The sequence below is a fragment of the Ruegeria sp. D1(2025) genome (genome assembly GCF_056536425.1).
In genome coordinates this window covers 1-56,514 of sequence record NZ_JBQFPO010000016.1, presented here as the reverse complement: position 1 = coordinate 56,514, position 56,514 = coordinate 1, and the positions used below count along the sequence as shown (strand labels likewise).

The window sequence follows — 56,514 nt, the reverse complement described above, 5'->3', positions numbered from 1 at the left end:
GACGCGGATTGCATCGTCTTGGCCTCGCACAAGCCTGGTTTTGAGGACATATTTCTAGGTTCCACTGCGAACAGAGTCGTGCATCACGCCAGGTGCTCGGTTCACGTAATTCGCTGAACCAAACCTTGCGGTGCGAGATCTTGATCGAATGGCCTCTTTCTTCGTTAGTGTTGATTGTCACTGAGCGGCAATTGAGGAGACGAATTCCCGATACAACTACTGGCACTTTGGAAAGCACTGTTTTCCGGGGCGCTTAAATGCGGGCTCGTTTGCCGCAAGTTGGCAGGGAAAATGGGGCGTGTATGTAGCTTACGACATCTGCGCAAGCGACATACAAAATGGTCGACTTGATGCCGCTGTGGCACAAGCTGTCTTTAGGTAAGGGTTTCTATTCGCAGACGCCCAAGCCGACTGCCAGCGTATCAAGAAAATAATCGAGACTTGGCTGAAATCCGGGGCGTTGGTCACAGGGCAGAAAACAGGTGCTCAACGCAAGCCTGTCCCAACTGTGGAGGTAGGCGAATGGGCAACGGTATGATGTGCGCCACCACCCAAAAATCATGGGTGGCGCAAGGTGACGCTAACACCCCCAAAAACAGTTGCGCTACCACCACCTCCCCTAAAAGGGGCGGGGGTGGTGGTGGCGCTGCGCCACCTGTCCGCTCGCGGGGTGGTCCAAAACAAAGTTGCAAACGCGACGGCGAGATGTCGGCAGGGACCTTGCGAAGACCACGGACGAACAATTTTCACGCGTCATGGGGTTTGCAGACTATGTTAATAAATGCTGTTGTTTATTGATGGGGAGACCGACGAAGCTGGAAGTCAAGATACGTTCGCTCTTTCAAGGCGATCCCATTGATTGGTGTGAAATTCGGTCACGTTGGCGGTCGTGCCCAGCAGAGGCGCACAAGCACCCAAGCGTTGTCTTCAGATAAAAGGGTAACTTCGAATCCAAACACAATGTGTGTATTGACACCTCCTAAGTGATCATTACACACTTAGGGAATGAAGTCTGGTCATCTGATAAAAACGATATCGAATGCGCTTGGTATCGAGCGAGCGACAGTTCACTTTGTTGCAAGGAAGCTCCGCGAAGCAGGCTTTCTGACGACAGGAGCGCGTGGTGTGAACGCACCGGAAATGACAACGCGTGATGCTGCGAGGCTTACGCTTGCGCTCATGACAGGCGCTCCACCAAACCGTATAGTCGAGACTTTTGAGATTTACCGTCAATTCCGGAATGATGAGTTCGAGCAGATCGAAACTGCAAGTGTAATTCAGCGTCTCGATTTCAAGCGAGAAAACAACGCCGAAGACTTCCTTGTTTACCTATTCGATTTCGTGTCGTCGCATCGGGACGAAGTGGATTCAGATATATCAATATATAACTTAGAATATAACGTCCATGAAAGACCAGCATACGTGATTTTTAAGAACGCCGGATTAGAAGTGTATTTCACAGCGGCTCACTTTCCCGAAATGGAAAAGTATGAATTCGAAGGTTACCCGACTGCGTGGCATAAGTCAGGGATTGCCAGATTATTTGAAATGGAAGGCATGCATGTCAAGCGCCAGATTTCGTTTAGAGAGATAGAGGCTATTGCTTCAGAGTTTGGATCTGAGTGATGCGACAAGTAGTCGAAGTAAACCAACCGGCCAAAACAGCGCCAATTGATCCTCGGGGTAAATTGACCCCGAACGGACATCTTGGTCAACGCTATGGAACAACGAGCGTCTTGGGAGGCACTAGCAGTGGCTAACGCTAGTCTCACTATCAACGTTAATGAGAAACGCATGCTGAAACAGTCTGAGGCGGCGGTTTACACTGGACTTCCTCCAAAGCTCTTCAAAACAACGTGCCCCGTCCAACCAATTGAAATGCGGCCCGGCACAGTCCTTTGGGACAAGCGCGATCTGGACAATTGGATTGATGCAATGAAGGAAGGGGCCGAGATGGCAACGCAGGACGTCATTCTTGGCAAGTTGTAATGACACGTGTCAGGGTTAGAGGTTTCAAGATATTCGATGATCGGCACGGGAAACCGCGCTGCTATCATCGCGCCACGAGTCACAAGATCGACCTGGAAAAAACTCCGTTAGGATCGGCTGAGTTTTTTGCGGAATGCGCCCGCATTGCTGCCATTGTAGAGGCGAGGAAGGCGCAAGCACCTAAGCCGGGAACCCTTGGCGGGCTGGTCAATGCCTATTTCCAGACTGAACACTATGGCAATTTGTCGGACGCCACCAAGCGCGACTATCGCAAGTGCTCTGACTTCCTGTACCCAATCCGGGACACGCCTGTTTCCGCAATCACGACGCCCCTCGTTTCGGGCATCCATGACAAAGCGGCGGACAAGATTGGCTGGCGGCGAGCAAACATGGTCCGCACCTTCCTGAGTCAAGTTTTTCGTTATGCCATTCCGCGCGGTCTGATCGACCGGGATTATGCGGCAGGTGTCATTCCCAAGCCGCGCCCGAAAAATCGGCCCTATGCCAACCGGCCTTGGACGGTGGAAGAACGCGCAGTTGTGCTGGATCGGGCCGCCCCGCACGTTCGAGTGGCGGTGGCGTTGATTATGAATACCGGCCTTGATCCGTCCGATGCGCTTAAGCTGACCCGTCGCCAGATAGACGGCGACACGATCTGGGGCGTCAGGGGCAAGACGGGCCAGGAAGTTGCCGTTCCAATCGGTCCGACGCTGCAAGCGGCTCTGGATGCTGCGCCCACGCACGACGCCGTGACCATCCTTGCCTCATCAAACAGAAAGCCTTGGACCTACAACGGCTTTTCGACGGTCTGGTACCGCTTCAAGAAAAAGCTGGAAGCTGAGGGCGCTGTGCAACCCGGCCTGACACTCAAGGGGCTGCGGCATACCGTGGCCACGACACTGCGAGAAGCAGGGCTTGAGGAACGCCAGATTGCGGACCTGCTGGGGCAAAAAACCCCATCGATGGCTCGCCATTATTCCCGATCCGCCAACTTGGCAGAGCGTAACCGGATAACGATGGAAACTCTGGAGAAGGAGAACGAACGCCGATCAAAAATTGTCAAACCCTTCAAGAAAACTGTCAAACCCTGAAAGGTTCAAGGATGAATATTGAGCATTATCAAGAGTTTGAATGGTGCCCGGGGGCGGAATCGAACCACCGACACGAGGATTTTCAATCAAGATACCATACGTGATTTCAATAGGTTACAACAAAGTGCATCACTTCGTGTATAACTTTTGAAAATCAAAGTGCCAAATTGAGTTTAAGGTATTGAAATATATCTATTTTTAAGTCAATCGAGTGGCGACTAGATCAGCCTACGCAAATATCCCACAACGGATGTCATCACAGAATTGATAAGCCCCAGTGCTGGCCAAAGCGCTACTTTTTTAACGCACGAATCTAAATCTGACGATCTACGAAAGCATAAAATGAAGATCAAATTTCAAGGTGTACTTTCGTATCGATCTTTACAGCAAATGCCATCACGCTCCTTACGACGGGATGGGCAGTAACTTGAAGCCAACACGATCATTGACGATCCCGCCAAGAGTGTTAACCAAATTCATCACGGCAGCTTTCACATTTCGTTGCTTGAGTGCCCTCTGAGAGGCGTAGATACTTGCTGCAGCTTTAGTCGCAAAAGCCACATGCTTTTGAGCTCGGCGCTTACTCCAACTACCATTCTTGAACTTTTTTGCTGCAAATGCCGTTTCCTTTGCGACCACGTCTACGACAGAAGTTTCAGGCTTTCCAACAGCAGTTCCGAAGATGTTTGCAATTTCGGAAGCAACGGCTTTCTTTTCGTCAGGGTTTAAAGGTTTCATTTACGAACTCCCAAATTAAAATGTTTGCACCTTGGATGCAGCAATTAAAGAACTAAGGTTCGTGTCCAGAAGCCGCCAAGTTCGCGCAGCCTCGTCGGCATCCAAACAGGGCCAAAGGCTGCCATTTGACAGTTTTGTAGGGTCTTCTGATGCGATAACTTCTTTGTCCTTCGCCTCGTCAAGGGTTATCGCTAGCTTCGAAACACTTTCTGCAAGATCATTATTGTCAGGCCAATACTCAGTACGTGCTTTCAAGAGCTTAAGATCAGACATCGTAGTCGCCCAAAAAGACTGACTTTCCTTATTGCTTACTATGCAAGACGACGGGTTCGTGCTGGAAATGATCCTTGAATAATGGGCGTCCACACCCTTTGACACACCAACGAGCTTGTCAGTTAAAAACGCATCCGTTGGTTTTGGAGTGCAGTTGCTCAAAGCAAAGAAAGGCAACGAAAAAGCTATCACTTTTCGATAAATCATGGTGAAAATCATCCTTATACAAAGACTATTCCATATCAAATATCTAACCATCCATAAACTTACCCGGCTGCTTCGAAAAACCACGCCGTTCGCCTTCGGCATCAAGATTTTCCGAACAGTGTGCAGCAGAATACACTAGGCTCAGGACTTCGGTAACGGGGTCGCTTGCCCCGCATAGATCTATGCAATCAACCCAAGGCAAAATTCTATAAGAAGTGATACGCTTTAATGAAGTCCACCCAACCCTTTAGACGCGGACTTATGTCTAGTTCATCATAAACTGAATCGTATCGAGCTATTGCAGGAAAATACGCTGACAATCCGGTCGGTTCTTGACGTTCGCTTTGAAAAGCGAAGCGCGAGTAAATCACAACCTCATTAAGCTTAGCGCGCGCAGCCGTCACTTCCCCCAAAGCCTCATGGTCTTTAAGACCATCCTCAAGCTTTTTAAGGAAATGCCCGATGTCTAAGAAGTCCTTGTCACCGCGAAAGCGCGTTGCTGTTTTTTCTGCAGCCTGAAGCAATCTGGTGTGTGTACCCAACAGCGGTTCCAAGGTATTGCCAATATCATTAAGAACTTCGGCCGCATCCTCGAGCTTCTCTCCTCTAATAGCGGCTTGTGTGACAAGGCGTAGGAAATACGCCGACTGGGCGGTCATGTAGTCATCTACGAGCCCAGCACCGACCGCCGCTAAATTTGCTGGAGCAGCGCGTAGCCGTTCCAAAACAAGATCATAACGCCATCCAGTGCGGGGTTCCTCCTCTTCAGAAGCGACGACGACCGGGGCAATATCCTTAAGTTGATAGAGCGCCTCCAAACTGCCCATTAAGCAAGCGTCAAAGCCAATCAGCGAATACTCGAACTCTGGTAAGGCACCGGCCCGCAAAGCGTTGCGCGCATTGACCAAGGCTTTTTTCAGTTCGATTGAATCGAGCGCAGAGAGATCAGTGCTATCCGAAGCTACAGCCCTCGCGAAGAGGTCCTTCACTTGACGCTGATCGCGATTGATCGTGTTCATTACTGAAGGGAGCTCGGCCTCTGCGGGCGCGCCATCGAAATTCGGCTGAACACTCACTCTCCCCGTCAACTGGTCACCATAATTCGGCAACAGTCGATTGCGTACAAAAACGTCAACCAAGCTCTCAACTGTACGCCTGAACACAAGTCCGGACGTGTTCTGTTTGTACATTCCTCCAAATTGCGCACTTCGTGCTGCAAGTTCGACTTCCTCGCCTGCCGATTTCCCAACTGCCTCCTCGATCACCTCTTCACGCCACCCTGTACCATGAGCCCAGATCACAAGAATTGTGTTTTTGGCGGGAAACGCTGTCACACCCCAAACGATAAAATCTCTTAGTACGTCGGGATGGCCAGTGTCCGTTTCGCCGATATCCGTTAAGGGAGAGACATTCTCGACCGGCCGCTTTTGCCAATTCTCATTTTGGACAATCTGGCCCCGCAACGCTGTGCCATCGCGTCCACCACCATAACGGTCAACTTGAACCGCAATTGCAACTTTATCGTCCGAACCGTATTTCTCCATTTCATGGATGTCACGCATTGCGAAGGAGTCTCGACCAAGATCATTGTCCGCTGCCATGAAAACGAGCACTGTATAGTCTCTCATTTGGTGACCTCCGATTGCTTGTTTCGAAAGAAATAAGTGCGAGAAAGCGGCTCTCGGATCTGGTTTGCCTCAAGCCCACGGCGATAACCCGGCTGCCGTAATGGTAATGCGAGCACTTGACCTCCTTCACGTAGTATAAGGCCTCGTGCGTCCAGAGAAGCAAGCACGACATCAAACGCTTTTTCGTTCAAGCCTAGAATGGCGGCAAGGCGATGTTCAGAGATTATCTCTGCAGCATACTCGAGAACTCCCGCTTCACTACGCTTTAGGTCGTATATTCTCTCACAGTTGTCCTCGCGCCGATCAGTGACCCGCACCCGGTCACCAGCCGTTTCTATGAATAGTTCATATTGTTTTCGGTTGCGGTGCCAAGTCTGTACTTCTTCAATAGCGTCAGCTGCGTAAATCTCGGCTTGGTCAACTTCAGGTGAAGAGATGACGAAGTGATAAGCGAGCCTTTGAATTTCCGTGTCCGTGAAAGGGAAAATATGCTTGTAGGCATCAAAAGCTTTCAACTGGATACCATAGACTTCCGGCGTCATAAAATAGGGGCTAAAACGATCAGCGCGAACCTTAGTGACAGCTGCTGGCGATTGCAGGTGTCGCACGCGCCAGATTACCTGGGCCGTTGCAGCGTAGTCCTCCGCTGTTTCGCCCGGGAAGCCGTAGAGAACGGCCCACTCTACAAATATTCCTGCCTCGGCAGCCAGTTTCAGGGTTTGAATATTTTGCAACAGGTTACAGCCTTTTTTCATAAGCTTAAGTACTTTGCTCGACAAGGACTCTACGCCAGGCTGAATCTTACGCACTCCCGCCTCAGCGAGGGATCGAATATTGTTAGCACTTAAATTTACCTTGGTTTCATAGTGAATGAGGTAGTTGATTTTGCTATCACGAAGTGCCGGAAGGAACGTCTTAAAATACTTGAAATCCAGTATGTTATCGACGGCCAGAATATCCGGCCCATATCGTTGAGCTATAAATTCTATCTCTTCGAAAGCACGTTTTTGGTTTTTGCTTCGATAGGACATCCCAGTGCCATTAAGGCCGCAAAATGTGCAATGATGCTTAGCACCCCACCAGCATCCGCGCGCGGACTCAAACAATGGGACAGGCTGGTACCGTTCGCTAATTTCAGGAAAGCTGGCGAGTTGATCAAAAAAATCAGAATAGTCAGGATATGGTAGTTCATCCATCTCCGCAGGGACGGTACCGCTAATTGGACCGTTCCTGCCTTCCTCTAACGCTGCTTGTCGTGATTCATCATCCTCCAATATCCGATGCACAAACTCCGGGAATGCGATGTCAGCCTCCCCTGAAAAAATCGCATCCACAAAAGGATAACTCTTAAGCGTCTGTGCACCCATATCGCCTTCACAATTGGCTCCACCAAAAATGATCACAATTTCTGGATGGCGGGCTTTTATTCGCTTCGCGAGCGCTAGGGCAGGTGTGTGCTGCTGAAATGAACTCGAAAAACCAATAATCTTGTAGACGGACCAGTCGTGAGCCCCTTCACAGTAATCCAAAAATGTACTGATGGCTGATCGAACCTTCAGAACTTCCAACTGACGCTCAAGTGGAAAGCGGTGCGGATAACGCTTGAGCAAGACCTGATTCAGAAAACGGAAGTCCATCAATTCGGCTTCCGAATTAAGCTCAGCGGCAAACAACCATTCACCGAGCATGGCCTCATAGAGACTGTCATCAGAGACCAAATCGAAAGCTTCAAACCCGACATGGTTTACAAAATCAAGATGAAAGTAACGAATTACGCTTTCGATCCCCCGAAGCGCTAACCCAGACTTCAATAGCGAAAGACCTAGGTTGGGATGGTGCGGCGTTGCGACCGGCATTGAGATGAGACAAACACTCATGCCACGCCGCCTTTTTTAAGCAATTGCAACGAAATCTCAACGACCTCGGACTTGGCGCGATCGACTAAAATCTCGCCAAGAGGTGAGCTAAAGAGACGATGGCAATTTACGCAATCGTGAGCCTTTGGATCGACACCTGCGGTTACCAACTCAACATTGCTTGCGAATTTCATTAGATGCGTCGGACCGCATGCTGCAAGCATCGACCACTTGAAACTATCGCGTCGGCGCTTCAGTAGTTCGGCTGCACTCTTACTCGGATAACGGCCAAGCGCGATCGCATCTGTGAATCCACCCACGGCACAACACGGGTAGACAGTACCGTCGTGAATGATGGCAATAGTGTCGAAATCCGAGCCGCAAGCTCGTCCGCGCTCCCAATAAGAGGCTGGAAATAGACTGTGCGGATTGAGTTTCTTCGCTCCACGACCAATTGGCAGAGCTTTGACCTGCACCACGCGAAGCTCAAATCCTTCCTCATCAAGAGCTGCAAGCGCATTTTCAATACTTGATTCACGACTCACTACACATGTCATCTCAACCGTGATTCCAAGTCGTCGGCAAACACGGATCGCCGTTTTTACACGCTCGGCAGAAATGAAAGTTTCGTGGAAACGATCCCAACTGACGCAAAGTGAATGCAAACCAGCATCACGCAAGGGAAGCAATCGGGCTATTGCAGCTTCATCAGAGTGCGCGAAACTGGCGTTAGTTACAATACGAAAGTCAACAGGACGGCTTGCGCAATGTCGCGCTACGGCGAGCACATAGTTGGGGTCGACAAAAGCCTCACCACCAGAAAGAGTAACGACTTCAATGGTGGAGCAGTCGATCAATTCATCTATGAATTTAAGCGCTTGTACTAAGTCAAGGCGCCCCTTCACCCTGGGCGAAGAGTTAAAAACGCAGTGATGACAGGCAACGTCACATTCCCAACTCGGGATTAGTGCGAGGTTGCGAACACCAAATCGGTTATTTGTACTCGCTTGCTGATCCATCTCAAGATTTGGCTGGGCACAACTTTGCCGCCGGACAGACCTACAGCCACAGACCTACAACCGCACGGCCCCCAAGCCTGTTTTCAACTTCATCGGCAGCGTCTGGGAAAGAGCCTGCACCCAGTGCCTTAAAAAAGTTAATTGCATCGTCGGACAATTCCCCATAACCAAGCACTTTAAGAACTCCCTCAGGGTCTGCGATTAGCTTCGCCCGGAAATCGCTATCCATAATTGCGCGACCAAGAATCTTTTGAACGTCGTTAAGTTCAATACTTGAAATGGCCATAATTGACCTCCCATTTTTAGGCTCTAGAGCGAGCATGATGTATTTTGGCAATGAATAAGGGTTAACACAAACGACTAATTTTCGCAATCCATCTCTCAGCCCCCGGCCAAAACCATCTCAATCCTTTCATTAAAACTTTCCGCTGCCCGTTTGAACGCAGCATTCGTAAGATGGAGTTCGTTCACCCAATCATTTTTTGAAAACTTTTCTCTAAAATCAACAACATGGAAGTAATCGTATTGTCGAGAAAGCTCGGCCAACATGTCATTGAAGGCATCAATCAAAAAAGAAACGATTTCTGTTTGCTCCACTGGATCAACAATACGCTTCTTCGTCATGGCTGGCCTAAGCCACGGACCGATGAAGCTGTAACCCAGTATTCGGCCAACTCCTTTCCCCGATGGTATTGCATAAGCGTAGCCATGAGTGAGGATATGTATTTTACGATCAATATTCCAAATTCTCTCAATCATTTCTGTGTAAGCTGATTTGAAAGTGTCGTTTACTAGAAAGCTTAGGTGATCCGAGCGAAGTGGCTGCCGACCACTCGATTTGTGGTTTAGTAACCCCTCCAACTCTGGACCGGCAATATCGTTGCCGCCACCTGAAAAAAGAAAAAACTTTGGTTGATGCTTTTTTATGTCAGCCAAGACGTCTTCGAACTGAGGGGGAATCAGACTGTACGATCTCGATCGAAATTCTGTTCCATACACCATGTTCTCAAGGGTATCTCCAGGCGTAGCATGGCGAATTATTGAGTAATCGGTCGCGTCAGCAAGGAAATCAATAATATCAAGCCCGGCAAAAGAGTAGTTGAACCACGAATCTCCCTCAGCAATGATTTTCGTTCCGCCTCTGTCTGCAAAAACCCGATGGGAGTCCTTATTATATTTCGACCAAATATCGGCTTTTATTGCTTCCACCTCCGCATCACTTAAAGCATTTAGATCAGAAACACTGAGTTTATCTAGAACGCCCATTTCTTCTCCAACTATTTAATTTGGCAGTGAAACTATACCGTATACCAATGCAAGTTCTTGGCACCTCGAGTATTAGGGTTACTTTACTGTTCTTTATGTCCTAGTAGGGGTCGTCGACAGATCTGTCGAAGTTGTAAGATGGTCTGACAGTGTATGTTAGAAACAGTACGGTGCCTAGCACAACCTGAATCGCACGCCAGGAAATTTATCCACATTTTGCTTCGGCGAGGTATCCCAACCATAACAAATGAATTTCAATCGAGTATAAACAGATTTTGGAGTTGATCTACGAGTTCCAGATATAACAATTACCGCTTTTGATAAGTCTCGTGTGCTTCAATCAAGGGGTAATACGACTGCTTGGGGCCGAAGCTTGAAGTAACATGCCCTCCGCGCTGGCAACAAAGGTCAACAGAGCTCCAACTCAATCAAATCAAAAAAACAAAACAAAACAAAACAAAACAAATGACAGTTTTGGGATATCAATTCGACCGTCAACACCTCCTCGCACACTGGACCGAACCGTTGCCCACCCACCCGAGAAATCCGACGCCTTCTACGACAAACCTTGGTTTGTCGTTTACGAAGAAGGGAAGGCATGACCGAGTATGTAGTTTACTATCGGGTTTCGACTGAACGGCAGGGACGATCCGGCCTCGGGCTGGAAGCACAGCGTGCGATGGTCGAGCAATTCCTTACGCCCGCCGATCAGGTGATTGCCGAGTTTACCGAAATCCAATCCGGCAAACGGGACGACCGGGCCGAGCTATGGAACGCGATCAATCTTGTGAAGAAGACCCGCTCGAAGCTGCTGATACCGAAGCTGGACAGATTTTCCCGGAAGGTGTCGTTCATCTCGGGGATCATCGACCAAGGGATTGAGCTTGTCGTCTGCGAACACCCGAACGTCTCAACATTCTTCCTGCACCTGCTGGCCTGCTTTGCTGAGGAAGAACGCCGACAGATATCAGAACGCACCAGAGCCGCACTCAGAGCGGCGAAGAACCGGGGTACCATCCTTGGCCGGAATGCACATGCCTTGGCGGTTCAACGGCAGTCAGAGAAGCGGATGTTCTTCGAATCGATCCGCATCGAATTTGAACGTGCGTTGGTCGAGGCTGGAACATATTCAGGTGCGGCAAGACTGCTCAACGAACGTGGCGTTACAACGAGCAAAGGTGGCCGCTGGCATCCCCAGACAATAAAAAATTACTCTCATTTCATAAACAATGAGGGATTGTAGTATCTTGACTGCTTTAGCAGCAAGCAGCTGCCATAGCCGGAAAAACAGCGACTTTAGACTTATACAAAAGTCAATAACTCCTCAACCGCGCGTCACTTGGAACAATGCATCCACCGTTATTCTGCTGTATCAGCTCATTAGAAGTCCGGCCATCCAATGTGTCATCTCGAACACGAGAAACTGACTACTTACTTGGAGGTTTTGGATTCACAAGAGTCTCCAGCCTTGATATCAGCATATCAATATCAGTGGTCTTTCCGCCCCACAACCTACTTTTAGCTTCAATAAATGGTTCCGATTTAACTATCTCTAAGAATGCAGATACATCCTTTCTTTCAAGATGATCCAATGATAGAGCGGCCAATGCAGCGGACTTAACCTCCCAAGATCGACGTTCTTGCACAGCCGCCACCAAGATGCGTTGAAATATTCCGACTACCACTAGCGCGAGTAGTATTATTGCGGTGCGAACAACTATTATATCCCAATTTGTTCGAGAAACTCCTTCTAACTCACGCCTGAGTTCGGTAAGGCGAGAAATAAACAAGTCCGCCTCTGCCTGAATTTCTCCACCGTCGGTCGTCGCAGAGTTTAACTCATCGAATGTTGATTTTAGAAAATCTGAAAGGCTGACGGTGCCATAAGCCCTTGACTCAAAAAGGATGCTTGAATCTAGTTCAATAATTTTCGGATCCGAACTTTCAGCCGCTGGCCTCGAAGTACCCGAGTTTTTGAATTCCTTAGTGACAGCAATCAAATCCAAAGTGATGTCTTCATACTTTGTGCTAAACGCAATCGGCGACCTCTCGATTTCGTCTATCAAAGAGTTTGCACGTCTAGTAGCCGAACTTTCAAACACAGCTTGGAACATTGCAATTGCGAACAAAACCGTCACGACGATGCAAACGCTGGCCAAATAGAACCGCATCTCGGAACGTAAAATAGCTTCGCGTGCCAAACCTCGAAGTGATTGTGTTTGAGTTAATTCCTGTTCCTGCCCACCCTGCTGTTCACCTGCGTTTGAATTTTCCACACTTTTTAAGCTGACAAATAACTTCAAATAGATGGAGTTAGCAGCCGCCAGCCAAGTTGAGAAAAGTTCAAAGTACGCTCTTAATAACCTAAACGCGATTGGTATGCTTAACGCGATTATTACAATTTCCACCAACTCTTGCGAACTTATGCTTGGTATACCGTCAATTATTGTTATTTCATTTGGTTCCCTTATAAAGTTTCTAGAAATAATTGCCTGGCTTTGATTGTCAATCTGCTGAACTATCAGCCCCAATATTTCAAGAACAATAATTAGCCTCATTATTATGAAAACGGAAGACTTTTCAGTATTCCAGTCATGATTACCCGTGATTGTTTCTCGAGCAAGTCTTAATGTTCGATACCCCAACGCAACAAGAAGAACTGTCATTAGAAATAGCGCGTAAAGGTTTCCGCTTGATACGTAATATCCTGTTAAAAGTGAGTTAACTGGAAAATATAGAAGGCTAGGTATTACAATAAACCCAACCGCGAACCAAAGGAAAGCCCCTCGGTCAGACTGAAATGGTTCCATACGCTAGCCTTTCAGTTTCGACGAGATCATCATCTGCTGCGGAAACAACTGTCATCAAAGCTTAGACTCGCAGTTGAACCACCGCAATTGGTATGGTCTTCCATCCGAATACAATCTTCACTTAGTCTGCCTTGCTGTGCTCCTACACTCTAAGGGTATCAGAGACCGGAACGATCAGCGGGTACAAACACTGTCGCAATTTCAGGTTTTCGCACGGCACGCGAAAACCGGGCCAGTGGGTTGAGGCCTACTATCGCGGCCCAAACTACGCTTCCTAACCTGCCAGAGCATCCAGCGCACCTTTCACCGGGTCCCGAGGGTGCAACGTCATATCAGCGTTCTCCACCGCCAAATCGAACGCAGCTTTCGGCGTCAGGAATTGCTCAACATCCAATTCAGGGAACAACGCTTGCTTGATGTTTGCCAACAGCACAACGGACTGTGCCGTCCGTGGCACCTGATGCGGCACGAACACCTTTTTCTTTCGGGCATTGTCTACATCCGTTTTGGTGCAGGGAATGCCAAAGCCATCGTTCAGGATTTGGGCTAGTTCTTTCACCTTGAGCTTGTAATCGGGGGTGATGCCATCCCGCTCGAAAGATTCCACATTGATCTTGTGAGTACCTGCTTTCCGCAGCTTGTGTGCAATGCTCAGGTCACGGCGAAGGCGTTTCAGGACGCCATCCTCTTTGGCAATGTAGGCCCCAGCCGGACCTTGAGCGGACAGTTTGCCCTCAAAGTACAAAGCCCATGCCCGGAAGTCCGACAGCGACTTCAGACAATGCGCGGTCTGTTTGTTGTAGTCCGACCAGATGTCCCGAGTTGTGTTGAACTGATCCACGGTATCCCACGGCTTGGTTGAGAATGCCAAATGGGAACGGGATTGCCCCCCTTCAGTCGTCACGGCAACATCACCAGCAGCCTCTGGCCTGCGCTTCCAGTCGAACTCCATCGACAGCCGCTTGGTCATCGTCTTGTCAACAAAGTCCATGCCCTGTTCATACATCTCCCGGATGCCAGCACCCATTGTGACGGTCATCGTGTCTGTGGGTTTACGGTCAAAGAACAGATCGACGATTTGGCCATTCTGCTCCGCCTTCGACAGTTTGGAGTTCAGTTTGATACCGCCCTTGGCCAACACCACCCGTTCGTCTTCCTTGGGCACCATGCCGGTGCCATCCCAGTCCTTGGATTCAGACGGCTCCAATGTGGCTTGGCCACGGGTACGCCAACCAATCGGCTTTCGAACGATATGTTTGATTTCATAAATCTTGGTTTCGTTGAAGGGCTCATCGCCAACAGTAAGCCTGCGTCGCGATGCCAGATAGTTCCGTCCAAGGAACCCGGTCGCCGCCGCTTTCATCTGCTCGTCTGTGGCCGTCGTCAGAAAGCCATCGGTCGTCACACTGAAGATACTGACATCCTCAGGCAGAGCGTTCATGATCTCCCCCAGCACACCCCGACAAAAGGCCGTGATGAAGGATGCAAAAACCGGATTGGTGATCTTGCTCGGCCCAAGCGGTTTGGTTTCAGCTTCCCTCAAATCGTAGATACGCCGCTCCCGCAAACCCTGCGCCGTCTTGCCGTATGTGGAATTGACCAGCTCTTTCCAGAACAGATTGTGCAGTGTCTTCTTGGGATGCTTGGACCGTTCTTCGATGCAGTGATGGGTGAAGCCGGTGAAAGGCCGTTTAGCGTCTATTCCATCCGCCCTGCCAACTCTCCGGGAGTCGATCCGCTTGCCATCCACCAACTCAATATCGGCCCCAAGTTGTTGGGCCAGGAATATTTCGCTGACATGGGTGGAACTGTTGCCCTTCCTCGGAAACACCAACCCGTTCTCTGTCCGCACCGGCAAAACCGGGTACCGCACATCGTCCGGGAATTCGAAGTTCACATTGGCGAATGCCAGATCACCATGAACCAACTCACCGCTGAACAGCTCATGTGTATCCCGTATCTCCCGAATGCTTGACCAGTCGGGCACACCAATAAGCGCCATGGCTGACGGATACGCACTTGTCAGGTCATAATCATACCAAACGCCATCAGGTGCAGGGCCAAACCAAAATTGTTCATTGCGGCCACCGTGATAGCACTCGGTGAAGAAATCCTCATTGATAAACAGCTTTCGAATAGGGACGGTCTTTTTCTTGGATTGGTATCGACCGCTTTTCTTGTTCCAGTACTTCTCCTCCACGACTTCTTTGCCAACAACGTCGAGCGGGTCTATCCCTTTTGCCCACCAATGTGCCTGAAACAGATCAACGCCGATGGAGGTCAGTGTTACCGGCAATTTGAACTCACCGGTCTTTTCGAAATACAGTCGGATCATGCGGATTGTGTATTGCGCACAGACCTCTGCATCTCGGATGGCATAGTCCTTGAACAGCGGCCAATTGTCCCTCATCAGGTCGGCCATGTGTTCCTTGTAGTGCTGTTCCTGCTTCGGATCGTCAGATAGCTTCAGCTTCTCATAGCCAAGGATTTCTCCCAGCTTTTCAAGGCTTTTGGCTCCTGCGGGGGCCAGAGCAACCGTGTCCCGGATTGCCACATGCAGCTTGATCGGCCTGAGCGTTTCACCCCGCTTCAGACTAACCTTGATGTCCTTTTCTACATTCATGAACAGATTGCGGACATTCTCCAGATTCATGGCTTTCCGGGTTTTCTCTTCCTTGAAGTCAGAGAACCCCGGCACATCTGCCCGTGTGAAGTGAGCAACCAGATAGACGTTCACCGGCACTTTCAGATTGGGGTGCTGGGTAAACCCATCCCGCAGCGCATGTTCCACAAACTCGGCCAAAGTCAGCCGGTCGTCATCTGCTGGCCCTTTCGGCCGCACAATACCGGACCAGTGCTGTTCTTCCCCTGCGTTGTCCGGCGTGATGACGTGACAGCTATATTGGTATGACAGCACCTGATTGCGGACCTCGGCCAAATCATCTGAATTTACAAACGGTGCCCGCTGGTACTCCGTATCAAAGCCGATGACGAGGTAACGAGTGTACCGAGAGTTCTTCTGGTTCTTCGGATAAAATTGATCTTTCCGAAAAGTGAGCTTGGCTTGCATAGGGTCTCAAGTTCTGATCATGATGCTGGAACGTGCCACGCTGCCATAGCGGCAAAAATGGTAATTGTTAATCCCTTACACCCATACGGAACTTTTACTATTTTTGAGCTCAAGCGGCTGATACCGCAACCACCTCGGCGAACCGGTTGATTGCCTGACGTCCTTTACGGCTCACCACTCTGCTGTTGCAGCTAGCATCCTCTTTCAATGGGCAAACCAAGAGTCTTCGCTGCCTGAATAAATCGATCAATATTGCCAACACCCCACTGATTTGAGACAGCAATTTCTGCATCGGCTAGCGCAATGACTTCATCAGGATTCAAAAAGTGGCGCTTTCGTCCGGTTTGAGAAACGATTTTGTTGGCCTCTTCCAAAGTTGCAAACACCCCTGATGAACCTTGACAGCCCTTTGGAAAAACCTTCTCCAATGCCGAATATGTAATATCGGGATTCATTGAGACGTACTTCTTCGTTACAGCCAGAACCAATCGGCCCTTCCCATAAAGTTCACCTTCGAACAGGTATTTACTGGTATCTTTGATTGAAGCCGTACTTTTGAAATAGCTTTCTGTGACGACGTAGACATTGCCCTTTTCACTTCGAAAACGCTGGATAGTAAGTGCAGCAATCGGAATGTCGTCGTCTTTCGTTGTGTATCCGTTTGCGATCTTGCGAGCCAAGTCTTCGTCGATAGAGCTGCCCACCAATACACCGATCCACTTTGGATTCGGTGCAATCTCATTCGGAATGATGTTTGGGTAGTCGTCTAGAATCCTATCTTTGGTTTCAAGGTAGTCCTCAAGCTGATCAAGGTGCACATCCTTAAGTTGGCCGAGCTTGAGTTCTACAACACCAATGTACTCCTGTGCGTAAGTGACGAGCAGATCAATTCGGCCGTCTGTATCTTTGCTTTTCCGACCTTGCTTCAAAGTGAGTTCTTCAGCGACCACGTCCACATCAACGAATGGCTCGTCGAGAGCCAAAACACCCTCATTCTCAACGAGGTAGGCCTCCATAGAGAGCTCCCGCCGGAAGTCAAACCGCTTGAGTTTTTCGTCATTGGCGGTGAAGTGCCTAAGAATCTTCATCGAATTTCCTTTGCTTCCAATAACCATTGAACACTGGTCAGTGTTTTGTTCAAATGACAACCACCACCTGCATTATCCGGTGTAGTAAATCGGTTATTTTATGCTTGAACGTGATACGCTGTGATGCAGGAAAAAATAGTAATTGTTAATCCTTTACACCCATACGGCACTTTTACTATTTTTCTGATGCCCGACTGCACGGCTGTGGGAAAATTTGCCCCAATCCCGGCATGACGTGGGACATTCTCCCTAATTTGTGCTGACACTGATTTTATCACGGATTCACGACCAAACATCAATCTGTGCCCCCTAAATAGACCATACGCAGACACACACCGTACACGACAACACACATCACCACATTGAACACAGCTCGTAGCTCTCTTGCATCAGGACCGCGATGCAAACCACATATAGACAGCCCGAAGCGTCATGCGATCAGAAGGTACTTTCCGCCGGATGGTGACGAACCGAATTCAGTAGGCCAGCAGACATGACGTCATCGAATAGTAGGGTCAGGAGACAGCGAAAGCGGGGGAAGGATGAAAGCCCCCATGAGAGAGCCAGAGCAAAATAATTGTCATCACGAGACGGGGAAGTGCCGTCGCCGAGCTAGTCAAGCTGCCGTCCACGCAAAACTAGCATATCGGTCCGCTGTTTAAGCAGCACGTAGGCTGAGACCGGATAACCGCCAGCCGTGCTTTGGAAAGCAATCGTGTGTGGATGGTATGACAGAACCAACTGGTTCGTCGGACTTCTCCTCAACGGATAGGAGAAGTATGTTCAAAATCCAAACTGACCAAAAAAGGAATAACATTCGCGAAGCGAATGTCTTGCGAAGCAAGCGATTGATCAATCATTGCAAGAAGATAGCCAATAGATAGCTACCTGCTTCACTGCGTGAAGTGCTTCGCAAATGCTAGCTTGTTTCAACCGGTTGGTTGGGCTGGCCGGGGTAAGTATTTGGTTCCATGGCGTTCAATCTGGTGGCTGTCAGGACCACAAAGGAATGATGATTGCTACCTATTGCCATCCACCAGAAAATGAATAGCCATCAATTTCACTTCGTGAAGTGCTTCGCATGATTTGGGTTTTGTTGCTCGTGAGAGGAACAGACCGGAAAGCAAAAAGTCCCGTTGCGTTCCATCCGAACCCAACGGGACCATTCAAGTTTTCAAAGCAACTGGCTGATGTCACTTTTCGAACCGGCTGCGGATGGCTGTTGCAGCCGTCTCAAGGACCGCATCCAGCTTGCCGTCACTCGTGAGGGTTTTCAGCTTCTCGAGGTTTTGCACAACGTCTTCTGCATCCGAGCATTTGATCGCCGACAGGCCCGGAGCCAGTTCGAGAGACGCTTTGCCGTACCTCGGCGAGATGAACCAATCCCCTTTGCTCGACTGCCAGACCCAAGTGCTTTTCGAGGTATTGCTGGCTTCCCCTGTTACCATTCCGGCCAACTGCTTATCGATGGCTGCGATGAATTTCTGACGACGCTGATGGGACGGCTGGGTCGTCTTGGGCTTTTCTGCTGCTTCCAGATTGAATTGCTTTTCAAGTGCCATTGGGATCTCCTTTGCTACCCCAACGGCGTCCCTTGGTTCACGATTGCAGACAACGGGCTTAGAAACTGAGCACAGCGACTTGGTGGAACGACAAGCTTGAAGCAAAGCAACTCTTCGTTCTTTGGCAAACTGTTCCGTCAGTGTGTTCAGATGTGAATTGGGCTAAGCTCGTTTTCATGACCATCGAACCCAGACTGGACATTATCGGCGCTGCATTGGCCGACCCCAGCCGCTCACGCATTCTGTGCGAGCTGATGGATGGCCGGGCATTCACAAACAAGGAGTTGGCCTGTGCTGCCAGTGTCAGCCCGCAAACAACAACCGCACATCTCAAGCAACTTGAATCGGCTGGATTAACGTCTTCATTGCGCAGTGGACGGCACGTGTATCACCGAATCGCCAATGAAGACGTTGTTGGCGTTCTTGAAAAACTGGCCAGCCTGTCACCAACCGATCATCTCCACCGGAACAGCAAGGCTACTTGCGACACACGTCAGGCCCGCAGTTGCTATAATCACATAGCAGGGCGGCTCGGCGTTTTGATGACGGATCGCTTGATTGCCATGGATGTATTGATCGTAAACGCCGATATTGTTTCTTTTGGCCCCAACTACCACAGCTTCCTAGACAAAATCGGGATTGAGGTTCCGGCCACATCACCCAACAAACCAACTGTAAGACTGTGCCTCGATTGGACAGAGCGGCGTCACCACATCTCGGGTCCATTTGCCGCCACGATAATGAAAAAAGCTCTTGATGCAGGATGGCTTGAACGACGTACAGGCAGCCGTGCATTGACCATTACTGATAAAGGATTTGGCGCTTTCAAGCGTATTTTCGGCCTGAGCAGAACAGAACTGCAAGCCTCAGCCCAAGTATGATTGTTCGGTCGATACCGAACCGTCTTTTGTCTCAGATCGAAAAAAAGCGGATATCCCGGAAGCCTCATAGCCGGAGAATTCCATGACACTTCCCAAGCTTCACAATGATCGGTTTGTCCCAGAACAAGGATTGAGGGTTATCGTCCAGGTGCCCGATACCCACGTGCAAAGGATCGTCGATTCTGTTTTGGCCATCGACACCCTGAAATACGGTGATTACGACAGCGTCACATTCAAGACAGCATCCGGAATACAACAATTCAGATCGCTTGGCAGTGGACGAAATATTGCAACTGACAACACTGTCGAAGTGCCCTGCGTTGAACTCTCGTTCTTTCTTACTCACGATGAAGAACAGGCCGTGCAAGTGCTCAAATCAATTTACGTATCCCACCCCTATGAAGAACCCGTCGTCTTTGTGGAACCGTGCTTGAGGGCAACTCACATCAGGGGCATGGACGAAGATAATCCCAACAGGTTTTGGAACGGGCAAGTCGAAGAGTGGGTGCCGAAGGAACACCGGTAGCCCACGAGACTGCGATGCAGCGAAGCAAAAACTGGGCATTACACCGCCCAGCTTCACTCCCTGTGCTGCAAGTTCTCAATGATCCCTGTCGTGGGAGCCATGTTCTTCAAATAGAACCGCTCCAACTGATCCACGGACGTTCCAGCATTCTTGGCAAGGGTGTGGGGGTTTACCTTCCCATTCGACGACCTCACCCGGGACTGAATGGCATAATGCCGAAGTGAGTACGGCGACAGCTTCCGGTCCTCATCAAACAGGTCGGCCTTTTCCAAGATGTGATTGAAGATACGCCGAGCCGTGTTGATCGCCGTTGTTCGGTTTGGGTATTCCGGCATCCAGACATAGCCATTCGGGTCCGGCCCCTTCTCATCGAACGGGTTCAAGATGGCATGGTAGAGCGGAACGGCCAGAGGCATCGTAACGCTGACACGGCCCCCGGTCTTGCCACCCCGGACATTCATTTCCAGATGCGCAGGTTCGCCCTTGGTCTGGATATCCTTGTGCTTGAGACCGAACAGTTCACCCTCGGTCGGACGGAGGAACGTGTGAACTACAAAGCGGAACATCTTGGCATGGTGTCCGGTGATCTCAACGCCACGAACCTTGTCACCCCGTTTGGCACATTCACCGGCAGCCTTCATGAACCGCTTGTATTCGTCATCGGTGAACGTGTGGCGGGGTGCATCAACCGTCTTCTGCTTCGGCATCACCGGCAGCACATCCAGCAGACCATCCTCAACAGCCAGCGTCAGAACCTTACGGATAATGATTGTGTGCTTGGCCTTTGTCGATTCTGCCAGCCGCTTTGGCCGGTTCTCATCGAGGTGAATCAGATAATCCCGAACCATACCTGTGGTGATCTTGCTGACATCATATTTGCCGAAGTAGCAGATCAGCCCGTCCTTGGATCGGTTGAGAAGCTTGTTGTCACCATCCGACCATTTGGACTTACCTTTCTGCACACCCATCAGCTTTTTGGCATAGTGCTCAAAGCTTGTGGCTTTCTTCTTGGCATGGTCGCTATTGGCTTTGCTCCGGAAGGTTTCTGCAAATTCCTCAGCCGCCTCACGGGCTTCGACCCGTGATGTTTCTTTCGTGGAACGCAGAACATAACCACCCTTTATCGGGTCTCTAAGGCGAACATACCAATAGGGGCTACGGTCATACATTAGGATGGCCAGCCCTTTACGCAGGTGTTTTATCTTGAGTATTCGATTTTTGGAATCTTTGGCCAAGTCGGAACCGTGAGAGGAGTGCATACCTGTGCATAGCTTTTACGGCTGAAAATCAGAACGCTCAACGATCAAAATTAATTAAGTATTTCAGGGTGTTAATGGTGCCCGGGGGCGGAATCGAACCACCGACACGAGGATTTTCAATCCACTGCTCTACCCCTGAGCTACCCGGGCACGGGAACGATTTTCGTCGTTGGGTGGAGGCCTTCTATGACTTGCACCACGCAGTGTCCAGAGGCTTTTTGAGATTTTTTCAATGCGGCCTTGGCGGCTCGGAATTCTCCCCAGAGACATCCGCCTCTTCGTCCTCTTCCCGCTGGGAAGCGACCGCATAGGAGCCGTTCAGCCACTTGGCAAGATCGATGTCGGCACAGCGCTTTGAACAGAAGGGACGGAACCTGGTCACGGTGTCTTCACCACAGATCGGACAACTCATTTCAGCACCTCGGACAGGGGAATACGTCCGCGTTTGCGTTGTAATTCATAGTGGCCCAGGGGCGTCCAGCCCGCCAGAGTGGTCTCGATGCCATCGGCCTTGAATGCAGCGCGCAAAGCCCCTTCGAAGCCTCTGCGGTCCTTCTTGGGCATGGGAGCGAGATCCAGTGTGATCTGCCCACCCAGACCGCGCACGCGCAATGCGCGCGCCAGTGTCTTGGCACAGGCGAAATTGGCTTTTGTTCCGGCTGCAAGCGACGTGTCGGCCCCGGTATTCACATCCACCGCCACCAACGCGCGTGTCGGTTGAATGTAAAGATGACCACCACCTGGAAGTGGTTCGGAAATACCGCGCGCAACATCCAGCGCGTCGAGCACGCCATGGGTTTCGAAGCCTCCGGACTGGGTCATAACCTCGGCCGGATCAGTCCAGTCGCGCCATGCCAGAACGTGTGGGCTGTCGCCTTCCAGCAGCAACTCCGGCTCGGCCCCGGGGTCGTTCATGACCTGATCGGCATTGGCCAGCATGGCTCTGATGTCTTCGGCGATTTCGTCGGCGTTCTCGCCCAGGCAGCACGAGCGCAGGATGAGGCCGTAGTCACTGCCATCCATATTTTCATGCGCGATCTCCAGAAGCCGGTCGCGCTCATCCTCGTCCCGGATCGAGCGCGAGATGTTCAGGCCCGGCGCATCGGGCGTGATGATCGCATAGCGGCTTTTGAACAGGACGCGGTCCGTAACCGGCAGCGCCTTGCCCGGTTCCGCATACCCTGTGACCTGCACCAGCATCGATGTGCCGGGGGCCAGACCTTTGACCTGACGCAGAAACGCGGGGCCGTCGGGCGTGGTCAGGAACATTCCGCCCTGCCCTTTGACCGGGCGGTCGGCACGTGCGCGATAAATCGTACCCGGCGCGGGGGCGTCTGCAGCAATCAGGAAATCGTCCAGCTTGCCATCCACCATCAGAGCGGCGGCTTCGCGGTCGTCGATGTGATCCAGAACGATGGTGCGACCCTTCATGATACCTCACGATACAGGGGATATCCGATGCCCTGCAAAAGGGCGGCGGTTTCGGAAAGGGGCAGCCCAACGATACCGGTGAATGAGCCGGAAATCCACGGTATGAACGCCCCGGCGGGACCCTGAATGGCGTAAGCGCCCGCTTTGCCCTTCCAGTCTCCGGTCGCCAGATAGGCGTTGATTTCAACGTCAGACAGACGCTTGACCTTGACCTGAGAAACCACGTCGCGCTGCAGGATCCGCTCTCCGCGCCGCACGGCGACCGAAGTGATCACGCGATGGCGCCGACCGGACAGGGCGTGCAAATACTCCGCCGCCTGCCCCACATCCTCGGGTTTGCCCAGAATGCGGCGGCCCAGCGCCACAGTGGTGTCCGCGCACAGGGTGACGTCATCGCTATCCGATTGAACTGCCTGTACTTTTGCGCGGGTGATGCGGCTGCAATAGGGAACCGGCAATTCGCCCTTCAGGGGCGTTTCGTCGATATCGGGCGCGCGGATGGCATCGGGCTGCACGCCAAGCTGGGCCAACAGGTCCAGCCGTCTTGGGCTGCCCGATCCGAGAATAAACGCCATTGCGGCAGGCGTTATTTGAAGCGGTAGTTGATCCGACCCTTGGTCAGATCATAAGGGGTCATCTCGACCTGAACCTTGTCGCCGGCCAGAACACGGATGCGGTTCTTGCGCATCTTGCCTGCCGTATGTGCGATGATTTCATGGCCGTTTTCCAGCTCGACCCGAAACGTCGCATTAGGCAGGAGTTCCTTCACGACACCGGGAAATTCGAGCGTATCTTCCTTGGCCATGTTGTCTCCATCATTACGTTGCACCTGCAGAATCTGCAGGGATGTGCGCTTAAATGAGCCTATTTCGGCCTTATTTCAAGGGCGGAATCATCTAAAGGCTGGATATTGTGACCGATTCGGCGCGGGGTGGCTGTTCGTCCCAGTGGGTTCTGTTCAGAACATGGCCATCGGCGCGAACCTCGGCAATGGCGGACAGATCGATATCCGCATAGGTCCAACCCGGTTGGTTCAGGGTGCCTTCGGCCAGCACTCCGGTCTGGGGAAAGCCCTTGTCGGGCGGGCCGAATATGCCACCTGTGCCGGTGTTCATGTCGACCGCCTCGGACCAATCGTTACGCCCAACCAGCGACGACATAACCGTAACACATTGATTTTCCAACGATCTTGACATCGCACCGATGCGAACGCGCCAATATCCCGACAACGCCTCGGTGCAGGATGGCACCAGGATCAGATCGGCCTCGTTCAGGGCGCGACCCAGCAGGGGAAACTCGCTGTCATAGCAAATGAGGATACCGATTTTGCCAAGTGCGGTGTCGAAAAGCCTGAGCGGACCACCGGGGGCAATGTCCCAGATCTCACGCTCGAACCGGGTCATGATTTGCTTGTCCTGATGCGCGACGCCACCGTCCGGCGCATAGAAAACGGCCCGGTTCACGGGGCGGCCCGAACCGTCAATCACCGGGGCCGATGCACCCAGAATGTATGTTTTGTACGTCTGCGCGAGGCGGGTGTGCAGGTTTTGTATGTCCTCCATCCGCCCGGACACCGCCTGGATCGAGCGTTCCAGATCACCGGCCACCCCGGCCCCGTCCAGCGTCGACAATTCCATCGCGCCGTATTCGGGAAAGACCAGCAGGTCGGCGCCCTGCCCCGTGGCCTCGGCGACCCAGCGGTCCAGCTTGTCCTCGTACTGGCTCCAACTGTCGAGCCAGTCGAGATCGTATGCGGCAGTTGCGACTTTCATCGATGTGTCCCCGGTTCAAAGTTGCTGGGACATTAGAGGCGGAGATGGCGCACTGTACAGCGCAATTCCTTCGAATTGTCGAACTACGCAACCAATTAGAGCCGAGACAGGAAGGCAACGATTAGCGGTCAGATCACCCGACCCCGCCATAGCGCGATGTACTAAGGTGTCGGCCATTACGAAAAGAACCCACTGGATGCCGGGTTCGGCCTCATGGGCTGGCGCGGGGTGGCAAATGAGACGTCGGCTGCCTTCCACGAAGGCATAGCGGCGATTTGGACGAGTAAGCTCAGCCTGAACAACTGGTCATTCACCGCGTTGACACGATGAATGGCTGTTTTGTCGGCAAGCGACCAAAGCGGCCTACAAATCCCTGATCCAGAATTGCAAAGGCTTCTGGGTCTCGCCCTTTTCTCCGATATCCTTCCACGAAAACTGCGCGATGGCGCCGGAAAGCGGTGCGTATCCGCGCGCGCGCCAGAAGGCGTCGAGCGGCCGGTATGTTTCGGGGCGCATCGGGTGGTCGGCAGGACGCTGGACGCCGCAAAACGCACATTTGGAAAACCCGTGGCTGCGGGCGTGGGCTTCGCGCAGGTCGAAGAACTTGTGGCCGACGCCCTGCCCGCGATAGTCGGGCAGCAACACGGATTCCGCACAATAGAAGATGTCGCCCAGATCCAGCCCGGTTCCTTTGAACGCCGCCGCGAAATCGTCGGCGTGGTCGGTCAGCGGTGCGCCGGTCGATGCGCCGATCAGGCAGTCGCCGTCGAAGGCGCCGACCATTATGGCGCGGTCGCTGTCGCGGTAGGATTGCAGATACTTCCGTTCGTAATCCAGATCGCCGTCATAGAGATAGGGCCAGGCGCGGAACACCTGGATCCGAAGCCGCGCCACATCATCCAGCGCGGCCTCCAGTGCCGCGCCGGTCAGGGTGCGGACCTCGCTCACCTCAGGCATTTGCGACCTGACGGGTCCAGTCGGCAAGATTGTAGAAGGTGGTAACGCGGGTGATTTTGCCGTCCTTGAGGTCAAAGAAGGACCCTGCAGGCAGGCGGTAGGTCTGGCCGTTGGCTTGCGGCAATCCTTCATCCGTTTCCAGATAGGTGCCGTTGACGATGAACTCGGCGGCGGCGCGGGTGCCGCCATCGGCCTCGAAAACCACGACATCGGTCAGGTTTTCGCGGTAGCAGCGGTTCATATGAGCACAGAAGGCTGCAAATTTTTCCTTGCCCACACGGATCTGGCCTTCGTTCACGTGATGGGCCACATCATCGGACAAACAGGCCAGCATGCCGTCCACGTCACCGGCGTTGAAGGCTTCGAAATAGGTCTTGACGGTCGCGTTCATGATCTCTCCGTTGGTTCGCCCCAGCGATCCTTCAGATGCTGAATGATCTGATCGCGGGTCTGACGGTAGTGATGTAGCTTCTGTTCGCGGGTCTCGCCCAGTCCGGTAGGGTCCATTATTGGCCAATAATCGACATCGAGGTGAAAAACACGGGTGAGTTCCAGCGCCTTGCGCTGACTGGCAGGCGACAACGCCACCACCAGATCGAAGGAACTGAGGTCATCGCCCCATTCTTCCATCTCGTCGAACGACCGTGAGCGGTGGCGCGACAGTTCGACATCGATCTCCTGACAGGCGGCAATGCAGAACCCGTCGATTTCCAGATCGTTATGCACGCCGGCAGACTGAACATAGGTGCCGGTACCATAGAACTTCTTCATGATCCCTTCGGCCATGGGAGACCGGACCGCGTTGTGGTCGCAACAAAACAGGACCGACTGCGGCAACGGCTTCACGCGTCAGCCTCCGAAATGCAACACGCAGATCAGCGTGAACAGGCGGCGGGCGGTATCGGTATCGATGTCGGCCTTCCCTTCCAGCCGTTCCTGCAGCACGCGGCTGCCTTCGTTGTGGATACCGCGCCGGGCCATGTCGATGGTTTCTATCTGGCTGGGCGGCAGGGTCTTCACGGCATCGAAATAGCTTTCGCAGATCTGGAAGTAATCCTTGACCACTTGCCGGAACGGACCCAGCGACAGGTGAAACTCGGCCGCCTTTTCGCTGGCCTCGGTTTCGATGTCGAAAACCAGCCGTTTGTCGCGGATCGACAATTGCAGGTGATACGGGCCGTCGGGCACGGTCCGACCGTCGCGCTGGGGCAGCGTAAAGGTGTTCTCTTCGAGCAGATCATAGATCGCGACCTTACGCTCCTGCTCGATCTCGGGGGTCGGCGGAGGCAGGTTTCGGTCATCCAGTTCGATATGCGAAATGCGGGTCATAGATCATTTGGTCCGTTCAGGTCTGGCCAGACTTATCGTAAGAGTTCTGAATGGGCAATGCGTGGGTTCGGATGCCGCGGGCCCTGTCACAAAGGGTGGTCCGAAGGGTCGATTCCGTGCTTGCGCAGCAGCGTGTCGACCAGTGATCCCGGATTGATCGGGCGCCCCGAGAAGATCCTGCGAAACCAAGATCCGAAGAAATGGACCGACATCTGCTGCTGCCAGTTCAGGGTGTCCAGTTTGGACAGGTCCGGTTCGTTCCACAACGACCGGTGGCGCAGCGGGATCGGGTAGAGCAGCGTACGGGGAACGCTCATCTCGTGTTCGGGTGTCGGGAAGATGTAATGGAACAGCATGGGCGGGCCGAAGCTGAAGATGGGCAGGCTCCAATGCGTGGATTTGCCGTAGAGTTCCAGGTAATTGGTCTTTTGTTGATCACTCCACCAGGGCGGAACCAGATCGCTGTCGAAAGCGAAATCGCACATGTTCCGCAAGGCCGGGCTGTCGCCGGGCAAGGCCAGCACGCCATTCATGATGCGGCGGGTTTTGCGGTTGGCCTTGGGGAATAGGTAGCCGTTTTCGGTTTCAAACGGGCGCAGGGCGTAGGCGTCGGTGTCAGCCCAGATGTAATCTGTCTGCTCCAGCAGTTTCAGTCGGAACAGATCGGCATGCACGGCCGCCGACCGGGTGACAGGGTCGCGGATAATCTCGGGGGTATCGAATATCTCGCGCGCGTCGCGGGCTTCGATATAGTCCGGAATGTCCCGCAGATCGCCATAATGGTAGACGATCGGCGTCTGATCCACGTCGGCGAAGGATTTCAGGCACAAATGTTCCAGAAAGCTGAACCGTTCTCCGATCCACAGGGTCGCCACACGTTCCAATAGACTGATCCTTGCTGGTCGGTGAACGGTTTAGCGGTCAATCGAGCGCCCCGGAACCCGTCCCCGGCCAGGGTCGGGTCGGCTGTGGCTCGCAGGCCATAGCTTTACCCGTTCAGCCGCGTGAGGCGGGCCGTGACGGACAGCCCGTGCGCCTCGAGGCTTTCCGATGTTGCCAGTTGCTCGGCGGCGGGTCCGATCGCGCGCAGGGCTTCGGGCGTCATGTGGCTGAGCGTGGTGCGCTTGAGGAAATCCATAACACTGAGGCCCGAGGAAAACCGGGCGGAACGCGCGGTCGGCAACACGTGGTTGGGGCCGCCGACATAATCGCCAATGGCCTCGGGCGTGTATTGGCCAAGGAAAATGGCACCCGCGTGAACGGTTTTTGCGCTCAGCGCCACCGGGTCGGCCACGCAAAGCTCAAGATGTTCGGGGGCGATGCGATTTGACAGCGCGGCGGCCTGGTCCAGATCGCGGACGGTAATGACGGCACCGAAATCGCGCCAGCTGGCCCCGGCAATCGCGCGGCGCTGCAAGGTCTGGAGGCGCTTTTCGACCGCCTGCGCGACCGCCTGCCCGAATGCGGCGTCGTCAGTGATCAGGATCGACTGCGCGCTTTCGTCATGTTCGGCCTGGCTGAGGAGGTCCAGCGCGATCCAGTCGGGGTCATTGTCCTTGTCGGCGATCACCAGAATCTCGGACGGGCCCGCGATCATGTCAATACCGACCTTGCCAAAGACCCGGCGCTTGGCCGCCGCGACAAAAGCATTGCCCGGACCGGTGATCTTGTCCACGGGCGCGATGGTCTTTGTCCCGTAGGCCAACGCGGCAATCGCCTGTGCACCGCCGATGCGATACACCTCGTCCACACCGGATAGTTGTGCGGCCAGCAGGACCAGCGGGTTCACCTGCCCGTCCGGTGTCGGCACCACGATGGCCAAGCGTTCAACCCCGGCAACCTTGGCGGGGATGGCGTTCATCAGAACAGATGACGGATAAGACGCAAGCCCCCCCGGCACGTAGAGCCCCGCCGCCGAAACCGCCGTCCAGCGCCAACCCAGCGTCGCCCCGGCCTCATCGGTCCATTGTGCGTTCTTTGGTAGCTGTTTTTCGTGATAGGCACGGATGCGATCCGCCGCCAGTTCCAGCGCCTCGCGGTCGTTGGCCGAAACCTGTGCAACCGCTGCTGAGATTTCAGCCGCAGAAAAGGCCATGGTTTCCGGTGTCAGATCCAGCCGGTCAAACCTTGAGGTCAGCTCGATCACCGCCGCATCGCCCCGGGTGCGCACATCGTCGATGATCTGCGCAACCACCGCATCCACATCCGGACTGTCCTCGCGTTTGGCGGACAACAGTGTCTGAAAGGCGCTTTCGAAGTCGGGCGCGGTCGTATCGAGGAAAACGGGCATGATCTGGCACTCCGGACGTTTGACGCGGGACATATCGTCGGGAGGGGCGGGCCTCAACCCTCAGTCGCCTGGGTGCAGCGATTTGCGCATGGCAAAGCAGGACAGATCCATGCGGTCGCAACACTGCCCGGTGGCCTGCCAGCCGTGGCGCAGATAGAAATCCTGCGCGGTTTGCGTTGCCTCAAGTCGGGCATCGGAACATCCCGCAGCGATCAGTTCTTGTTCCATGCGGTTCAACAATGCCGAACCAAGACCACGGCCGGTATGATCCGGATCGATGTAAAGCAGAGTGATCTCTCCGGTTTCAAACAAACCGCCGACAGCAGCCACTTGCCCGGCCCGCTCGGCCAGCCAGATCTGCGAACCGGGTTTGATCCAGCCCCGGATCGTGGCCGGGTCCTTGTTTTCAGTCCATTGCGCGATGGCCCCGGGGTCGTTCTGATGATCTGCCGTGCAAAGCTGGGTGATCGACCGGATCAGAACCCGGCTGATGTCGAACACGTCGAAAACGGTAGCGCGGCGCAGAATGACACCTTCAGGCGCGGCGGAAAACGCCTGAGATATGCCGCGCTTGTTCTGCATCTATTCGGGGTGGTGCGGGGCATGCCCGGACGGGGCGCGATAAGGGCGCGTGACGTCCTTGAGCGTGGCATCCAGCGCCTCGACCGTCAGCCGGATCGCACCGTCCCCGGCCAGCGTCAGCAACACCTGACCCGCGCCTTCTTCGCCCGGTTCAAAATCGACCGACAGCAGTGACATCACCGTATCCTTTTCGCTGCGGTCGACACCCTGGCTGGCAACGGACAGGACCGAGTCGAACACCAGCACGGATTGCACGCGCTCAAACGGGCGGCCCCGGCGGTCGGCTGCGTCCTTGTCTTCCCAGCGGAAGCGGTTGAGCAGCAGGCCAAAGCGGCGCTGCGAAGGTTGCCATTTCATCTCGGTCGCAGGGAAAACCGCGTCCTGTGCAAGGGTCGAAATCACCTGCAGGTCATCGCCGTCCTCGGCCCCCAGATTCAGCGGCACCTCGCGCCCGTCTTCGAAACTTGCGTCTGTCATTCGCCCTTGATCCGTTCAATCTTTGCGCCCACGCCTTCCAGCTTGCGCACCACATGTTCATATCCGCGGTCCAGATGATAGACCCGGCTGACCGTTGTTTCGCCTTCCGCCGCCATTCCGGCAAGGATCAGCGACACCGAGGCCCGCAAGTCGGTCGCCATGACGGGCGCTCCTTTGAGCTTTTCAACACCAGTGACGGTCGCCGTGCCGCCATGCACCTCGATATGCGCGCCCATGCGGACCAGTTCGGGGGCGTGCATGAATCGGTTCTCGAAAATCCGCTCTTCCAGGATTGAGGTGCCTTCGGCCGTGCACATCAGCGCCATCATCTGCGCCTGCAGGTCGGTGGGAAAGCCCGGGAAAGGTTCCGTGACAACGTCCACGGCGCTGACGCGGCCATTCTTGCGCGCGACCTTCAAGCCCTTTTCGGTCTCACTCACGTTGATGCCGGCCGCATCCAGCTTGGCCGCGAAGGATTCGACCAGAGACATCCGGCCGCCCAGCAACTCGACCTCGCCACCGCAGATCGCGGGGGCCAGCATGTAGGTGCCCAGTTCTATGCGGTCGGTCACCACCTGATGCGTAGCGCCATGCAGCCGGTCGACACCCTGAATTTCGATGGTCGACGTGCCCTCACCTGAGATTTGCGCACCCATCTTGCGCAGGCATTCGACCAGGTCGACGATTTCAGGCTCTCGGGCTGCGTTTTTCAGGACCGTGGTGCCCTTGGCCAGCGTCGCGGCCATGACGATGTTTTCCGTCGCCCCGACCGAGGCGAACCGCATCTCGTGCACGGCGCCTTTCAGGCCACCCGGCGCGCTGGCGTGCAGGTAACCGTCTTTCAGCGCGATCTCGGCGCCCAGCGCTTCTAGCCCTTCAACGTGCAGATCCATGGGCCGCGCACCGATCGCGCAGCCGCCGGGCAGCGACACGACCGCCTCGCCAAAGCGGGCCAGCAACGGGCCAAGCACCAGGTTCGAGGCGCGCATCTTACGCACGATATCGTAGTCGGCGACATGACTGGTCAGGGTGTGACTGGACATCGCGATCACCTGACCGTCCTGCAGCGCGGACACCTCGGCCCCCAGCGACTGCAGCAGCGTGGTCATGGTCTTGATGTCGCTCAGCCGCGGTGCGTTGGTCAGCGTAAGCGGTTCTTCGCTCAGCAAGGTTGCGGGCATCAGCGTCAGACACGCGTTTTTGGCCCCCGCAATCGGTATCTGACCTTTGAGAGGGCCGTTGCCCGTCACCAGAATCGAATCCATCTGCTCTTATCCCTCTTCCTTGTCGGCCTTGTCATCGGATGCTGCGCGCGCCTTAGCCTGCGCCTTGCGCCGCGCCATATTCGCCTTGAGCGCCGCTTTCAGTCGCTCTTCCCGCGCGTCCCCGGAATTGCCGCGTTTTTTGGGTGATTTGTTGTCTGCCATGACCTTTCTCTACAGGAGGCGAAAAAAACCGTCCAGACACCCTTGCGCCGCGTTTCGTTTGAGTCTAATCACCCGCCCACAGCGCTGCTGTAGCTCAGAGGTAGAGCACTCCCTTGGTAAGGGAGAGGTCGAGAGTTCAATTCTCTCCAGCAGCACCATATCCCTTAAAAATTCGCCTAATTATCAATATATTACATTTTTGATTCTATTCTCAGTCCACCTCTTGGCCCACCTTTTGAAAATACCATTCTCAACTTCGTTGTTTGCTATCCGAAAAATCGGCGCGAATACCAACCGTCGTATACGAAATTGGTTTTCTCGAAGCCTTGCGACACTACCACCTCTTAATTGGCGGGGCTTAACTGATAGAAAAGTAAGCTGATTCTTGGAGCCCTAAACTTCAAGCTGAAGGACCTTTCTTTAGTTTTCACGTTCGCCGGAAACCTAAGCATTCCGAAAAATATATACAGGTGGTGCTTTATTGAGCGTCCAAAATCAGAGCTTCATTTAAACCGCTGCAATTTCTCCAACACCGATTATTCACTTGAATCGCTACAGTGATTGAGTTGCACAACAAAGGGATCGGGTTGCGGGCAAAAGGAGCATTGGCTACAGCAAAAAAGTCGGCAGCTTGCACCTTACAGCCAAAGGTCACAATAAGTAGATAAGGTTTTTCGGTGAACACCCAATTCACAGGGAAATTGCTGGGCGCTACAACCCAATCCATGCAATGCTATTCAGATGAAAAACCCAGCTAATACAAACGTTAAGGTGCTAAAATGTTAAAGCGGATGTGGGCGAAGATCACCTGGAAACCATCGCGTAAGCGTCCGCAAGGTTTCTATTGCCTTGCACCCTATCTGAACAGCCTAGACCCGATAGAAAATCCCCGCACCCGGATCCGTGACGGACAAAAGGAACGCGAAGTTGGGCGAGACAGAAGAACCGGCAAAACTATCTGGTTGCCGCTTTCGGACTAAGCGATCCTTACATAGTTGCGGGATCGACGCCGATAACGTGGTTCATTGGAGCGTTAAGCCAACACCTCGACAACCCAGTCTCACTGGGCACAAGTACCCCGAACCAACTGAGCCGAAACCCCAAGAAACTCGTTTCCCAACCTTGACCAGCGAATAGGGCGATCGCGAATGTTAGTGGCCAATCGGATGGTAAACTCTTCATCAATTTCTTTCTCTTATTATATATATATGTCTTGATGGGTGTACCTTCGTGTAGCGTTGGTAGAATGCGCGTATTGATTTCATTGAAAAATCTCAATTGGTCTCGGGTTTAAAGATCACTGCTTTCCACTGAAACTGACACGTTTGAAATCTGGAGATTGACCGACGAAAGTTGCAAGACCCAAGAAACCGCGAACCGGGTCAGCTTTTGTTTGATCGAGTGCGTGAGATCTTAATCTAGGCCTGATGGAATTGTCCCGGAGTCAAACCCCTTCGATTGTTTTGACGAATTGTAACATTTCTTCGTTTCGCGCCTTTGCGTCGTATCCGTAGTGAGCTCTGCGATGGTACTTTGGGCACAACCCGATCATGTAACGCGGGTCTCAGGACCACCGTCGCTAAGTCTACGAATGTGATGCACTTCCAAAAAATGGAGCGCCACCAGACGTTTGGAATGGCGCTGGTTCACCACAGTCTTCACACTTGCCATTTGCCCGGGCGAAAACGTAATCCCGGACAGCTCTGCTTCGTTCGAAAACAGTACCCGAGGAAGACTGCCCTTTGCTCGGTTGGTTTACGGCCGCGGCCATGGCTCGCTCTCGCAGTGTGGCCAGGCGCAAACCTTGCTTGAGCTTCTGGGACAGGCGCGACGCTGACGCAGCGGAGATCATCAAGCGGCGACCAATCTCCCGGCCTGAGAGGCCCTGCGCAAAAAACACCTCAAAACGGGCGCGAATATCAGCGGAAAGCGGGTTGGGCATGGTCTGATCCTCCTGAACAGGATGAATCAGAAATCGCGCCTGCTGTGAAGCCCCTTCGATTCAACGAAAGCTGGAACCGCTTTAGCTATATATTAGTGCAGCACGAGCTGCGTATAATATATTGCAATTTCATGACAAAATATGAAAAAAGCAAAGTCATCAGTGGCTTAATCGCCATGTGCTATGTAGCTCTATTTTTCTGCCCAGTTAAGTATCTGTACTTGCTAATCGCAGACTACACATTTTGCACGAATATTTCGTCTAACAAAGAATTGCAGCGGCTTTGATTTGAGGTCGCTGCATACCGACCGGGCCTCATTCCACCAACTGCAGGATCACATGTTGCGCAAGGAGGGGGATGACCGCGAAATGGTCGATAGGGGTCGAGCAAAGAAAGATCTGTCCCCCCCGGAGCACAAAAAATCCGACTCGCATCGGGATTGAGATGCAAATCTAATCTATCGGCTGATGCGGTTAAGAAAACTTGAAAAGCCAACCATCCTAGCCCTCCAGTTCGGACCGCAATCGTCGGTAGAGGGTTGTGAGATCCTGGTTACCACGCGCATCTTCGATTTTTTCGTCGATATCAGCAACCGCCAGATCAATATGATTGCGAAGCCATTTGACGACTTTAGCTCGAGACTCGATAGTTAGTCCTTCGCTGAATCGATTTGGAGTGGCCAGAAGATCAACCGCTCGGCCAACAACTAAATCAAACGCGGCGAAGGTGCTATCTTTAGTTGTGATGAAATCTACTTGACCGGAGTCGCAGCAGCGGCGCCCCGACAAGTAATAGCCAACGACTTGAAGATCTCCAACTTCACGCATCCAAACCACATAGTCGTCGCTTGGCGGATTGTTACAATCCGTTCTCCAAGCGTTATCAAAACAGCCGTCGAAATCATAGCGACTAGCCTGCTTGAGAGCATCTGTTAGCTCTTGGTCCGCCGGAAAGCGAGTTCCCGTACGTTCCTCATAATCGGCAATTCGCTCAAAAAAGTACTCGCCGCCAGTTCCGCTATTGCCCTCAGCGATGGCCATAAGAATTGCTGCCTTTTTATCTTTGGCTCGCTCAAGCTTTAGAGGCAGTGCGTCCGCAAGCAGTTCTGCAGCCAGAGGCGTTTCAAGCTCGGACCAGCCTTCCTCATCGTCGTTGAGGAGGTTTAGCGCTCGGGACCTGAATAGGCGATAGGTTTCCCAATCAAAATTGTCACCAACCGAGTATATCTGGCGGTTCACTTCCACTCCAGGAAACACTTCCTCAAACATTGCGCCGCACTTTTTAATCGGCCTTGTTTTTCCATTTTGCGTTTTAAAGGACCAATAACTGCCGCTTGTCGCTCTATGTTCCGACCAAGCGTCTTCAAACGTCCTCGAAACAGGAAGCAAATTCCTTGCCCAGTCACGGTCGCCACTCTTCAATGCTAAAGGCAGCGCTAGTGCCCTGGACGTTATCGACCAACACGCGGGGAAGGCAAAAAGACGTTGAGCGGCTTCGCCCACTTCGCAGTCCCAAACGTCGCCGCACCATGACGCTGACACGAGATGGCCATACTCAAAAACGGAACAGTCGACGCCATCTTTGGTACAGTCTTCTCCGTCTTCGAGCGCTAGCTTGATATCACCGTCGTCGTCAAAAGTAGCTTGCCATTCCCAACTACAGACTTCACTTCCGCATCGTCTCGGCGAGACGAGGGACGCCTCGTTTTTTTCGGCGACCTCCTCAAGAATTTGGTAATGCAGGGAAAACGCCTCGCGTAACTCAACCGCATGTTCTACGTAAAATTCCTCTCTCATTTCCAACAGGAGCAATGCTGCATGAACATAAGCTCCAGTATAGACGTCGAATGTTCCGCCATAAATTTCTCGAAGATCAGGTATCTCACGGGTGTTTAGCACTGAATTCGAGTCGGCTCTGTCTATGATCAGTTCTTGCGTTCTTAAATCCGCTACATCCAATGCCTCCAAGATCTGCTCAAAGACTAGGTCTTCATTTGCACCGCTCCGAGCGAGAAGCGTCCAAAACGGAAGCGAAGCATAGCGAGACGAAAAACTCTTGGCCGCTTCAAGAGTATCTTCAAAAAGCGTTTGTCTACCTTGGTTTATCTGGCGAGCTTGCTCGAGATACTCATCAATCCTTACTCGTGCTTGGCGAATTTGGTCCCGGTTTCTGGCCCTCTCGTTATTTTCCCAACTGCTATCACCTTCGAAGTATTGAAGCTCTTTGAAACTTTTACCGTCGATTGATTCGGCCTGAATCCTCGCCAACTCCAAAAGAGCATTAGCACCACCTTGGCGCTCTGCATTGACGATAAGTCGCACAGCGATGTAGCGGGTGAAATTTCCGGCTCCTTCGTCAAGCGCAATACGGGCAAGTTCGCTATCGATTTCTTCCGAAGCGCTCGTTTCGAGGAGCGCTTTCGTCACAAAGTCGTTGTCCGCTCCGTCAATGCTAAAGTACGGCTGTGTAACCTCATTTATCGAAAGGTGCGACACGTCTCTTAGAGCTTCACAGAACTCCTTGGTTTCTTCGCCCCACCTACATGGACGTTCGTCCAAGTTCGTTCGCAGAATCTCTACCACTTTCGGTATGTCTAGTGCTCCTATTGCGTTTTTTGGTGGCGAGAGATCCGCGAGGATTTCGGATGTGAGCCGCATTTCCTCTGCCGGGAGATCCGGAGCGCTCAGTTTTAGCCAGGAGAATAGTTGCGGCCAAAGAGCATTCGATTTTTCTTTGAGAAGCGGATCTGCAAGCAGAGCGAGCGCATCGTGGTCTGCGAGAAATTGACCTTCTATGGCGCGTGCAGCCAAGACATCCACAAAAAACTGTGACCGATTTGAGACCCAAGCTTTGGTTGCTTCTCCAAAGCTTTCGCTGCCTTTGAGCTTCACGTACTCGTCAAGAAACGCGAGGCCGAGATTGTCAACTCTCGCAAGAAGTTCGCTGCGCGTGGTTTTCTTGAGAGTTCCCGCACCAATCAATAATCCCCAGCCTGTCTCACGGGTTAGCATCGTCGAGCTTGCGTCGTTAGATTGCGCCATGCTGTAGGGATTGTAACCGGCTACAAGGTTCTCCTCTTGCAAATCACTCAATGCCTGCAAGAGTTCGGGGGGCCATTGGAGCTGACCCGGTTGTTTTTCGAGTATCGCAGAGAAGAGACTCGAAGCTGCCGCCTCCGCGCGCATGGACCTAAGGAAAACATCCTTTTCAACGTCAGCTTCCCAAGCGCCCAATTTGAACAGCGTAGAAGAAATTATGTCGAAATCTGCGTGTCTCAGACCCTTGTCTGAAAACTGATCATAGGCATCGACGAGTAGCTCCCGCCAGTTGGGGTCAGGCGTTTCGAAACTGCCTACGAGATTGATTAATGAGGAAATGACCTCGACGTCGTCCTGCTCGGGAAAAGCGGCTTTGAGGTCTTCGAGTCCACCTTCGTCAAGCGCTTCTTTACTGTGTCGCGCCAAAAGACTTGCAGCCAGTCGTTTTCGCTCCTGGCTGAATCGTGATGACAGCACGCTTAGGAGCTTCGAAGCGCCTTCAGGCGTTTTCCACTGCTCGTCATCCTCAGACAAAGGTTCAGGAATCGTGTACTCGACTTCGAAACCCGTTATCGCAACTGAGCCCTCAAAAACACCGACTCGCAATCCGACATCTCCCAGTAGATCGCCAATTTGCGGTGTCACGACAAAGGACTTGACCTCAAAAGGCATTGGCTGTTCCAAAACTTCGCGGTGATCCCCTACACGAACGAATATTTGGCCGTTTTGCCCAGGAAGCCCTACAGCATCAAATCTAATGAGCAGTCGTTGAGAAGGATCTTTAAAGAAAATTCCAACCGTGAGATCACTGAAAGGTTGGAGAAGAACCATCTGTCCTAAATCTTCTGGAAACAAGCCAGTTTCTACGATCCGTGCATCACCCTCAAGCGACAGAACTTCTGGATGAGAAGACGTTACGGCAAAATCAGTAAAGCTAAGCGATGCGTTGCTAACGATCTGCGCATCTGCGCTGTTGGCTGCTTGTAGGAGGCTAACGAACACGAAGACCGAGGCAATCATGTGCTTTACAAGGGTATTTCTTGAGATCATAGCGGGATGCCTCCTTGGAATTCCGTTTGCCTCGGGACTAACGGATAGCGTTCTCAATCAGGTTTCGCGTTTCACCAAAGCGTTCAATTATCTCGCCACCTGACATACCGAGAAAACTCTCGAGTTCAGGCGGTGCCGTCCAATCAACCTGAAAGATCGGCTCGATTACGCCGCAAATCCGTAGATCGTTGTTTGCCGACGATTGGTTTGAACCCAAAAACTGTTTCATGACTGCCGGAAAACACCTGCTAAGGGCATCCAGGTCCTGAGGGTCGGTCTTCTCTTGGATTTCTTTGGGTACAAGGCTAATTAGTTCGCGGTTCTCGAGACGAGTCAATTCTTCCGTGTTAAGAAATAGCTCGAATGTATTTACCGCGAGATCGTTGTTGGTTCCGGGTTGTAGGCCCTTTGCGATCATCGTTACTTCGCAGCCACTTACCGTGTTCCCGAAAAAGTTGAGCTGAGTTTCGGGAGCGATGCCCGCCAGCGCGAAATGTCTTGTTCTACTATTCCGATTTGCAAGGGCATTGGGAACACGCTCCTCAAGTTCTAACCACAGACAATTAGAGGAAAGCTCCACGCTTATTTCAATCGCTGGAATAACGAGGTCTGGGTTCGTTGTCACTGAAATAGGAATTGGCTTAATTCGGCGATCCCCGCTCGAAAGCGGAACAGCTTTAATAGTATCCGCACGGTGCTTGGGAGGATCAGTCCAAACAAGAGTCTCCGAATGCAGCTGTCTCACCTCGACACTGAAATTCCTTGTTTGGTTTATTTCTCCGGCGTCGTTAGATACCTCGACCCGGATCTGGCAGCTATCAGGATTTCCGGGAGACCCGCTTAGCGTAATGGATGTTTCAGTTCCTTCCTGATCCATCCATTGCGCGCATCCGCCTGACTCAAAAACAATATTGAGCCTGCCCCTGGACACCGGACCTTTGTTTACCGAAGCAGAGACTTCTACTTTGAAATCGCTCCCGATTTTTACTTCGTGAGTCTCAATTGAGGGAAAAAGTTCAATGATCGGCTTATCATCCCGAAGCACAGGTATCTCGCCATCGCGACAGCGAAGCGGTATCTCACTAATAGAATTCTTCATGAACACGAAGACACTCTTAGAAACGGTCTCTGCCTCCTCTACCGAAACACCTGCTGCGGCGAGAACACCAACGCAGCCAGCCCGATAAATCTTACCTGTCCCATCCGGTTGCAAAAACGCAGCGGGTGTTTGATCTCCACTTCCGTCTTCTTCAATAGCGAAGAGTTTGGTCCTTTCGCTCGAACATCCCAGCGGAGCAAGTTTCGGTTCCGGGATATCGGCCTCGTTGACTTCCTCGAGCTGATCGATTTCCGCTTCAGAAAATCCTATGGCGCGTAGGTTCTCCATTTGCTGGTCAGCGTCATCACAGATTAATGGAAATCTCCCCCCTGGGACTACGAGTTGGAATTGAGGAGTGCCTTCGCCGACATCAACTCGAAAAAGTTCCACGTCCCGATCTTTTGCGATTGCGGCCTTGCTCGGAAGGTCTGCTGCATGTCCGATACCGGCCGCATAAACTATGACCAAAGTCCAGATGATACGAAATGGTATCGCTACTGACAGCAGTGTTCCGGAGGAAAATTTAGTCGTCATTTGCAATAGTTTTCACCTCTGAAAATGAGCGCTCCATCGCCTGCTGAGCAACTAAGCACATCGGACGGAGAGGCATTCGTTTGGTCCGCAAACTGAAACTCTATTCTTGGGCTTATCTGCAGCAGACCGGCACCAGCAAATGCGGTAAACCCTTGCCTGGGCAGACCTGAAATTGTGCATGCACCTGAACCACAGCCGATGCTCAGTACCCCGCCATTCTCAGCCTCTGAGTTCACCTGAAACGCAGGAAGTTCGTCACCGCTGGCCAAAAACCGGAAATCTACATCTTCTGCCAAAGCGCCCGTTTCGTCCCCTAAAAATAGGAAGCCATTTCCAGAAATGGTCAAATTGGCAAAAAGCGCATTCGAAGTTTGTTTTAGTTGTATTGTTCGATCGGCATCAGACCTGAGGACAGCATCGTCAGTTCCGTCGCCTCTAATGTAGAGTTTGCTGCGTTCGGCGCTTACAGCCGAGTCATGTGCTGCAACGCTACATCTATTGCAGTAGATTTCTGCACTCGACCCACTTAGACCAAAGTTGAGTTCCGGAAAACTAAGCGAGGCGCCTTCGAGAACAAGCGAAGCTCCGGAGACTTTCACACCGGCCATCTTAACCGACGGATTGTTCTTCAGAATGTCTTCGAACTCATCTACTTCGAGGTCTACATCAGTAAACGCTAGCCTTTTGCCCTCTGAAACCTCGAATAGATCGATAAAGGTCTCGTCACTACCTGGACACCCCAATGAGTTGACCTCGGCACACTGCATCCGGATGCTTACCGTCCTTTGCCCTCCGGAACCAATGAACGAAATATTGCTTGCAACGACTTCTCGATTGACCACAAGATGCCACTCATTCGCATCTGCAAATATTTCAATGTCGTTTTCCAGTATGAGCTCGACCGTGCCTTCTTCCGCCGATTTCGCCGCGTCTCTAATAAGCTTTGACAGGTCGGCAAATGAATAACGGGCAGCGGAGAGGTTTTTGACCACCTTTGGTTCAGGGCACTGAAACACGGGGTCTGAGTGTGCCGCCGCTCGCAGGTCAAGTAGCACGCTCGCGTTCCAGTTGTTGCTCTCATTTTCTAATGTCTGGCCTAAGAATGTATCGATGAAACCGCCTTCGGACTCACAACCGATCAACCAATTTCGAGCATCGTTTTCGGATAATTGGCCCCACAGATTGTCGCCCTTAGCTGTGACAGCTCGAACTGAATCAGCCCAGTTCTGGTCTTCGTCGCAATCGTGGGAACAAAGATCGAGACATTCTGTTCGGTTCGCGATGGCCGAAGTCTTGGCTGGAGTAATTTCGGAAGTGATGACGAAGAAGTCTCGGAGCTTCGTAAGAAGAACCTCCGTCTGATCAATATTCTCATCTAGCCTCTGGCCGTCTACTGAGCATATCCAAATCTGGCCAGATGGTTTGCCACTTTCGTATCTAGCCAGTTGAAACGCGATATAAGGCATCGCTTCGCCAGCAATTTCCGCGAAGTGTAAACGATAGTCGATGGCGGGCTGACCGACTGTTACGCAGTCGAGGGAAACGATTGTAGGGTTTTCAGGGGGGAAGCCAACATTCTTGGCACGACCCTCCAGCTTGAACAAAAGCGAAACGAATTCATACGAGCAATCCGAAGGAAACTTGTAGTACTCGTCAGCCGATCCCGTTGGCACATAGTAGTTGGAGTCTTCGCCAACATATGTTTCTGGGACGAATATTGGCTCATTGGGGTTGATGTCCTTAAAAACGAGCGGGTCGCATGATAGTTCAGCATAATTTGCCGTATCAAACGCATTTGCATCCTGTCGAAAAACGGGTTCGCCCCAACGACCAACGAGCGACCAAAGCTGTTCGGCGCCGCCGCAGTCATGGACAGCGTGGTGGCGTCCATCCACGTCCAGGATAAGTGTGTCTGAGCCACCCTCAACAGGGATGCTCGCCAAGACGCGAAGTGGTCGAAGCGTTCCGTCTGGATCGACAACTGCAAGCTTATCGCCGGGATCTGCGAACGAGACCGCTGGAAGCACGCTACAGAATGACAGTAACAGCGCAGAAAAATTGAATAACCTAATCGAAACCACGTCTGCACTCCCTTGCCTGTTCGATCGGGAGGCCTAAAACGGAGAACTTAGCGGGGAACCCAACGCTCTCACAAAGGCCTGGTACCGTCGACTCTGCTTCCAAGACTTGATTCTCCGCGTTGCACAAGCGGTTTGAAGGCATACCTGGAGACTTGCATGAGAGGTCGAAAGTGCTTCGCACCTCCACGCCAAATCCTGGCAAACTCGCGGCACCGATCTCGCAGTAATAGTGAATGCAGAGTTTCCGAATTTTCTGTTCAATTGCCGACCGCTGTGATTTTAAATTTTCGATGCTTGTTTCTAGCGAAGCAATGTCGTCGCCGATTCTCGAAGCATTTGCACTTGCTGATCTTAATTCCGACGAGCGACCATTACTTCCTGTCAGATCATCACTGACATCATAATCTCCGTTAGCCTTGTCGATTAGTAGACCGCCCGACCAACGCCTGCGGGTATCAAGGATCATCGTGGCAGTCCGGTAAGCAGACTTGTACTCCTCCACGAAAGTCATCGCTGGATTGATCTGATGTTGCTCGTGGTCTTGAAGCGTTTTGACAACATCCGCCAGCGCGTCAGCATCCTCTCTTAGAATGTTGATCTCTTCCTCGGCCGAAGTACTTATGCTCTCCGCAAGTGTTTTTTGCTCAACCAGAAGTCTGCCCAATGGGCCGCTTGAACCATCGAAGAATCTTTCCAGAAGTTTTGTGGTTTCTTCTTCCACCAAGTCCCTCAACTGTGGCGTCGTGACACCGTCATGTTCATCGCAAGAGAATGACTCTGGCTTTTGCAAGGAAGCCGGCCCCATCAGACACTGTGTCAGTTCTTCGACGAGTTTGCTGACCGTTCTTCCCGAGCCCTCTTCGTAGTAGAAATGCGCTGAGGACCAATCGACGTCGTTGAAATTTGCACTGGCCATTTTCCGCGCTTTGCAGAAACGAGTTTGGGCGGCATCGTCGATCCCACCTGCGGCTTCCAGGGCATCCAGAGAGGCCTTAGCAATCCTGCAATGAGACAAACCTTCTGCGAGGGAGGCAAAAGTCTGTTGCGCCGCAGGCAATCCGCGCGACTGCGCTTTCGCGAAAAGCTCCACTGTTTCCTCCAACTGAGAGACACTCGCACCTGAACCGTGAAAACGGCAAACTCCGGAAATGAATCCCGGATCGAACAAGTTGAAGCCACCGACGGTTTCCACTGAAACCGTGCTGCACCCCTCTAAGTCTGCCGCCAACATATCGGAAGTAATTTCGAATTCGCCAGGACGAACGAGGCTATCTTGCCCTTTCGCTGAGACAGCAAAGAGGAGAAATATCGCGAAGAAGAAGAAGTCGACTAGACCTTTTGATTTGTGGGTCACACTCATGAACTACCTCCGTCCTCTCACGGTCTTTGCGTAGACCGGGAAAAGTTCATAACTTGCGCCCTCATATGCACAGCCCTCTGGAGGATCGGGGAGAACGAGCTCGTACTGGCCGATGAGCGGCACACCCATAAGTGGCATATTCGCGTTTACGTCGTTTGGCGGCCCTTGGCCTTCGCGCATAAAGTTGTGCAGATAATGATTGCGCGCCCAATAACTCAATATTGGCTGGAGACGGTCCCGACCTCTGTCCGAAAGAGTGAAATATGAAGAAATGGCTGCTCGTTCAGCTCCGACCGTGAAAATCGGTACTAGTGTAGGGTCTAGCGAAGACGCTTCTCTGAAAGCAAAACCTGCACCTTCGTGGCGCAATTGGTAGCGTCGCTCAATGCACCCTGGCATTGGAAAATAGATACCAAGTTGCATGTCTATTAGCATTAAGTTCTGTGTCATACCCCAACGATCCGGGTCGAAGTCCCCAGACCACAGAGAATAGTGGCCAAGCTCGGACATTCGGCCGCGCGCGTATGGAGAAATCTCAAAGCTAGCGCGTCGGTTCCGCGCAAGTTCGTGTGCTAATCCACTGCTACTCGGAACGACCATCCTTGAAGTCTCGGTGATGACTTGCTCGCGTGACCAGACCGCTTGGTCCGAAATTAGACGTTCCACACGCTCCAGGTCGTCTGCGGTCCGAACATACACAATGTCTAGCTCGCCGCCGGATCCAGTACTGGTGAGGCTTGCCATCGATGCAACACGGTTGCGAAGGGCGTTCAAATGCAGGTTAACGCGTTCAGCCTCGATAGCTTTCCTACGTAGATTGTCTGGGACGCCTCGGGCTAGCTGTGCAATGTTCAGTTGGCTCGTCAGATAAATCTCTTCCTTCTCACCACCATCATCATCGGCCACAATTCTGCCGACGAGGCGGGTTCTTTCTTCGTCAATTGACAGCTGCAGATCTGTCTGTTGTTCACGAAGCCTAACTACAAGCGGTGCACGATCACCGTATATCTTGGCGATTTCGTCGATCATACCGTTAAGTGCATCAGTCCTTGTCTCGGACTGCTCGATGACTTCGTCAACAAAGTCCAGCTCGGCGTCGCCCGCCGCAATGAACGCATTGCGACGGGTTTTGTCGAGGCTTTCCAGCGCACGTCTTTGCGCACTTTCTTCAGTTCGCAGCTCATCGAGCTCACCTGCAAGGTTCGTGAGCCTATCAATACGGCCAGCGGCTTGTTCGATAAGTGATTCAAGAAGTGCCAGATCACGATCGAGTCCCTCGATTTGAACTTCCAGCTCCTGAACGCGGAGATCCGCGATCTCCTTACGTCTTTCTTGCTCCTCGATTCGGCTTTGCTCGATCCGCACATCGTTGTCGAGTAGTTCGTTCCCCTGTTCGGAAGCGCTAAGCTCCGCAGAAAGTTGATCGTGCCTTGCAATGGCTTTTGTAACATTGATTTCCTGCAGCGCCGACTGGCGTTCGCAGTCGACGGCGGTCGAACGAGCTTCCAAGTGCATGGCGCGAAGCTCATCAGACATCTGGAGCGCCTGGCCTCTTATCTCAAATATCGCCCGCTCCGCGCGAAACCGACGCAACTCATCACGAAGGGGAGCAATGTCAACTTCGCGTTGTAGCTGGTTTATGCTGGCCTGTAGAGACGCCGCGCGCTGTCCGAATGTTCTTTTGTATTCACGCATACTTAGATTGCTTGTCTCGAAATCGCGATACGTTGCGTAAGCGGCTTGCGCAGTTGCATATTGGTTTTCGAAAGTGGTCGCCACGCCGGAGGATGTTCCGGTAATCTGACTCATCACCGGTTTGTAAGAAGCCGCAGTTAGCAACGTTCCAAGTTTGGTCATCTCGTTTCTTATTCGCGTTTGATCGCGATAACTGGCATCGAAATCGATCTCGAGACGGCGTGCGCTGGACCTTATGTCCTCGATTTGCATTTCAGCGGAACGAATTTCCTTTTCAGCAATGGCTTGCTCTCGCTGAAAGATCTGCTTTGCGAGGCTTAGGCGGCTATCGCTTGAAAAATCGGCAGGGCACTCCCAGGCCTCGTCTGATGCAATGAGCTCGCGGAGCTCTTCAGGAATGTCTCCACCAAGAACGCATATTAGTACTCTAGACCTGGTGGCAATCCCTGCGTTGTCAAAATCTGTCCGCAAGCCCTCACCATCTGAGCCAGGGCACATTAACTCTTGGTAGTTTGCCTCGGTCATTGCCAGATCTGGCAAGTCGCAGCTTCGGGCACCTGACAATGGCACATTCGGCTTTCCTCCGAGTATCCTAAGTTCAGCTTCGACCTGACAGATTGACCCAACTAAGGCACGCTCGCGGTTTTCCCACATGGCATCCCGGCGAACATCGAGAGCATCTATTCTTTCGCGAGACTGTTCGATTCCCAGATCCGCTATTGCTTTCTGTTGAAGTGCGTTCTCGATGTTAATCTTTAGTCTGCGCCTCTCGTTTTGCGTGTGTTCCTGTTGCCGCGTGTACTCTATTATTTGCGATTCGATCCCTGATATCTGAACTGCTAAGTTCTCTTCTGCGGTTCGCTGATTAACTCTCGCAAGCACTGCCGAGAGTTGGCGCTGCACACCGACGGAATCCAGATCTAGCAACTCAGCGTCCGTCCTGTCCTGAATACTCTCTTTCCTGAATTCGAGTTCGAACACATTCGCCATAAGGTTTGCTTCGGCTTCCCTTTTACGAAGTTCGAACTCGAGATTACCTTGTTCGATTGTATTTAGATCCAGCTGGGAATTGATTTCCCGAGTGAATTCCGCGGCCTGACCCTCCAACTCATTGATGCGGTACATGCTCAAGGTGGATGAGCGGTTGGTAGCGATCCGCCTCTCGTCGACCGCTTGGCTTTCCTGAAATGCTTCACTGTTAATCCATGACCTCAAAAGCCCGTCAATTTCGTTCTCAATTTGGCGCAGCCTTTGAGTTGATAGCTGTAGTTCGGACCGGAGCTTGTCGATGGTGAAGATGCTGAACTGATCTGGGTCAATCCCCAGGAACATCTGTCCCTGCTCGACGGACCGCTGGCGCTTCGTCAAGCTTTCTTGCAGCTGCAAGTAGTCCGCCCGAATATCTCCGAACTCATCAGCATCGGGGATCCGAATTACTGCTTCGGAAACGATACTTTGCGCTTCCCGATAACTCGTTAGTACCTCACTTCTTCCGATGCGAGCCGCTTCGGGCAAAGCAATTTCTCCTCCGGTATCCTCGGTTGCGACTTGAAGCAGCTTTTTCAGCCGATGTTCGGAGGCCGCTTGGTAATTAATGTCACCCTTTGCCATAGCTAATTCGGCCCTAAGGTGGTCAAAGCGAGCGAGGTCGGCCAAATGGCTGCGCAAACGCGAAGTGCTTGCAGGACGTGCGGCCGGTAGTGTGCCGAGGAGGGTTTCTCTTCTCTCGTTCAGGAAGTTTAGACCTTCGTTTGCCATAGCGTTGAGAGCTTCCGGCCGTAAGGGTTCAGTATTTCCGTCGGCCCCTCCTCGGCTCGCGTAATAGCGCACCCATGACGACATGAAGAGATAATGCCGGCCAATTAGAACGTGGCAATTGAAGTCACAGATGCTCGCAAACTCGGAGGGCTCACAGGTTGCGAAGTTTCCATCTAGATAGCTTGTGGCGCTCCTTTGCATCTCGGCGATGTCGCCCCGCGCCATAGCTATTGTCATTGTGCGCTCGAAGAGATTTGTTTCATAAATCGCGTCGTCGACAAGCACACCACAGACTTTTGGCTTATCAGCTTCTTGCGCAGCAGCTCCCGTCGATAAACAAATCAGTGTGGCACAATATTGTGCAGCAATCCTGAGGAGGACGACGAGGCTCAATGAAGCGAAGCGATTCACTGACTTTCTCCTTCTCGAATTTCGACGTATCTTGATGAGAGCTCGCTGAGAGAATTGGCGAAGATGGCACCCAGTGTTTCCAACTGATTGTACTCATCTCGCAACGACTGAACTCGGGTCTCAATTTCCGAGTAACACTTTTCGAGCGCGTAATTTGCAGCCGCTATGCTTCCATCCTCTCTCGAACGGAGCTGCACAGAAATCAAGGCCAAAGAATTGCAGCCAAGAGAACTGTCACTGATTCCTAGAGCTTGCCCTAGGACCGCAATGTCATCGAGATTCTTCGAGATCAGCTCTGCAAGCTGAGCCATGTCGCCCGAAACGATTGCCGATGCTGGGTGCAGCGTTTCCCTTGATAGTGCCGCCGCGATTTCCTTTTCGAAATCAATCTTGGCAAGTTCATCATGGAATTGTGCGAGGTCCAAAGCATCAGTGTGAACGAAGTCTAAGTTTCCTCGGTAGTTAGATATTTTTTCCTCAAGATCGAGAAGTTCAGCCGAAAGCGGATCAACTGTAGATACGCGGTCTTGCATCCCGCGGACGCTACTCTGCTGATTTGAAATCGCTTCAACTATGCCTCCTGTACCGTTAATCTCAGCGTCTAGCTTCTGCGAAACCATTTTGTTCACGGTCGATTGAATCTCTGAAAGCGGGTTCATTGACTCCGAACTCAGAGCGATCGTGCAAGGTGAAGAGGCCTTGAGCTGGGCCTCGAACGTGCCAAGCGCCCAAAGATACTCATCGGCCAGTCCGGATCGATCAGATGGGAATGCTTCTTTTAAGGCATTCGCACCATCCTCTTCCGGAACGAAGCGCTGAACGGTGGCGCTGTTCGCGACAGCCTGCTTTTGCAGAGTACATTTCTGTCGCGATGAGTTAGCATAACGAAACCGGGCAAGTTTAATAATTGCGAGCTCGGCGACAGCCGACAGACGGCGCTTAGAAAGCAGTTCAGCCTGCTCCGCGCCTTCCAAGCCCCGAACTAAGCCGGACAAGTCATGTGAACTATCCCGACTCAAATAGAGATGCAGTGACAACTCTCGAGAGTGCAATACAGCCGCTTGGTCATCTTTCGGCTCGCTTCCGTTGTTTGTAAGTACGGCGCGGTATACCTCAACTTGCGGAGGCGGCAGCATTTCTTGCCAAAAACTATCAAGGCTGGAAAAGCTGTATTTTCGAAATTCATTTGCATCGCTCCAGGTGGCCGAAATAAGCAACACCATGCAGGCAAGTTTCCAAAGGCGCTTCTGGAGCAGCCTCAACAGTACCATTCGTCTGGCCTCCCAGTGCAAAAGCCGCCCGCAGCGCGCGAGGCGGACCAGCGCTTACGAATTTCTTCATACATTCCGTCGAGAGAATCTTGCGCCGGGTCGTCGGCGACGATGCTATTTATTTCGGAAGCACGAGAAGACCCTTCCGGAAAAAGTAATAGACCGTGATCACGCAACACCTCTGACTCTTCGAGGATTTGTCTAGCTTCGCCGACGTGATGTGCCCTTAGGCTTTCATATTCAGCAATATCGACTCCTCCTAATGCCTTTTGAAACTCTTTATCTTTCTCTCGAATTTTACTGGCCATCATTTGAACCACCTCCGCGGCCGAATGCAGGCGTGTATCTTCAGACGGAAGTGGGTCGAATTCTATGGCTTTGGGAATTGGTTGACCGCCGCCTGGCTTGGTTTCCCAAGTAATCGCCGCAGAACCGAATACGGTCGAATTCTCGTTCTCGTCATTCTTGTAGAGCTCGATGATCCGCCCAAAACGGTAAGCGCTTTGATCGAGCGCTTGGCGGCGTAGCGCTAACTTGACTTCCGTATCCGCCGCCGAAATCACGAAGCCGGACAGTGCGGTTTGAATGCTATTGCGGGCGTTCTCAACGGTGACATCGATGGCGCCCACCGAATTTCCCGGAGCGAACAATCCCCGGAGCAAAGGTTCCGCGTAACGTTTGGTTTGCGCTACGACAGCACCGGCGCTCAGCTGATCCTGCCTGCATCCCTCCACATTGGACAACCTACGGTATAGCTTTGAGGCGTGCCCAATTTTTTCCGCGTGTTGCAGGACATCAACTTCTTCAATTGCCGACTGTAAGAACCCAATCAAGTGATGCCGTGCTCGACTTGCGTACAGGCACCGGTAACTCAGCGATCGGCTACGAAGATGCAACCCGTGGAAAGCCGCCCCCAAATAGTACCTTGAGTTGATACTTGGCTGCAGGATCTCTGCAGAATGAGTCTGAACGATGGCGTCGAACTCTCCACATGCATAGAACTTCTGAAGGCAGATTTCTTCAAGCGGGTCATCGCAGCCGGAAAGGTATTCAGCTGTACAGAGCAACTGCGCCTTTAATGGTGTAGGAAAAAGTGCCATCGATGATAGTAAAATTGCTAGAACGGCAACACATTTTTTCATTGTTTGAACCTATCCATTAATCGCCGAGGTACTTAAAAAGGTTGGACGGATCTTGATCGAAGAGGCGAACCCGGTCGATATTCGATGGGTTCAGAGCTTCCGGGCTGAATACTCCTTGTTTCAGGCCTGCCTCAATTCTGGACATCGTCTTCGGACCCGTGAATCTCATCGTTTTAAAGGCATCGCTAAAGATGAACTTGCTCTGGTTTTGCGTCAGCCAGCTTGTACGGCCGGACTTTACTTCTATGAGGCGCAATTTCCCTTTCGGATCGGCAACGAGAAGATCAATGTAAGTTAGCTTCCCCGAAGGCGACTTCATGGCCATCTGCCTGCCGATTATTGTGTAGCCCTTCCTCGTGTGAAGATAATCGAAAACAGCAGCAACCTCGCCTTGACGACCGACTAATTGGTTCTTGTTTGAGGCAAGTTTGTTGAAGTTGGCAAGTTCGTCGGAAAACTTGGCAGCATCACCAGGATCCAAGAAACGCCCGACGCCTCTGACTGCGTCATCTGCGGCACCGTATCCGCCGCCGGGCGCAATAATACCCGCCGCGAAAAACACCATGGATGCGGCCTTTTCGTTGGTCGTTGCTTTGCTATCCGAAAGCGTCGCCACCAAGTCGTAGGCGTCATATAGCGAAAGAGCAATCTCTGTCACGGCCCAACCGATCGCCAAAGCCCCCATAATGGCCAGTGTTCCGTCCGCGTCAGATAGTTTGAGCGGATTATTGAGTGCGTAAGAATACAGGTTGCATTCACGGTGTCGCGTGGAGCAGAGTTCCGGCTCTGCTAGAAACCTGGGGTCCGGACTTATGAAGCGTCCAAGTGAGGGGTCATAAAATCGATTTCCAAAGTCATAAAGGCCACTGTCGCTTTCCAAGTACTGGCCGGCGAAAAGATGGTTCGTCGTGACAATATCATCTTGAGGCGAGCCGGTGGCCGGCACCCTTTGGTCGCTGATTTCGCGACCGAAAGGGCTGTAAGAATTACCTGCAACGGGTCGACCATCAGAGTCGAGCATAAAGTCAGATGAACCGATTTGGTCCTTGAGATAGTAGTACCAGTTCCCGCTTCCGTGGTCGATTTGCGCAAGCCTTTGACCTGCCAAGTAGACAAGGCTAAGCGATTTGCTTCCTTCTATCTCGATGCCGTCCAAAGGAAAAAGCGTAGTTGAGGCATCAATTTGCGTATCCTTTGGAGAACGCAAGATGTAGGAACGGGAACCGTCTGCCATGTAACCCAGTTTGATGACGCTCTCTTTCGTCTCGATTTCAATAAGACGACCCAGGGCATCGAACACTGTCCCTACGACTGTTGGTGACGATTCCAACTGCCCAAAACCGTCAAAAGCCGCGCCACCTGCATGATCTTGACCGCCCGGCCGACTAATCTCGTACAGAAGCCCGGACTGTGTGTATTGATATGTCTCGATCTGTCCGAAGCGTTCGCTCTTAACAATCTGGTCCTTCCAATCGTACTCGAAAACTCCCGAACGCTGCTTGTCCACTGCGTCGCGTATTTGATTTACGGAACCATTGCCGTTCAGATCGAGATGCATGTCTTGAAGACGATTGCGTTGCCCGTCCCAAGTGGCCTCGGTTTTGATGCGTTCAAGCATCATTGTTTCATCATCGTAGGAGAACTTGGTAAACGCTGGCGCTTCTGAGTTCTCGCCCCGATAGTGAATTTCGCCGATCTGCCCCATCGGATTGTAGACAACCTTTTCCATGAGAGTGACATTTCCAGTGGGAAGGCCGTCTAATTGTATGGATTTCAGGCGATCCGAAAGACCAAAATCAAATATGGTTTCAACTCCCAAGGAATTGCGAAAACGCTTCACAACGCCATCGAGCCTGAGTTCGCGTTCGACGAAGTGACGTTCGCCGCCAATCTCAGATGAAGTCTTTATTAATCTCCCATGCTGGTCATACGTGAACCATTTTTGATGATCGAAAAGGCCGTGCGGATCGATTGAAATTACAGAGATCAGCTGCCCAAACGGCTCTCGACTTGTTACTTGGCCGAGCACTTTTTCGAGCAGTTCGTTGCCACCTGAATATCTATCATACTCGTAGCGAAACCGTTCCACGCCATCATAGGACTCGGAGGTTACTCGGTCGAGTGAGTCATATTCTCGCGTTATCAATGTGCGGAGTTTTCCGGAGCTGTCGATCCGCAAGAGCGCCGTCTGCCGCCCGCGACCGTCATACGTTGCATATCGCTCGCCCATGCCTGGGATCTGTTGGTATTCGAGCAATCCGCTCCCATCGTATAAGAAGGTTCTGCCTTCTGTTTTCCCGGGCAGTTTAAGTCGCGACATCACTCCACTAGCTTCGCGGCCGAACTCTGTCGTCTCGCGTAATTGTGTCTCAAGCGAGGGCGCTTCAGAAATAGCGTGAATGCCTCGCTCGTCAGATACAATCTCCTTGATCGAGCGGACCTGATCTTGCCACATATCTGCGTAGGAAATGTCTGATCTTACACCCCAAGATCGGTGATCCAGGACTATCTCTTTTCCACCCGGATAGACGTGCTCGATTAACCGATTGAGCGGATCGTATTGAAAACGATGAAACCTTGACGTCATCGGAGGCGGAATTTGCCCTAGCTCGAAAAGGGTGCAAAGTCCGGCTGAGTTAGATGATGCTTCTTTACAAGTATCGAATTGCTGACTTATGGCTCCAACCGACTTGGCTTGTTCACCAGTCGCTAGTTCGCCAGATACATAAGGAACCCACCTCCTTGTAAGTTGACCGTTACGGTTGAACTCTTCCCGTTGAAGAATGCGAACGCCCGCACCGTCTTCGTTTGGTTCGATTTTGGCTAGAAGGCGCCCATCGCTTCGATAAGCCGCAACGTGCCGCTTCCAGCGGTCTGGGCCACCATTCAAGTCGCCGTCAACTGAAAGTCGGCTGCTCGTAAGCACCAAGGATGGAGCGCCTTGGGCACCTATCCTGTAAGCATAACGCTCTTCTAAACCGTCGTCGGTCCACCGTCTCGCACGACGTCCCAAAGAATCGTAAGAAAACCAGTGCCATACCCCAAGTGCTGTCTTGTAGCCCGCGAGCATCCCGGCGGGTACGGAATCACCATATTGGTATTCAACAACGTGGTCGCGACCGCCGCCGTTCGGATCAGGAATACGACTGCTGAGCGGGAACACGCCAGTCACATCATACCTAACCGTCTCCACGAGACCATCTACATTGTCTGAAACCGATGTGACATTGCCATACTGATCATGTTCGTATGATACGGCGACCTGTCGTTGAGCCTTATGAAAGCGCAAAAGCTCTTCGGGAACAGTTTCAAGACGGGATGGAGCGCGATTATTGTGCCGTAAGACTTGGCCATTGTTCGGATCGTGTGTAACCCGCTCTTCGACGAGCAGCCGGTCATCTGTAGAGATGGTCCTTTTGCTCCACTTGTTCTTGATGCCTAGCAGAGCAAGTTCTTTCCGTGCGGTCGCATAGTCGAACTGCTCAATGAGAACTGAGGCAGGAATCGAAATTTCGTGAGGCCCGCGTAGCTCCCCGTACTCCGTGACCTGACGGCCAGGCAAATTGTGCTCATCGAATTCAAGAAACTCAGTACGAGTTGAAGTGTCAGAGTCGCCAGGAGAGTGAACCATTTCCTCCATGGCGATACGCCTGATAAACCACGTACCTGTTTGCGTCGGTCGCTCAACCACTTCCCAGTCGACCAGGGTCGTCTTTAGGAGGCTATCAATCTTCGGACGCTCTTCGTTTTGAGTTTCCGTCAGCAAAGAATGTCGATCGGGTTCTGCAAATTCGACCGCACATTTGAAATCGCTATCTCCAAGACTTACTGAGAAATGCTTCCGTGAAATCAATCTACCTGCAAGTTCGCGCTGTCCTTGGCGTTCAGATGCCTTGTGAAAACTCTCGCGGACCATTGAAGAGCGAATAGTCGGGTCGGAGCTACAGAGCTCGTCTCCCTGAATAACTTGGTCCACTTCTGCGAAACCCCGAAACGCCCTGTCACCAAAGTCATAGCTTGGTTGCCTATAGTAAAAATGCCGAACGCTATCGGTTATTCGGTTGGCTGTTTTTTCACCCCTAGTCTCAACGATTCTCTTGATAACCACAGAAGGAAAATGAAGCGGCTCGTGGGCAGTTTCGTTTCGGCGATCCCTCAGCAATTCGTCAGTTGTTGTCGAATAGTAGAACTCATACCGAAGGCCGCTCTCGTAGCGTAGTTCAGTAAGCAAATGCGGTTTAACAAGCTGTTTGGAAGGCGTCCGATTGAAGTCAATTACAACCGCGCTCGAATCCCCGGGGCTTTGCCCTTGAAACACGACTATTTCTGAAATCCCGTCGCCATCGACGTCGGCGCTGCGGGAACGGTTTCGTTCGCCAAATGGATAGACAGATCTGCTTAGAGCGAGGCTCAGCGGATCCGATACTGATTTCAAATCGCCAAAATTGAACCAAACCAAGATTTCATCAAATGCTGACCCAAGCGTTGCAATGTCGAGGAGTCCATCACCATTGACATCTACGAACCAAAGCTCGTCCATCTCGAGGCGGCGTGGCGTCGCGGGAAGATTTAATATTTTGCCAGACCCAAAACACGGCGCGTCACCGCCGGAAATTATGCCAAACAAAAGCTTCCCGTGTGCGGAGCTTTTAGTCCGCGCAACACCTTGATTTGCAAAAACGCAAAGGGCATCGCCTTCGGACGTTAAAGTCACTAGGTCTGGCAACCGGTCGGCATTGACGTCGACAAGTTTAACATTCTCCGATGCAAGAACGTCTCGACTCGTAGTTCTCCACGGCAGCTCGAAATGTCGCTCTACGAATCCAGCACCTTCGAGTTTGCGCCAGTCGCCACCAACATTCACCATTAGGCGCCAGACAGTTTGACCGTCCGGCCCTGGAGATGTCCCAAGAAGATCACTCCGACCGTCCATGTCAACGTCTAAGAGGCGTGCGGATCCTCGCGCAAGACTCGAGGCGGAGACTCGAATTTGACTCCCTGGAACCGCTCCCAACCAACGGAAACCCTCGTGGCTAGAGCCCATGTGCCGGTGGACTGAACTGTTCTCAAATTCAAGAATGTCCGCTCGCGCGTCGCCGTCGAGATCAGCAAAAACGAAACGTTCTGACCGCAAGTCGGGAGCAATAAGTCGCTCGCCGCGCTCAAGCGAAATGGAGACGCCATCTTCGTAGAGTTCGTCGAGCCGCCCGTTTCCCCGGTGAAGACGACTTATACCTGGTTTGCCTTGCCGCAAAACGTCAGCTAGGCCATCAAAGTTGAGATCTGCAATTTCGTATGTTCGAGCGTCGAACCCCTCGAGTTGCGTGAGGGCTGGTGCGGGATAGACCAACTCCCTATTACCTAATCGCGAGTAATCCCACAGGCTGTAATCGAAGTGGATAGGCGGTAGTTGAAATGAGTTTTGCGTCAATTCCACCTGATCGCCGAAGCGCAGAACCAGTCGTAGTTCGGGTAGAACCGCGGGGGACTCAATTGGTTCCACTTGCTCGGCGACTAGCCTTTGCGCTTCGATTTCACACTGTGCAGCAGTATGGAAGACTTCACGACCCTCTTTACTGCGGGAAGAATGCACAAAACACCACTGTGCGTGGATCGCATCGTCGAAGCTTGCGAGGAGGCGACTGTAAAGAACTCGGTCGTGTCGTTCAATGCCCGCATCGTAGCTACGTAATGCGGGCTCATTTTCCAACCATTCGAACTTGTAGCGACTATGACCGCCGGCAAATAGAACTTCACTAAGGTATGAATAGCCACCGATTTTGACATACTCATATGCGATAGATTCCCCTACCGGGAAAACTTCGTAGACCAACGGATAACGTACGACGACGTCTCCGCCTTCCGCCACATCTGGCTCTCCCGAAAACAGTTGAATCCGACCATCGGGTTGCTTCAACACAAACCCGTTATCTATACCAATTTGATGGCCAGGAATCGGATGTGCGCGATCTACATCGAAGCGTTCGCCTACATAGAAGATGTCAACATCCGCTTCACTGCCTCTAGGTGCGAAATGCTTAAGTCCGTCCTGAGTTCCGAGGAAGACGATTGGTCGCCCACCAAGGGTTAGAGGTGGCAGTCCTCCTCGCTTTAAGCTTATTTCTGCAAGACCATAATTCAGATCGACTTCGATCGAGGGAACGTTTAAACGCCATCCAATGCCGAATCCAGTTCCGCCACCGCCGGCAACCTGATTGTATTCTATTGAGATTGCTGGCGAAATACCTGCCCGCGAAGGAAGTGGTGGTAAGGGCAGTGAAATCGATACGGCACCTCTGTTTCTATCAACCCGCAGCGAGGAATTCTGCCGAACAATAGTTCCACCGGGGTTCGGGAGCTGCACCAGCCCATTTCGCGTGGCGGATTTGTCGGTTGCAGACGCTGGAGAGCCAATTGTTGCCATCAAAGCGGACAAGAAAATGGCCATTAGAATCCACTGATTCAGTCGACAGAAGCGCGCACCCGAAATTCCCGATAGTGAAAAAGTCTGAACGCAATTGAGTGTTTTCAGACCAGCTTTGCGGCGTAGGAAGCCAATAATCGGTGTAAGTTCATTCAAAATGGACTCCGAAATGACGCTAATTAAATTGATCAGCGAAACTTGCGACGATACAACGGTTCTTCAAATGGGACCGTTTGCCTGAATACTAAGTACGTCCCGCAAGTTGTTCACATTACTTTACGTTGAGTAACTACCCAGAACGTTCACGCGATTCGGACCAAGGATAACGCAACTTTTAGGTTTCACAAACAATTAGGTGGTCTCCATAGTAGTACTCGCAGGTGACGACACTGCTTCGAGGAAGACTCTAGCTGTTGATTTCCGCTGAGAAGTGACCCGGTAGCGTCCCAGATTTTCACTGAGAATTGACCCATGTGAACACGTTACCCTGACGGATTCTGTCGGGGAGATATGGAGTGATCAACATGGGATTTTTGAGTGTTATCAGACGCTGGGCATTGCGTGACAAAGTGCCAATTCGGGAGATAGCCCGGCGGACGGGTCTGTCCCGCAACACCATCAGAAAGCACCTGCGCGAAGGCGCGGTGGAGCCGAAGTTCAAGACGCCATCCATCCCGGCCGAGCAAGCTGGACCCTTATGCGGATCGGCTGCCTTCCGTGTCTTCGGCGGCGTGCCCGGCCGCGGGATCTACGATAACATGAAGACCGCCGTTGATCGTGTCGGCAAAGGCAAGCGGCGGGACGTCAATGCCCATTTTAAATCCATGGCCAGCCACTATGTCTTTGAGCCCGAGTTCTGCAACCCGGCAGCAGGCTGGGAAAAGGGTCAGGTCGAGAAGAATGTCCAGGATGCGCGCAATCGTCTGTGGCAGATCATGCCGGTCTTCAATGATCTGGCCGAGTTGAACCAATGGCTGGAAGATCGCTGTATTGCCTTGTGAGCTGAGACAAAGCACCGGGACCTGCCGGGCACGATTGCCGATGTCTGGGAATCCGAGAAGCCGACACTCATGGCACTACCCCCGGCCTTGTCCGTCGTCAGGGATTTTGGGACAGATGGCGCTCTGATCTAAGAGAGGATGTGGCTCATCTGGTTGGTTTGATTATGCGGCGGATTTGC

The 56,514-nt window shown here is 52.3% G+C and carries 42 protein-coding genes, 2 tRNA genes and 1 pseudogene; 9 read left to right on the top strand and 36 right to left on the bottom strand.

Going from position 1 to position 56,514, the window contains the following annotated elements:
- The 4 genes from ACR1XU_RS21700 to ACR1XU_RS21685 form a co-directional block, all read left to right on the top strand.
- The coding region (locus ACR1XU_RS21700; protein ID WP_480915702.1) for a universal stress protein at positions 1-117 on the top strand (117 nt) is incomplete at its 5' end.
- An 888-nt stretch (positions 118-1,005) separates the two neighbouring features.
- Positions 1,006-1,626, top strand: coding sequence for a hypothetical protein (locus ACR1XU_RS21695; RefSeq protein ID WP_480908678.1), 621 nt, complete (start codon positions 1,006-1,008; stop codon positions 1,624-1,626).
- A gap of 168 nt (positions 1,627-1,794) precedes the next feature.
- A complete protein-coding gene (locus ACR1XU_RS21690; protein WP_237216012.1) occupies positions 1,795-1,989 on the top strand; it encodes a hypothetical protein in 195 nt (64 codons plus the stop codon).
- Positions 1,989-3,080 (top strand): tyrosine-type recombinase/integrase, encoded by a 1,092-nt coding sequence (locus ACR1XU_RS21685; RefSeq protein ID WP_480908679.1) that lies wholly within the window; start codon positions 1,989-1,991, stop codon positions 3,078-3,080. The genes ACR1XU_RS21690 and ACR1XU_RS21685 overlap by 1 nt, the downstream gene beginning before the upstream one ends.
- A gap of 405 nt (positions 3,081-3,485) precedes the next feature.
- Here the strand turns inward: ACR1XU_RS21685 and ACR1XU_RS21680 are convergent, their stop codons facing one another.
- The 7 genes from ACR1XU_RS21680 to ACR1XU_RS21650 all read right to left on the bottom strand — a co-directional run bounded on the left by ACR1XU_RS21680 (position 3,486) and on the right by ACR1XU_RS21650 (position 10,067).
- Positions 3,486-3,818 carry a hypothetical protein gene (locus tag ACR1XU_RS21680; protein ID WP_480908680.1) on the bottom strand — a complete coding sequence of 111 codons (333 nt, stop codon included), beginning with the start codon at positions 3,816-3,818 and terminating at the stop codon, positions 3,486-3,488.
- 15 nt (positions 3,819-3,833) lie between these two features.
- The gene (locus ACR1XU_RS21675; protein WP_480908681.1) at positions 3,834-4,298 is read right to left on the bottom strand and encodes a hypothetical protein; all 465 of its coding nucleotides are present in this window, start codon (positions 4,296-4,298) and stop codon (positions 3,834-3,836) included.
- Positions 4,299-4,504: 206 nt separating this feature from the next.
- Positions 4,505-5,926 (bottom strand): clostripain-related cysteine peptidase, encoded by a 1,422-nt coding sequence (locus tag ACR1XU_RS21670; RefSeq protein ID WP_480908682.1) that lies wholly within the window; start codon positions 5,924-5,926, stop codon positions 4,505-4,507.
- Positions 5,923-7,803 carry a RiPP maturation radical SAM C-methyltransferase gene (locus ACR1XU_RS21665; protein ID WP_480908683.1) on the bottom strand — a complete coding sequence of 627 codons (1,881 nt, stop codon included), beginning with the start codon at positions 7,801-7,803 and terminating at the stop codon, positions 5,923-5,925. Before ACR1XU_RS21665 ends, ACR1XU_RS21670 begins: the two co-directional genes overlap by 4 nt.
- Positions 7,800-8,801, bottom strand: a complete 1,002-nt coding sequence (locus ACR1XU_RS21660) for a radical SAM protein (RefSeq protein WP_480908684.1) — start codon at positions 8,799-8,801, stop codon at positions 7,800-7,802. The genes ACR1XU_RS21665 and ACR1XU_RS21660 overlap by 4 nt, the downstream gene beginning before the upstream one ends.
- A gap of 40 nt (positions 8,802-8,841) precedes the next feature.
- A complete protein-coding gene (locus ACR1XU_RS21655) occupies positions 8,842-9,087 on the bottom strand; it encodes an Os1348 family NHLP clan protein (protein WP_480908685.1) in 246 nt (81 codons plus the stop codon).
- Positions 9,088-9,182: 95 nt separating this feature from the next.
- On the bottom strand, positions 9,183-10,067 hold the full coding sequence (locus tag ACR1XU_RS21650) for a hypothetical protein (protein WP_480908686.1): 885 nt from the start codon (positions 10,065-10,067) through the stop codon (positions 9,183-9,185).
- Between the two features lie 598 nt (positions 10,068-10,665).
- Here ACR1XU_RS21650 and ACR1XU_RS21645 point away from each other — a divergent pair.
- Complete coding sequence (locus tag ACR1XU_RS21645; RefSeq protein WP_480908687.1) at positions 10,666-11,310, top strand: recombinase family protein; 645 nt, start codon at positions 10,666-10,668, stop codon at positions 11,308-11,310.
- Between the two features lie 184 nt (positions 11,311-11,494).
- On the opposite strand, the gene ACR1XU_RS21640 is transcribed toward ACR1XU_RS21645, so the two are convergent.
- The 4 genes from ACR1XU_RS21640 to ACR1XU_RS21625 all read right to left on the bottom strand — a co-directional run bounded on the left by ACR1XU_RS21640 (position 11,495) and on the right by ACR1XU_RS21625 (position 18,597).
- Positions 11,495-12,733, bottom strand: a complete 1,239-nt coding sequence (locus ACR1XU_RS21640; RefSeq protein WP_480908688.1) for a hypothetical protein — start codon at positions 12,731-12,733, stop codon at positions 11,495-11,497.
- Between the two features lie 418 nt (positions 12,734-13,151).
- Positions 13,152-15,947 carry a DNA polymerase gene (locus ACR1XU_RS21635; RefSeq protein ID WP_480908689.1) on the bottom strand — a complete coding sequence of 932 codons (2,796 nt, stop codon included), beginning with the start codon at positions 15,945-15,947 and terminating at the stop codon, positions 13,152-13,154.
- A gap of 191 nt (positions 15,948-16,138) precedes the next feature.
- Entirely contained in the window at positions 16,139-17,035 is an 897-nt protein-coding gene (locus ACR1XU_RS21630) for a hypothetical protein (RefSeq protein WP_480908690.1), read from the bottom strand.
- Between the two features lie 1,193 nt (positions 17,036-18,228).
- On the bottom strand, positions 18,229-18,597 hold the full coding sequence (locus tag ACR1XU_RS21625) for a hypothetical protein (RefSeq protein ID WP_480908691.1): 369 nt from the start codon (positions 18,595-18,597) through the stop codon (positions 18,229-18,231).
- Positions 18,598-18,773: 176 nt separating this feature from the next.
- Here ACR1XU_RS21625 and ACR1XU_RS21620 point away from each other — a divergent pair, with 176 nt between their 5' ends.
- Entirely contained in the window at positions 18,774-19,478 is a 705-nt protein-coding gene (locus ACR1XU_RS21620) for an ArsR/SmtB family transcription factor (protein ID WP_480908692.1), read from the top strand.
- An 82-nt stretch (positions 19,479-19,560) separates the two neighbouring features.
- Entirely contained in the window at positions 19,561-20,004 is a 444-nt protein-coding gene (locus tag ACR1XU_RS21615; RefSeq protein WP_480908693.1) for a YqfO family protein, read from the top strand.
- A gap of 53 nt (positions 20,005-20,057) precedes the next feature.
- On the opposite strand, the gene ACR1XU_RS21610 is transcribed toward ACR1XU_RS21615, so the two are convergent.
- The 17 genes from ACR1XU_RS21610 to ACR1XU_RS21530 all read right to left on the bottom strand — a co-directional run bounded on the left by ACR1XU_RS21610 (position 20,058) and on the right by ACR1XU_RS21530 (position 31,528).
- Positions 20,058-21,173: a tyrosine-type recombinase/integrase gene (locus tag ACR1XU_RS21610; RefSeq protein ID WP_480908694.1), complete on the bottom strand. Its 1,116-nt coding sequence runs from the start codon at positions 21,171-21,173 to the stop codon at positions 20,058-20,060.
- A gap of 165 nt (positions 21,174-21,338) precedes the next feature.
- A tRNA-Phe gene (locus tag ACR1XU_RS21605) sits at positions 21,339-21,413 on the bottom strand.
- Between the two features lie 79 nt (positions 21,414-21,492).
- Entirely contained in the window at positions 21,493-21,675 is a 183-nt protein-coding gene (locus tag ACR1XU_RS21600) for a DNA gyrase inhibitor YacG (RefSeq protein WP_170612412.1), read from the bottom strand.
- Positions 21,672-22,694: a ribonuclease E/G gene (locus ACR1XU_RS21595; RefSeq protein ID WP_480908696.1), complete on the bottom strand. Its 1,023-nt coding sequence runs from the start codon at positions 22,692-22,694 to the stop codon at positions 21,672-21,674. The genes ACR1XU_RS21600 and ACR1XU_RS21595 overlap by 4 nt, the downstream gene beginning before the upstream one ends.
- Complete coding sequence (locus ACR1XU_RS21590) at positions 22,691-23,269, bottom strand: Maf family protein (protein WP_170682533.1); 579 nt, start codon at positions 23,267-23,269, stop codon at positions 22,691-22,693. Before ACR1XU_RS21590 ends, ACR1XU_RS21595 begins: the two co-directional genes overlap by 4 nt.
- Positions 23,270-23,280: 11 nt before the next feature.
- A complete protein-coding gene (gene infA / locus ACR1XU_RS21585) occupies positions 23,281-23,499 on the bottom strand; it encodes a translation initiation factor IF-1 (protein WP_005978431.1) in 219 nt (72 codons plus the stop codon).
- A gap of 91 nt (positions 23,500-23,590) precedes the next feature.
- Positions 23,591-24,466: a carbon-nitrogen hydrolase family protein gene (locus ACR1XU_RS21580; RefSeq protein ID WP_480908697.1), complete on the bottom strand. Its 876-nt coding sequence runs from the start codon at positions 24,464-24,466 to the stop codon at positions 23,591-23,593.
- 363 nt (positions 24,467-24,829) lie between these two features.
- The gene (locus tag ACR1XU_RS21575) at positions 24,830-25,423 is read right to left on the bottom strand and encodes a GNAT family N-acetyltransferase (RefSeq protein WP_480908698.1); all 594 of its coding nucleotides are present in this window, start codon (positions 25,421-25,423) and stop codon (positions 24,830-24,832) included.
- Entirely contained in the window at positions 25,416-25,814 is a 399-nt protein-coding gene (locus tag ACR1XU_RS21570; protein ID WP_480908699.1) for a ketosteroid isomerase-related protein, read from the bottom strand. The genes ACR1XU_RS21575 and ACR1XU_RS21570 overlap by 8 nt, the downstream gene beginning before the upstream one ends.
- Entirely contained in the window at positions 25,811-26,269 is a 459-nt protein-coding gene (locus ACR1XU_RS21565) for an arsenate-mycothiol transferase ArsC (protein ID WP_170619887.1), read from the bottom strand. Before ACR1XU_RS21565 ends, ACR1XU_RS21570 begins: the two co-directional genes overlap by 4 nt.
- 3 nt (positions 26,270-26,272) lie before the next feature.
- The gene (locus ACR1XU_RS21560) at positions 26,273-26,752 is read right to left on the bottom strand and encodes a UPF0262 family protein (protein WP_170807803.1); all 480 of its coding nucleotides are present in this window, start codon (positions 26,750-26,752) and stop codon (positions 26,273-26,275) included.
- 86 nt (positions 26,753-26,838) lie between these two features.
- The gene (locus tag ACR1XU_RS21555) at positions 26,839-27,636 is read right to left on the bottom strand and encodes a hypothetical protein (RefSeq protein WP_480908700.1); all 798 of its coding nucleotides are present in this window, start codon (positions 27,634-27,636) and stop codon (positions 26,839-26,841) included.
- Between the two features lie 104 nt (positions 27,637-27,740).
- Positions 27,741-29,042 carry a histidinol dehydrogenase gene (gene hisD / locus ACR1XU_RS21550; RefSeq protein ID WP_480908701.1) on the bottom strand — a complete coding sequence of 434 codons (1,302 nt, stop codon included), beginning with the start codon at positions 29,040-29,042 and terminating at the stop codon, positions 27,741-27,743.
- Between the two features lie 60 nt (positions 29,043-29,102).
- Positions 29,103-29,624 carry a GNAT family N-acetyltransferase gene (locus tag ACR1XU_RS21545; protein WP_480908702.1) on the bottom strand — a complete coding sequence of 174 codons (522 nt, stop codon included), beginning with the start codon at positions 29,622-29,624 and terminating at the stop codon, positions 29,103-29,105.
- A complete protein-coding gene (locus ACR1XU_RS21540; protein ID WP_480908703.1) occupies positions 29,625-30,101 on the bottom strand; it encodes a DUF2948 family protein in 477 nt (158 codons plus the stop codon).
- The gene (murA, locus tag ACR1XU_RS21535; protein WP_480908704.1) at positions 30,098-31,366 is read right to left on the bottom strand and encodes a UDP-N-acetylglucosamine 1-carboxyvinyltransferase; all 1,269 of its coding nucleotides are present in this window, start codon (positions 31,364-31,366) and stop codon (positions 30,098-30,100) included. The genes ACR1XU_RS21540 and murA overlap by 4 nt, the downstream gene beginning before the upstream one ends.
- A 6-nt stretch (positions 31,367-31,372) precedes the next feature.
- The gene (locus ACR1XU_RS21530) at positions 31,373-31,528 is read right to left on the bottom strand and encodes a hypothetical protein (protein WP_170612387.1); all 156 of its coding nucleotides are present in this window, start codon (positions 31,526-31,528) and stop codon (positions 31,373-31,375) included.
- A gap of 83 nt (positions 31,529-31,611) precedes the next feature.
- Here ACR1XU_RS21530 and ACR1XU_RS21525 point away from each other — a divergent pair.
- Positions 31,612-31,686, top strand: a tRNA-Thr gene (locus ACR1XU_RS21525).
- Between the two features lie 2,285 nt (positions 31,687-33,971).
- On the opposite strand, the gene ACR1XU_RS21520 is transcribed toward ACR1XU_RS21525, so the two are convergent.
- The 8 genes from ACR1XU_RS21520 to ACR1XU_RS21485 are packed head-to-tail and all read right to left on the bottom strand — an operon-like array spanning position 33,972 to position 55,490.
- Positions 33,972-37,559: a hypothetical protein gene (locus ACR1XU_RS21520; protein ID WP_480908705.1), complete on the bottom strand. Its 3,588-nt coding sequence runs from the start codon at positions 37,557-37,559 to the stop codon at positions 33,972-33,974.
- Between the two features lie 37 nt (positions 37,560-37,596).
- Entirely contained in the window at positions 37,597-39,192 is a 1,596-nt protein-coding gene (locus ACR1XU_RS21515; RefSeq protein ID WP_480908706.1) for a hypothetical protein, read from the bottom strand.
- Entirely contained in the window at positions 39,189-41,273 is a 2,085-nt protein-coding gene (locus ACR1XU_RS21510) for a hypothetical protein (RefSeq protein ID WP_480908707.1), read from the bottom strand. The genes ACR1XU_RS21515 and ACR1XU_RS21510 overlap by 4 nt, the downstream gene beginning before the upstream one ends.
- On the bottom strand, positions 41,260-42,633 hold the full coding sequence (locus tag ACR1XU_RS21505; protein ID WP_480908708.1) for a hypothetical protein: 1,374 nt from the start codon (positions 42,631-42,633) through the stop codon (positions 41,260-41,262). Before ACR1XU_RS21505 ends, ACR1XU_RS21510 begins: the two co-directional genes overlap by 14 nt.
- Positions 42,634-42,636: 3 nt before the next feature.
- Entirely contained in the window at positions 42,637-46,497 is a 3,861-nt protein-coding gene (locus ACR1XU_RS21500; RefSeq protein WP_480908709.1) for a coiled-coil domain-containing protein, read from the bottom strand.
- Positions 46,494-47,768: a hypothetical protein gene (locus ACR1XU_RS21495; RefSeq protein ID WP_480908710.1), complete on the bottom strand. Its 1,275-nt coding sequence runs from the start codon at positions 47,766-47,768 to the stop codon at positions 46,494-46,496. Before ACR1XU_RS21495 ends, ACR1XU_RS21500 begins: the two co-directional genes overlap by 4 nt.
- Entirely contained in the window at positions 47,756-48,910 is a 1,155-nt protein-coding gene (locus ACR1XU_RS21490) for a hypothetical protein (RefSeq protein WP_480908711.1), read from the bottom strand. The genes ACR1XU_RS21495 and ACR1XU_RS21490 overlap by 13 nt, the downstream gene beginning before the upstream one ends.
- A gap of 16 nt (positions 48,911-48,926) precedes the next feature.
- On the bottom strand, positions 48,927-55,490 hold the full coding sequence (locus ACR1XU_RS21485) for an RHS repeat-associated core domain-containing protein (protein ID WP_480908712.1): 6,564 nt from the start codon (positions 55,488-55,490) through the stop codon (positions 48,927-48,929).
- 368 nt (positions 55,491-55,858) lie between these two features.
- On the opposite strand from ACR1XU_RS21485, the pseudogene ACR1XU_RS21480 reads away from it, so the two are divergent.
- Positions 55,859-56,413, top strand: a pseudogene (locus tag ACR1XU_RS21480) (IS21 family transposase); the annotation flags it as partial.
- Positions 56,414-56,514 lie beyond the last annotated feature (101 nt).

Coding starts and splice junctions, on each gene's coding strand:
- ACR1XU_RS21695 (WP_480908678.1), top strand. CDS start 1,006: ATGAAGTCTGGTCATCTGATAAAAACGATATCGAATGCGCTTGGTATC.
- ACR1XU_RS21690 (WP_237216012.1), top strand. CDS start 1,795: ATGCTGAAACAGTCTGAGGCGGCGGTTTACACTGGACTTCCTCCAAAG.
- ACR1XU_RS21685 (WP_480908679.1), top strand. CDS start 1,989: ATGACACGTGTCAGGGTTAGAGGTTTCAAGATATTCGATGATCGGCAC.
- ACR1XU_RS21680 (WP_480908680.1), bottom strand. CDS start 3,818: ATGAAACCTTTAAACCCTGACGAAAAGAAAGCCGTTGCTTCCGAAATT.
- ACR1XU_RS21675 (WP_480908681.1), bottom strand. CDS start 4,298: ATGATTTATCGAAAAGTGATAGCTTTTTCGTTGCCTTTCTTTGCTTTG.
- ACR1XU_RS21670 (WP_480908682.1), bottom strand. CDS start 5,926: ATGAGAGACTATACAGTGCTCGTTTTCATGGCAGCGGACAATGATCTT.
- ACR1XU_RS21665 (WP_480908683.1), bottom strand. CDS start 7,803: ATGAGTGTTTGTCTCATCTCAATGCCGGTCGCAACGCCGCACCATCCC.
- ACR1XU_RS21660 (WP_480908684.1), bottom strand. CDS start 8,801: ATGGATCAGCAAGCGAGTACAAATAACCGATTTGGTGTTCGCAACCTC.
- ACR1XU_RS21655 (WP_480908685.1), bottom strand. CDS start 9,087: ATGGCCATTTCAAGTATTGAACTTAACGACGTTCAAAAGATTCTTGGT.
- ACR1XU_RS21650 (WP_480908686.1), bottom strand. CDS start 10,067: ATGGGCGTTCTAGATAAACTCAGTGTTTCTGATCTAAATGCTTTAAGT.
- ACR1XU_RS21645 (WP_480908687.1), top strand. CDS start 10,666: ATGACCGAGTATGTAGTTTACTATCGGGTTTCGACTGAACGGCAGGGA.
- ACR1XU_RS21640 (WP_480908688.1), bottom strand. CDS start 12,733: ATGACAGTTCTTCTTGTTGCGTTGGGGTATCGAACATTAAGACTTGCT.
- ACR1XU_RS21635 (WP_480908689.1), bottom strand. CDS start 15,947: ATGCAAGCCAAGCTCACTTTTCGGAAAGATCAATTTTATCCGAAGAAC.
- ACR1XU_RS21630 (WP_480908690.1), bottom strand. CDS start 17,035: ATGAAGATTCTTAGGCACTTCACCGCCAATGACGAAAAACTCAAGCGG.
- ACR1XU_RS21625 (WP_480908691.1), bottom strand. CDS start 18,597: ATGGCACTTGAAAAGCAATTCAATCTGGAAGCAGCAGAAAAGCCCAAG.
- ACR1XU_RS21620 (WP_480908692.1), top strand. CDS start 18,774: ATGACCATCGAACCCAGACTGGACATTATCGGCGCTGCATTGGCCGAC.
- ACR1XU_RS21615 (WP_480908693.1), top strand. CDS start 19,561: ATGACACTTCCCAAGCTTCACAATGATCGGTTTGTCCCAGAACAAGGA.
- ACR1XU_RS21610 (WP_480908694.1), bottom strand. CDS start 21,173: ATGTATGACCGTAGCCCCTATTGGTATGTTCGCCTTAGAGACCCGATA.
- ACR1XU_RS21600 (WP_170612412.1), bottom strand. CDS start 21,675: ATGAGTTGTCCGATCTGTGGTGAAGACACCGTGACCAGGTTCCGTCCC.
- ACR1XU_RS21595 (WP_480908696.1), bottom strand. CDS start 22,694: ATGAAGGGTCGCACCATCGTTCTGGATCACATCGACGACCGCGAAGCC.
- ACR1XU_RS21590 (WP_170682533.1), bottom strand. CDS start 23,269: ATGGCGTTTATTCTCGGATCGGGCAGCCCAAGACGGCTGGACCTGTTG.
- infA (WP_005978431.1), bottom strand. CDS start 23,499: ATGGCCAAGGAAGATACGCTCGAATTTCCCGGTGTCGTGAAGGAACTC.
- ACR1XU_RS21580 (WP_480908697.1), bottom strand. CDS start 24,466: ATGAAAGTCGCAACTGCCGCATACGATCTCGACTGGCTCGACAGTTGG.
- ACR1XU_RS21575 (WP_480908698.1), bottom strand. CDS start 25,423: ATGCCTGAGGTGAGCGAGGTCCGCACCCTGACCGGCGCGGCACTGGAG.
- ACR1XU_RS21570 (WP_480908699.1), bottom strand. CDS start 25,814: ATGAACGCGACCGTCAAGACCTATTTCGAAGCCTTCAACGCCGGTGAC.
- ACR1XU_RS21560 (WP_170807803.1), bottom strand. CDS start 26,752: ATGACCCGCATTTCGCATATCGAACTGGATGACCGAAACCTGCCTCCG.
- hisD (WP_480908701.1), bottom strand. CDS start 29,042: ATGCCCGTTTTCCTCGATACGACCGCGCCCGACTTCGAAAGCGCCTTT.
- ACR1XU_RS21545 (WP_480908702.1), bottom strand. CDS start 29,624: ATGCAGAACAAGCGCGGCATATCTCAGGCGTTTTCCGCCGCGCCTGAA.
- ACR1XU_RS21540 (WP_480908703.1), bottom strand. CDS start 30,101: ATGACAGACGCAAGTTTCGAAGACGGGCGCGAGGTGCCGCTGAATCTG.
- murA (WP_480908704.1), bottom strand. CDS start 31,366: ATGGATTCGATTCTGGTGACGGGCAACGGCCCTCTCAAAGGTCAGATA.
- ACR1XU_RS21530 (WP_170612387.1), bottom strand. CDS start 31,528: ATGGCAGACAACAAATCACCCAAAAAACGCGGCAATTCCGGGGACGCG.
- ACR1XU_RS21520 (WP_480908705.1), bottom strand. CDS start 37,559: ATGATCTCAAGAAATACCCTTGTAAAGCACATGATTGCCTCGGTCTTC.
- ACR1XU_RS21515 (WP_480908706.1), bottom strand. CDS start 39,192: ATGACGACTAAATTTTCCTCCGGAACACTGCTGTCAGTAGCGATACCA.
- ACR1XU_RS21505 (WP_480908708.1), bottom strand. CDS start 42,633: ATGAGTGTGACCCACAAATCAAAAGGTCTAGTCGACTTCTTCTTCTTC.
- ACR1XU_RS21495 (WP_480908710.1), bottom strand. CDS start 47,768: ATGGTACTGTTGAGGCTGCTCCAGAAGCGCCTTTGGAAACTTGCCTGC.
- ACR1XU_RS21490 (WP_480908711.1), bottom strand. CDS start 48,910: ATGAAAAAATGTGTTGCCGTTCTAGCAATTTTACTATCATCGATGGCA.